Origin of the sequence: Polaromonas sp. UBA4122 (genome assembly GCA_002381615.1) — a bacterium.
GTDB lineage: Bacteria > Pseudomonadota > Gammaproteobacteria > Burkholderiales > Burkholderiaceae_C > Polaromonas.
On sequence record DFWY01000134.1, the window covers coordinates 1 to 54,425 of the forward strand.

The window sequence follows — 54,425 nt, forward strand, 5'->3', positions numbered from 1 at the left end:
CGAGGGGGCTAATTTTCCTTGGGGTGGCCTTGCGGAAAATTGGGCCAAAGCGCTCACAGCAGCGGGCTGCAACACGGGTTCGCGGCTGAAAACACAGGCCACGCCGATTTTTCCCTGACGGGCCGCACCGTGTTCTTTGCGCAGGCGGTAGCGCATCTGCGCCAGCAAGGGGTCGTGCGTGACCCCTGACAGATCTTCAATGTCAACACGGTGTGCGAGCCGCTTGCCACCCGCCGCTCCCACACTGATCAACGTGGCCTTGTTTTTGATGGCCCAGGCCGCCATGGCTGTCTTGGCTCTCACCTGGTCACAGGCGTCGATCACAGCCAATTGCTTCCAGTCAAAACCGCTGCCAAATTCGTCGTTGAATGCGAGAACATCGGGCCAATTCTCAGCATCGACAAACTCTTCGATGCAGTCCACCCTGCAAGCCGGATTTATGTGGGCGATGCGTTCGCGCATCGCCTGTACTTTGGCCTGCCCCAGGGTGTTGTCGAGCGCATGAACCTGGCGGTTGATATTGGATTCGGCGATGTGGTCAAGATCGACCAGCGTCAAGCGGGCCACCCCGCTGCGCGCGGCCGCTTCGGCAGCCCATGAACCCACGCCGCCCAAACCCACCACCACAACGTGCGCAGCGCGAATCCGCCGGGCACCTGCCGCACCGTATAGCCGCGCAAGACCACCGAAGCGCCGATCAAGGTCGGCAGAAATCACCGCTTCGCCGAATGTCATGCTGCTGAAGAGGTACTGCGGTATTGAACTAGCAATTGAATAATTTACAACGATGACTACTTGAGCTTGGTCAGGCGCTCTTTGGCCACGGAGGTTGCTTCAGACTGCGGATACGCCTTTACGAGTTCCTCAAGCGTTTTGCGAGCCGACTTGACGTCCTTGAGTTCCACCTGGCAATTAGCCATCGACAAAAGCGCTTCCGGTGCACGCATATGATCTGGCTCTGCCACCACCAGAGCGCGGAAATTCACTACCGCATCCCGGTAGTTGCGCACGGCATACTGGGCATTGGCCAACCAAAACAGCGCAGAAGATTTGTAGCCGCTTTGCGGATAGCGTTTCATGAAGGCCACGAAACTTGTCTGAGCGGCTGCAAAATCACCCTTGCGAAGAGTCGCAAGTGCTGCCTCAAATTCCTGCTTTTCAGCTGGTTCTGCCACAAACTCCTTGCCATCCACGGTGACCTTGCCGGGTTCAAACTTCCGCAAACGGTCGTCAACGCCCTGCGTAAGGTCTTTCTGGTTGCGCTGCATGTCGGCAACAGCCCTGGACAGCTGCTCATTTTGCCCGCGCATGGTGGCTATCTCGTTACGCAGTGACTCAATCTGGTTGGAAAGATCAAGCATACTACGGCGCAGCTGGGCATTGTCATCGACGGCTTTTCGCAGATCGTCCGTCACGCGCTGCTGAGAAGCGTCGACCTTTTGCCGTAAATCGAGTATGGCTCTGCGCGCCTCGTCGTCTTCAAACAGGGCGGCATGTGCATTGAATGCCAGCACGCAGGCCACAACTGCTGCGGCAACTCTGAACATCTTCACAGTTCGGATTCCGACTTAACGGTAGTTGATTTCAGCGCGGCGATTTTTAGCCATGGACTCTTCATCCGAGCCCGAGGCAGCGGGCTTTTCCTTGCCAAAACTCACTGCCTCCACTTGAGCATCAGCGACACCCAGCAGTTCCAGGGCTCGGCGTACCGCTTCAGAGCGTTTTTGCCCCAATGCCAGGTTGTACTCACGCCCGCCGCGTTCGTCGGTATGCCCCTCAATCGCCACCTTGCGGGACTTGTTGGCCGTCAGGTACTTGGCATGTGCCTCGATGACACTCTGGAATTCGGGCTTGACTACGTAGCTGTCGAAATCGAAGTAGATGACTTTGACCGTGTTGACCGGCCCTGCGCCCGATACGTCCGTGCCACCAATCTGCACAGGTGCCACACTGTTGCTGGCGGCGCCGGCCGCACCATTACCCTGCGCGGCAATGGCTGTCCTGTCCTCTACTGGCACATCATTGAGCTTGACATCGGAGCCGCAGCCCGCCAGCGTGACAGCAAGAACAAGGGAGGAGACGATGGAGAAAAGGATGCGCTTCATGAAGTACCTCAAATAAAAAAATAAAAAATGACAAATTCAAAAGTGGTGACTACCGCTGAAAAGGGCCCCAATCGGGTTCACGGATATCGCCGCCGGCGCCAGACAATCTGGCCTTTATTTTGCCATCAAGCGTTGTGGTCATCAGTGCTTCCTTGCCCTGCTGCCGGGTGGCATACACAATCAAGCGGCTATTGGGCGCAAAACTCGGCCTTTCGTCGGCCACGGTGTCAGTAATTGAAGTGACCGTTCCGCTGGCAAGCTCCATCACATGCAGTTTGAATGCACCGCCCACCCTTGAAACATAAGCCAGCCAACGCCCATCCGGGCTGATAGCCGGGGATATGTTGTAACTTCCCGTAAACGTCACTCGTTCAGGATTGCCGCCTGCGGGGCTCATGCGGTAGATCTGCGGGGTACCACCGCGATCGCTCACGAAATAGAGGACTCGACCGTCGGGCGAATAGGCCGGTTCGGTGTCGATGCTGGACGACTGCGTCAGCCTCTTGGGGTCTCCACCACTGAGGCTTATGGCATAAATTTGAGAGCCGCCGTCCCGGCTCAGGGTAGCGACGAGTTGTTTGCCGTCCGGTGACCAGGCAGGCGCACTGTTGGAACCTCTGAAATTGGCAAGCAAACGCCGCTTTCCGGTAGCCACATCATGCGAATAAATCACCGGCTTGCGGGATTCGAAAGAAACATAAGCCAACTGGGCGCCATTGGGCGACCATGATGGCGAAATGATGGGTTCCGGGCTCGTGAGGGCAGACTGGGCGCCCTCCCCGTCTGAATCGGCCACCCAGAGGTTATAGCGCTGGGCCGCCTTGGTCACGTAGGCTATCCGCGTTGAAAAAATACCTTTTTCGCCGGTCAGCTTTTCATACACAAAGTCCGAAATGCGGTGTGCAGACAGACGCAAATCAGCCTGAGCCACGGTATAGCTCTGGCCGCCCAAGTCCTGCCCCCGCACGATATCCCACAAGCGAAGCCGGACATCAAAGCGCCCGTCGGCAAGGAGCGAGACACTTCCGGTCACCATTGCGTCCGCACCTTTTTGCCGCCAGCTTGCCAAGTCTGGCCGCGTGTTCTCGTCTGCCACCAAGCCAGCGGCGTCAACTGCGCGAAACATGCCGCTACGCTCAAGATCGGCCCTGACGATGCTGCCGATTTTTTGCGGTGATTGCGCTTCTCCCCGAAATGGGGCTATGGCGATGGGTAACTGAGTCAGACCCACGCCGGACACCTCTACGCGAAATTGGGCCAGAGCATGGCTCGCGTAACTGGCGAGCACTCCCGCACCAGCCAACCCTTTGAGCAGGGTGCGGCGCTTAGGCAAGCCCGGATTAAAAAAATCACTTGTCATGTTGACGACCCAAATAATACAACTCGAAATATTTACCAAATGCTGACTGAGCTTGCATGGTACACACTGCGAAACCCATCGCTCCATCTAAAAAGCCCAGCCGAAACACATAGCTACGAAAAAAAGCGGCTATCGCGGCCAACGCAGCGCGCGACATTGTGGTGGTTTGCCCCCGAGCGTGCCGTTCGTGAGCCCAATCCTGACTGTAGCGCTGGAGCTTGCGCCAATAATGTTCAGGGGTCGGGTAGCTATAGTGCAAAAGGGGGTTTTTCAGGCGCACAACTGTGGTGTCGGGTCGCATCAACAGCAATTTTTCATGTACCAAATCGTTGCTAAAGTGCGCCTCGCCACGCTTGAATAATCTGAGCACATAGTCAGGTGCCCAGCCACAATGGCGAATCCACACCCCGCAAAATTGGGTCAAGCGTGGTATGGCGAAAGCCACCGACCGACCATTAACGGGTGCCTGCGCGAGCTGCGCTTGAATTTCCTGCGCCAGCTCGGGCGTAATACGCTCGTCTGCATCAATGGATAGCACCCACTCGCATGTTGCGATATCCAGCGCACGATTCTTTTGGATGCCAAACCCTTGCCAGTCGAGGCTGATGCTGACCTCGGCACCCATGGAGCGTGATATCTCTATGGTGCCATCCGTACTGTCCGAATCAAGCACCACAACCTGATCCGCGAACAGTACCGAGCACAGGCAGTCCGCAATGTTGTGCGCCTCATTTTTGGTGATCACTGTAACGGATAGGCTAGCCAACCAATACCTTTTTCAATTATCTAGGCAATATCCAGCATCAAAATTGCCCTATCTGATGGGTGCGAAGCATAGCAGAGCTCCCGTCAAATTTGACCTGCATGCGGAAATTGGAATCACCGATAATACGCTCTACTCACGAAGCGACCCGTACGATTATTTTGCCAAAAAAGACGATCAATTTCCGGCTCACCATCATCTGCATGGCTGCGGCTTCCGTGGGGTTGTCGATGGTCATCATCAGCATCTCCAAACTCTTGCTGCTGATTTGCGGAATGGCTACTCTGCTCTTCGCCCAACGAGCACCCGAAGCAGGCAAACCGCTGGCGGGAATGCGCACCCCAGTTGCGGTATTGGTTACCATTTCTGCATTCACACTCAGTCTGCTTTGGACAGTGGCGCCGCAAGCCGATGCCCTGGGCTCTGTGGCCAAATATGGCAAGCTGCTCGTGATTGTCTTGATGATGGTCCTCATTCGGGACCGGCGCGAGGCGATGTATGCGCTGGGGTCGTTTGTTGTGGCGCAATTGTTTCTCGTGGCAAGTTCATGGATGCTCTTTGCGCATCTACCCGTTCCTTGGGCGACGTCCAACATGGCGTTGACCGAATACGCGGTATTTTCAAGTTACCTCGACCAAGGCATCATAAGCGCCGTGTTCGCTGCCATTTGTTGGCATTTGCGGGGCTTGGCTCCCGGGCGATTTGGCAGGCACTTCGCGATTTTTTTGGCTTTGATCTCCTTGGGAAATGTGTTTTTTGTATTGAGTGGACGTAGTGGGCACGCCGTTGCCATTGCATTGCTGTCCATTGCAATCATGTGGGAACTCCCGAAGAGATACCGCGCAGTCGTTGTCTTTTTGCCATTCTTGCTGGCTCTGGTTTTATTTTTCAGCTCAACCAAGGTACGCGAACGATTTACACTGGTCAAGACTGAAGTGCAATCGTATTCAACCCAGGTGCAGCCCACTACGTCATCGGGCGTCCGGCTTGATCTTTGGCGCAGGGCGATCCAAGTCATGACCCAGCATCCGATTGCGGGGTCAGGTGTCGGCAGTTGGAGCACTGAATACAACCGGCTTGAACGCGAGCAAAATCCGGCGCACAAGGATATAGACGGCAATGGAAACCCTCATCAGGAATATCTTCTGTGGGGTGCACAACTCGGCATTCCCGGCATCCTCCTTATTGGCCTCCTGATGTATTCAGTGCTGAAGGACGCTATGGGAATGGAAAAGCCCTATGCGCGAGCCACACAATCCGCGCTGCTGGCCTTGGCCGTGGCTTGCCTGTTTAACTCCAGTATCTACGACGCCCAGATTGGTGATTTTTTCTGCGTATTGATAGGTCTGCTGCTAGCTCTGGGCTTCAGAAAACCCGCAAGCCAGGGTATGCCGACACCTCAACACGAGCAAGCGACGTGACCCCGCTCGCAGAAGCAGACGCCGCTGGCACGGCTGCAAAATTGTCCATGCTGCGCAGGATTGCGCGGGTCTGGCCGTATTTCAACGGTTCGCGGGCAGGCTGGGCTCTGGCAATAGGCGCGACCATCGTGGCGTCGGCAACCGAGCCTTTTGTCCCGGCATTACTCAAACCGCTGCTGGACCGTGGCTTTCAGCGGGATTCTTTCAATCTCTGGCTGGTTCCCATCTCGCTGATGCTGCTATTCACCCTGCGGGGACTCTCCGGATTTTTGGCGCAGTTTGCGCTAGCCAAGGTCACCAACGATGGTTTGCAACGGCTGCGCAAGGCCATGTTTGGCAAGCTGTTGAGTGCCCGGCTGACTCTGTTTGCGGATCAAAGCTCCAGTACCATCGCCAATACCGTGGTTTATGAGGTATTCAATGGCTCTTCCCTGCTGATCAACGCCATCCTGAAGCTCGCCCGGGATCTGCTGACGCTGTTGGCGCTGATCGGGTATCTGGTTTATTTGAACTGGAAGCTGACGCTGATCGTCGCTCTTTTGTTTCCAGCCGTGGCGTTTGTCATTCAAGTCTTGTCCAAGCGCCTTTACAGGCTGACCAAGGAAAGCCAAACCGCTACAGACAATCTGGCCTATGTGGTCGAAGAAAATGTCATGGCCCATCGCGACGTCCGCCTGCACGGCGCTCAAGCCAGCCAGGCTAGCCGCTTCGACATCTTGAGTAATTCTCTGCGTCGCCTCTCGATGAAGTCCACCGCCGCCTACGCGGGCATGAGTGCGATCACGCAAGTGCTGGCTGCCATGGCGCTTTCAGCTGTGATTTCCATTGCTTTGTTGCAGAGCGCCGAAAACACCACCACCGTGGGTGGCTTTGTGGCCTTTGTGACAGCCATGCTGCTGCTGATTGCGCCCGTCAAAAGCCTGTCAGATGCCGCAACACCCGTGACTCGCGGGCTGGCCGCACTTGAGCGCGGCATTGACCTCATGGATCTGACCCAGGACGAAACCGGTGGCTCGTTTGTGAAAGCCAGAGCGCATGGCGATATTGAGTTTTCCAATGTCAACGTGGTCTACAAGACCGATGCTGTTCCGGCGCTCAACCAGTTCAACCTCTCCATCAAGGCGGGGGAAACACTTGCGGTCGTTGGCGCTTCGGGCTCTGGAAAAACAACACTGGTGAACCTGCTGCCCAGATTTGTTGAACTGAGTTCGGGCAATATCACCCTGGATGGCAAGGAGATTCGCAGCTGGGACCTGGCCTCCCTGCGCTCGCAATTTGCATTTGTGAGCCAGCATGTGGTGATGCTCAACAGCAGCATCGCCGTGAACGTGGCGCTGGGCCGACCCGTCGATCGCGACCGGGTGAAGGAATGTCTTTCAGCCGCCAATCTGGCTGCGTTGCTTACCGAACTGCCTGAGGGTCTAGACACAGTCCTCGGTCACAACGCCATGCAACTGTCCGGTGGCCAGCGCCAGCGGCTCGCCATTGCACGTGCTCTTTACAAGGATGCGCCTATTCTTGTTCTGGATGAAGCCACGTCGGCACTGGATGCCGAATCTGAGCTGGCCGTGCAGGAGGCAATCAAACGGCTCACATCCAACCGTACGTCGCTGGTCATTGCCCATCGCTTGTCTACCGTTCAGCATGCCGACCGCATCATCATGATGGATTCCGGTCGAATTATTGAGTCAGGTACCCACACGGAACTGCTGGCAAAAAATGGGGCCTATGCCCACCTTTACCGGCTCGGTTTTCAGCCTGCCTAGCCGTTGGCCATTTCGCGTTTCCCGCGTGATTTCAGTTGTCAAATTAAATACCTGAAGGTCTATATTCAGATGAGTGCTTCAATCAGTGGCTTCACCTTCATACGTAATGGCGTAGACCTCGACTTCCCATTCGAAGCGTCCATCCGCTCGCTGTTGCCCCTGGTCGATGAGTTTGTTGTGGCAGTCGGGCGGGGTTCCGACGACACGCTGGAGCGCGTAAGGGCTATTGCAGATCCCAAGATAAGAATCATTGAGACCTTGTGGAACGAACGCATGGCTGACCGCGGTTTTGTCTATGCCCAGCAAAAAATGATTGCCCAGTACTCATGCACGGGCGACTGGGCGTTCTATCTGGAAGGCGATGAAGTCGTGCATGAAGCCGAACTGGCAAACATACGTGCCAGTGTCGAGCACCATCACGCCAATCCCGCCGTGGAAGCGCTGGTATTTGACTACCACCATTTTTATGGCTCACCGGAATGGATTTCCATCAGCCCGGGCTGGTACCGCCGCGAATGCCGCTTGATCCGAAACACCATCCGCAGCTACGCGCCGGATGGCCAGTACTGGCTGGTCACCACCGAGCACAAACGCGGACGTAACCCGCATGCTGCACTTGCCAATGCGCACATCTACCATTACGGATGGATACGCCGCAACGAGGTGATGCAGAAAAAAGCGGATCAGGTGAGTAAATACTGGGCGACACCCGCCACGCAAGTTCGATACAGCCAGTTTGATCGCCGTGCCCTGGCGCACTTTAGGGGTACGCATCCACAGGCCGTGCAAGAATGGCTGGCCAACAACGCCGAGCAGGTTCTGAACATCGACCCAAGCTACAAGCCCACGCCCAAAGAGAACAAGTACCACCTCATGCGGCAGGTTGAAACGCTGACCGGGCTGGATTTCAGCCGCAAGCATTTCAAGCTGGTGGCTTGAAACCGCAGCCGGTCATCGTGCATTTCCAGTTTTCAGACGGCGGCCAGACAAGACGCGAGGAGCAGGCCATAGTGAAGCTATAGCAACGACGAACAACGCGGCCTGGCAGCTGCAGGAACTATTTTCTATCGCATTTATTTGCGGGACAGAACATTAGGCGAGCCAGGCTTTCAGTTTACTGAGACGCCGTTTTCGCAGGAACTCGGCGGTCTCCTCGGGTTCAGGCAGCGCCATCTGAAGGGCCGCTTGGCCCCGGCGAAGGTAATAACGGTCAAACAGCGACGATGTCATGCCCCATTTGCGCATGAACTGCTTCCGGCCGTTGTTCTTGACGATTCGCCCAGTGCTTTTGCACATGAAGTGATACACCAAGCTGTCCCCCACTCCCAAAAAAACACGGCAGCCCGCGGTCCACATCTTCATGGAAAAGTCATTGTCACTGCTCATGCCGGGACTGAACTCCGTGCTGTAACCACCCACCGCATGCCACCATCGCCGATGCACCAGAGTAGGCGGCCAAGTGGCGCCATACCAATCAGCTTTAGCCAGTGTCTGGTATTTTTTTAGTAGCTCATCCTCCTGGAATGTGTCGGCATCGCGCCCGAAATCACAAACGCTGACACAAGGATTACCCGATTCAACTGGTTCAATCATGGTGCCAGACAAAACAAACGCATCATGTCCGATCTGCTGCACTTTATCCAGCAACTTGGAGTCCCATTGCGGGCAGCAGTACATATCGTCGTTGAGGTAGAGAATGAGATCATGCTGCGCGAGTGCGGCGGCCTGGTTAACCGTAAGGCAAATGCCAATATTGACGGCTGAGTGGGTATGTGCGATACCCTGCGAACGTACCCACTCCAGGGTGCCATCACTGCCGTCGTTGACATGGATGATGATTTGATGCTCAAACACGCTGTTGGTCTTCACACTCTCAACGCACAGTTTGAGCAGCGCCAAGTTGTTCCAGCTCGGAATCACGATCGAAAACAGGCTCAATAGCGGAACGGGTTGCGGACTCAGATTCATGTCTTGGCCAAGGTCTAGTGGGAATGATTGAAATGTGGGGCAGTACGCGATGCAGCATCTGCAATGTCACGGTACATCACCTCCTGCTGGCAGGCTATTGTGGACCAGGACCACTGTGACGCAAAATCGCGCGCTCCTGTGGCAAGATCCCGGTACAGCGCCGGCTCCTGCAGGATTCGCGCCAGTCTGTCTGAAAGTTGCCTGGCATCGGTCGGCGAGGACAAAATCAGGGCGTTCACGCCATCCGTGAGCAGACCCGCAATGCCGCAGTAGCGAGAATCGCTCACGACAATCGGCAGCCCATACGCCATCGCCTCCAGGACCACCATGGCGAATGTGTCCTCCAGGGTGGGGTGTGCCAGAATATCCGCCGCTTGGTACAAAGGCGATACGTCCCTGAGATGCCCCAAAAAGTGGACTCGCTCGCTTACCGCCAGGGCCACGGCTTTCTGCCGGAATCTTTCAATGTAGGACGGGTTTCCGACTACTGCCAAGGCAACATCGGATGGCAAACGCTTCAATGCATCCAGAAGCGTTCCCAGCCCTTTTTTTTGATAGTCATTGGCTACAAAGGCGATCAGAGGTCCATGGGCCGGCAACCCCAAACTGCGCCGGGCAGCCAATCGGTCCGACCCGGCCGCTGGCACGACCACGCCTGGCGAAATAACAGACAGCACTGACGCGCAGGCGGGATAGGTGTGCTCCAGCACCTCTTTAAGAGCTGGCGACGTCGCGACGATTTGACGCTGGCCACGAAGAGTAAATCGAAATCTCTCGATCACAAGGTAGGCCAGCAAACGCGGACTGGTCACGACCTTGATCCATCGCAACATAAGGCGCCAACCCGTGCGCCCATGAAACAGGTTGTATTTAACCGGCAAGACATGAACCGTCTGAATATCGCCATGCCAGGTGTTTTCATGGGAATGCACCACATCAAAACCGCGCCGCGTGCCCCACCAGGTGGCTGTGGCAAACCACAACTGGTTGATCCAGCGCGGCTTGCGCAGTGGGGCAGAAACCCGATGATAGGTAACACCCGGCCAGTGGTGGTCTATTTCCTGGGCAAACACGTGAATCTCGTGCCTGGCGGAAAGCTGCTCAACCAGTGCAATGGAATAGCGTTCTGCCCCCCCGCCCGTAGGTGAAAAAGTCCGGTTGAAGACCGCGATGCGCAGTTTCCGGTGGGCAGGGCTCGGGTGCTCTGCCGGGCTTGATGGAGGCTGGCTCATTTTTTTCGGCGGTCCTCGTAGCCGGTCGCGATTTTTAACCAGAAAACCGGCAAACTGGTCGAGCGAAGCACGGGTACCCGCGGCAGTTGCAACAGATCTGTCTGCGCATGGCAGCGACTCCGCTGGGTGGTGGTGGCCGTCGCAAAACCCAGTTCACCGGCCATGGCCACGTGTTTGGGCTCATACTGGCCATAGGGGTAGCAAAAATGATGGACTGGCTGGCCAATGGCTGACTCAAGCTCCGTTTTCCCCACGGCCATTTCCACACGGCACCCGCTATCGTTGGTGGCCAGTAAATTCACGTGCTGGCGAGTGTGCGAACCAATTTCCTGCCCTGCTGACACCCATTGACGAATCTCCGCTTCGTTCATCAATGGCGTCTGCGCAATACCCAGACCTTCATCCCACACATTGGTCTTGCCGAGCAAGCCACTCACGGCGTAGCAGGTGGACGAAAACCCCTGTTTAAGCAGTGCAGGCAAGGCATGGGTGAGGTTGTTCTGATAGCCGTCATCGAAGGTAATGCCGACGACTTTACCGACCCGTTCACCACACAGGTAGGGCTGCAAGCCGCTCATAGACAAGCCCGTATAGCCCAGCAGCCTGAGCCATGCCATCTGCCGTGCAAAAGCCTCTGGCGCCACATACAGACTGCGAAAAGGGCTGCCTTTGGGTGGGGCTGCGGCTATTTGGTGGTACACCAGAATGGGAATGGGCTTGCGGTTGGCTGTGTAGGTAGTCGCCATGCTTTGAAGATTGCTTGAGGTAGCACTTGAGGTCATGTCATAGCAGGACGATGTCATATTGTTCTTGCGCCATGGCCGCTTCGGCCTGCAGGGAAATGGGCTTGCCAATAAAGTCGCTCAGGCTCGCCAAATGCAGGCTTTCCTCATCCAGAAAAAACTCAATCACCTTGGGCGATGCCACCACCCTGAATTCCCGTGGATTGAACTGCCGCGCTTCGCGCAAAATTTCACGCAGAATGTCGTAGCTCACGCTTCGCGCCGTTTTGACCACACCTTTACCCATGCAAGCGCTGCACGGTTCGCACAATTGGTGGGCCAGGGACTCACGGGTTCGCTTGCGTGTCATTTCCAGCAAGCCCAACGCCGAAAAGCCGTTCACTGTAGTCTTGATACGGTCCCGCGCCAGTTGCTTCTGGAACTCCGCCAGTACCGCATCGCGGTGGTTTTCCTTGATCATGTCGATGAAATCGACAATCACAATGCCGCCGAGATTGCGCAGGCGAAGTTGCCGGGCAATCGCCTGTGAGGCTTCCAGGTTGGTTTTGAAGATGGTGTCGTCAAAATTCCGGGCACCCACAAATCCACCGGTGTTCACGTCGATGACAGTCAAGGCTTCCGCCTGGTCAATGATCAGATAACCTCCGGATTTGAGGTCAACCCGCCGGCCCAGCGCCTTGGCAATTTCTTCGTCAATATTGAACAGGTCAAAAATGGGCCGCTCACCGCTGTAAAGCTGAAGCTTTTGCACGGTTGCAGGCATGAACTCCACCGCAAAGGCTTTCAGCTTTTCAAACTGCTCGCGGGAATCGATGCGGATGGTTTGCGTACCCTCCACCACCAAGTCGCGCAGCACGCGCTGCAGCAGGCTCAGGTCCTGATGCAGCACAGACGTCGACGGCAGGCGCAGCGAGGCATCCTTGATACGCGACCAAGTTTTGCGCAGGTAGGCAATGTCTTCTGCCAGCTCTGTATCCAAGGCGTCTTCACCATTGGTCCGGAGAATGAAACCCCCGCCCATGTCACCGGCCAGAGCCTGCACACGCTGGCGCAAGTCCTCGCGCTGCCGTGGTGGTATTTTTTGCGAAACGCCGATGTGATTGTCCTGCGGCAAAAAAACCAGCAGGCGACCGGCAATGCTGATTTGCGCCGTCAGCCGCGCGCCCTTGGTGCCAATCGGGTCCTTGAGTACCTGCACCATCAGGGCCTGCCCCTCGAACAGCTGCTTTTCAATGGGTTGAAGCGATGCCGTCGCTGGTGACGTCAATGTTTCAGTCGCCTGCAAACCGTTTTCTGCGTGACGGCTGTTGATGCTGCTCATCAAATCGGCGACATGCAGGAAAGCAGCCCGGTCCAGGCCAATGTCTATAAAAGCCGACTGCATGCCTGGTAGCACCCTGGCCACCTTGCCCAGATAAACATTGCCCACCAAGCCACGCTCCAGCGTGCGTTCAACCTGCAATTCCTGCACCGCACCTTGCTCAACCACGGCCACCCGGGTTTCCTGCGGCGACCAATTAATCAGGATGTCTTGTTGCATGACTTGTAAAAAGTTGGAAGCTAGATTTTGAGGCCGGCGGCGTGTAGCAGCCCGGCCGTTTCCCGCAGCGGTAGCCCCATGATGCCACTGTAACTGCCATGGATGCGGGCGATATGCATCGCCACCCTGCCCTGTATGGCATAGGCACCCGCTTTGCCCAAGGGCTCACCGGTGGCCACATAAGCCCGGATTTGCGCGGCAGTCATGGCCTCAAAACTCACACGAGACGTACTGAGCGCCTCAAAACGCCGCCGCCCCTGCTGTACCGCCACGGCAGTCAGAACACGGTGCGTACAACCGGCAAGCTCGCGCAACATCCGCATAGCGTCCCTGGCATCATCCGGTTTTCCATAAATAGTGCGTCCCAGCGCCACGGTAGTGTCAGAGCACAAAATTGGCGCTGCAGGGAGTTTCCGGTGCTTCAGTCGCTCCGTGGCCGCGTCCAGCTTGAGGGCCGTGACGCGCTTGACATACGCTGCAGGCGCCTCATTTTTAAGCACAATCTCCAGCGCTTCAGCATCTTCACCAGCATCCGGCAGCAGCAACTCATACCGCACACCGAGTTGCTCAAGCAACTGCCGGCGCCTTGGGCTTTGCGATGCTAAATAGATAAAGTCAGCCATAGACAAGCGTGGGGGCCAGTTTCGCCGCCGGGCCGCCCCAAGGCGAAGCCGCCCCCTCTGGGGGCAGCGCATTACACGCAGTGAAAAGCGTGGGGGCCATATTTATTCACGGTGGTAGGGGTGATTGATGGTGATGCTCCAGGCCCGGTAAAGCTGTTCAATCAGCAGAACGCGCACCATGGCATGTGGCAGGGTCAGGTCTGACAGGCGCAAGCGTTCGTGCGCTGAGTGCTTGAATCCGGCATCCAGCCCGTCCGGCCCACCAATCACGATGGCGACATCGTCGCCTGACAGTTGCCATCCCTTGAGCCTTTCAGCGAGCGCCATGGTGGTGACCGCCGTACCGCGTTCATCAAGCGCCACTACATGGCAACCCCGGGCGATGGCGCCTTCTATACGCCCACGTTCAGCGGCAAGCAGGTTGTCGAGGGTTTTGGATGTGCGCGGCTCGGTTTTAACGGCCTTGAGCTCAACCTTCAGCTCGGGGGGGAAGCGCTTGGCGTAGTCATCATAAGCCGTCTGCGCCCAGTCGGGCACCTTCTGGCCGACGGCTACGATCGTCAGCCTCATTGGCTCCGGGTCGAGGTTTTCTTGGCGACTGGTTTCTTCGCGACCGTTTTGGCTGCAGTTTTAGTGGCAGTTTTGGCGGCGACTTTCTTCGCAGCTGCCTTTTTGGCGGCAGGTAATTTAACAATGGGAATTTTGGCCGCAGGTCGGGCTGCCGATTTTGCGGGCGCGGTCTTAGCAGTCACCTTGGCACCCAACTTGCCGCTTACCTTGCTTGTTTTTGCAACAGGCTCTGCGGCAGGTGCTGTCGCGTTCCTTTTTGCGGTCCAGTCGTTTGTTTTACCCACCTTGCCCACATAGCTTGAGTCAACCGCTTTTGCTGATGTTTTGACAGCGGATTTCACAGCAGACTTCACCCCGGGTTTCCGTTTTGATGCAGGTTTAGCCTCTACTTTGATTTCAGGTTTGGACGCTTTCACCAGAGGTGCGGGCGCTCCCAGTTTGAGCTTGACAGGTTTGTCGCCCCAAAGCTCTTCAAGGTGGTAGTACTGGCGGATCGTCGGCTGCATGATGTGCGCGACGGCGGCGCCACAGTCGACGATGATCCATTCTCCGTTGGCTTCACCTTCAATGCGGGGTTTGGCAAAGCCGGCATCTCGCACCGCATCGCGCACACTGGCAGCGAGGGCTTTGGTCTGGCGGTTGGAGGTTCCTGAAGCGATGATCACGCGCTCAAAAAGAGAGGTGATGTGCTCAGTGTCAAATACCTGGATATCCTGCGCCTTGACGTCCTCCAGGCCATCAATGATGGCGCGCTGCAATTTTTGGACATCTTTCTTGTCGGCGGTGCTGGTGGTTTTGACAGTGGTGGAGGTCATGCAGTGTTTTGCTTCAATGAGGTGGAAATTAATGGGAACGGTACAGCTGATGGAGTGAAATATAACGCGCAACCGGCTCGGGGACCAGCTGGGCAATTCCCTTGGCTGTGGCGACACCCGAGGCCATCAACTGGCGGATCTGGGTGGCGCTGACAGCCATCAGGGGCAGCTTGAGCGTGAAAAAACGGTTGGCATGCCCTGTGTAGGCATCAAATTGGGTCTGGGCCAGCGTGGATTGAGCACGATCAGCTATACAAATTATAGCAAGCTCAAGAATGTCCTGCCATCGGTGCCATTGCCGGAAAGCAGCAAACTGGTCAGCCCCAAGGAACAGGTAGAGCTGGGCCTGCGGATTTTCCGCTTGCAGTGCCTGCAGCGTGTCAATCGTGAAGGTCGGCCCCGCGCGTTGCAGTTCACGGTCATCCACCACGACGCGCGGCACATCTTTAAACGCCAGCCGGGTCATGGCCAGCCGGTGAACAGGCGCGCTCAGCGCCCTGGCTTTATGCCAAGCCTGCCCGGTCGGAATGATGTAGAGGGTATCCAGCCCGAACCGCTCCAGCGCCGCCTGCGCTAGCGCTACATGCGCATTGTGCGGCGGGTCAAATGCGCCGCCAAACACGCCGATGCGCTTGGCCCCTGGGGATGATGCAGCACTCAAACCCAGTCCCGCCTCATCAGAAACTCCTTGTACAGGCGCTCTTCAGGGGAGCCGGCTTCGACCTGGCGCTGGTAGGCCCAACTCGCCAGCGGCGGCATCGACATCAAAATCGACTCTGTTCTCCCGCCCGACTGCAAGCCAAAGTGCGTGCCGCGGTCCCACACCAGGTTGAACTCGACGTAACGACCTCGCCGGTAGAGCTGGAAATCGCGCTCCCGCTCGCCATAAGGCGTATTTTTGCGCCGTTCAACAATCGGAAGGTAAGCCTGCAAAAACGAATCCGCCACGCTTTGCATCATGGCAAAGCTCTGGTCCATGCCCAGCTCCTGGAAATCGTCAAAAAATACACCGCCTATGCCGCGCTGCTCCTGGCGGTGCTTGAGGTAAAAATACTCATCGCACCATTGTTTGAAGCGCGGATATTTGTCGCTGCCGAACGGCGCCAGCGCATCTTTGCAGACCTGGTGGAAATGCACCGCGTCTTCATCAAAACCGTAATAAGGCGTCAGATCCATGCTGCCACCAAACCAGCAGACGGGCTCACGCGAACCGGCTGCAGGTGTCGCCGCCAGCATGCGCACATTCATATGCACGGTCGGCACATAGGGGTTGCGCGGGTGAAACACCAGCGAAACGCCCATGGCCTCAAAAGGCGCGCCAGCCAGTTCGGGTCTGTGCTGGGTGGCCGAGGGAGGCAGCTTGGGGCCACGCACCTGCGAAAACCCGCAACCGGCACGCTCAAACACCTGGCCACGCTCCAGAATCTGGGTGATGCCGTCTCCCTGCAGCGCTTCCCCAGGTTCTTTTTGCCAGTGGTCGGCTACAAAAGACTGGCCGTCGACCTCGGCGACAGCGCTTGTAATGCGCTCCTGCAGTCCCAGTAAAAAGGTACGAACGCTTGAAAGATCGGTCATGCTCATTGAACCAAGAAACAGTCATTGAACGCTCCCGCGTGATGAACGCGAAAGAAACGGCTATAAATCCATACTCATCAGGATTTGACGGCCCGATGTCCAATGTCCTTGCGGTACTGCGCGCCATCAAAGTGAATACCCTGGGCGACTTCGTAAGCACGCTGCTGGGCGGCCTTAACTGTGCTGCCCAGCGCCGTCACACAAAGCACACGGCCGCCAGCGGTAACCGTGCCACTGTCCTGCTTTTGCGTCCCCGCATGGAACACCACGACATCCTCAGCCGCTTTGGGCAAGCCCTGGATGACATCGCCCTTGCGGGGATGGAGCGGGTAGCCATGCGCTGCCATCACCACGCCCAAGGCCGGGCGACGGTCCCACTCCAGCTCGATCTGATCGAGCGTACCAGAGGTGGCCGCCATCATCACATCATAAAAATCAGTTTTCAGACGCATCATGATGGGCTGGGTTTCAGGATCACCCATGCGGCAATTGAACTCCAGCGTCCGCGGCAAGCCCCGTGCGTCGATCATGAGGCCGGCGTACAGAAATCCGGTGTAGGTGATGCCGTCTTTTTCCATGCCCTTGATGGTAGGCAGAATGATTTCGCGCATGGCGCGCGCATGCACCTCAGGTGTCACCACCGGGGCCGGTGAATAGGCGCCCATGCCACCCGTGTTCGGGCCCTGGTCGCCATCGAGCAGGCGCTTGTGGTCCTGGCTGGTCGCCATGGCAGTCACGCTTTTGCCGTCGCACAACACAATGAAGCTGGCTTCTTCGCCCTGCAAAAATTCCTCAATGACGACGCGTGCGCCACCTTCGTTGTGCGTGACACCCAACACGTTGTGATCGGGGCCGCCGACCAGCATGAACTCAATCGCCTCATGCGCCTCATGCAGTGTCATCGCAACCACCACGCCTTTTCCGGCCGCCAGGCCATCAGCCTTGACCACGATAGGCGCACCCTTCTCGTCGACATAGGCGTGGGCGGCCACCGCATCGGTAAAGGTTTCGTAATCCGCGGTCGGAATGTTGTGGCGCTTCATGAAAGCCTTGGAAAAAGCCTTGGAGCTTTCCAGTTGGGCCGCTGCCTTGGTCGGTCCAAACACCCGAAGGCCATGCGCGCGAAATTCATCAACAATACCAGCTGCCAGCGGCTGCTCGGGGCCCACCACCGTCAGGGCTATTTTTTCTATGAGGGCCCAGGCACGTAGCGCCTGAACGTCCGTGATATTGATGTTTTCCAGGCGTACATCCGCCGCAGTGCCGCCGTTGCCCGGCGCCACATAAACCGTTCGCACTTTGGGCGATTGAGCCAGTTTCCAGGCCAGGGCGTGTTCACGGCCACCGCCGCCCACCACTAAAACTTTCATGCTGCAGCTTTCATTGGTTTACTTTTATTCTTTCGCTTTTATTCTTGTGCTCTTGATATTGCAGTTCCAGGGTGCCTTACTCAGAAAGCTCCGCGTTATGAAAGACTTCTTGCGTGTCGTCCAGATCTTCCAGGACATCCAGCAGCCTTTGCATCTTCTGCGCATCTTCACCCGTCAGCTCAATCGTGTTGTCGGCGCGCATGGTGACTTCGGCAAGCTCGGGCTTCAGTCCGGCAGCCTCCAGTGCTTTTTTGACGGCTTCAAAATTGGTATACGGCGTCAGCACCTCTATAGCGCCGTCGTCATCCGTGATCACATCGTCGGCACCGGCCTCCAGCGCCACCTCCATGACCTTGTCTTCACTCGTACCAGGCGCAAAAATCAGCTGCCCACAGTGTTTGAACTGAAAAGCCACAGAACCTTCGGCGCCCATGTTGCCGCCGTGCTTGGAAAACGCATGGCGAACTTCAGCCACCGTGCGCACTTTGTTGTCGGTCATGCAGTCAACAAGAATGGCTGCCCCGCCAATGCCATAGCCTTCATAACGAATTTCCTCGTAATGAACGCCTTCCAGGCTGCCTGTGGCCTTGTCAATATTGCGCTTGATGGTGTCGGCAGGCATGTTGGCCGCCTTGGCCTTGTCCACGGCCAGGCGTAGACGCGGGTTGGTGTCCAGGTCCCCGCCGCCCAAGCGGGCAGCTACCATGATTTCGCGGATCACCCGCGTCCAGACCTTGCCGCGTTTGTCGTCCTGGCGACCCTTGCGGTGTTGAATATTCGCCCATTTGCTATGACCAGCCACGACAGAACCCCTTGTTTGATGGATTAATTGATTTAATCTACAGGCTGCATTTTACTTTTTCACTTACTGGACCCTTTGATGGCTGAATCCTCGACATCTCCCCTGGTGATCGCGAAGAACGCTTCAACCCAGTGCGAGCTACTGCCCGGCCTGGCCAATCGCCATGGGCTGATCACCGGCGCCACCGGTACGGGCAAGACGGTCACGTTGCAAACACTGGCCGAAAATTTCTCAAAAATTGGTGTTCCAGTCTTCATGGCTGACGTCAAAGGCGACCTGACGGGCATCAGCCAGGCGGGCCGCATTGGCGAAAAAATGGCCGGCATTCTGAAGGAACGCGGTATTGAAACGCCCGCGCCGCTGGCCTGCCCGGTCACGCTGTGGGACGTGTTTGGCGAGCAAGGGCACCCGGTGCGTGCCACCGTCTCCGACATGGGCCCGCTGCTGCTGGGCCGCATGCTCAACCTCAACGAAATCCAGGCGGGCGTGCTCAATCTGGTGTTCAAAATCGCCGATGACTCTGGGCTGCTGCTACTCGACCTGAAAGACCTGCGCGCCATGCTGCAGTATGTGGGCGAGCATGCCAACGAGTTCACCACCCAATACGGCAACGTCAGCGCCGCCAGCGTGGGCGCCATCCAGCGCGGGCTGATGCAGATCGAAAGCCAGGGCGGCGACCAGTTTTTTGGCGAACCCATGCTCAACATCAGCGACTTCATGCAGACCGACAGCGACGGGCATGGCGTCGTCAACATCCTGGCCGCCGACAAGCTGATGAATTCGCCCCGCCTGTATGCGACCTTTTTGCTGTGGATGCTCTCCGAGCTGTTCGAGCAACTGCCCGAGATCGGCGACCCCGACAAGCCCACGCTGGTGTTCTTCTTTGACGAAGCCCATTTGCTGTTCAATGAAGCGCCCAAAGTGCTGATTGAACGCATTGAACTGGTGGTGCGCCTGGTGCGTTCCAAGGGCGTGGGCGTTTATTTTGTGACGCAAAACCCGCTGGACATTCCAGATTCGGTGCTGGCGCAGCTGGGCAACCGGGTGCAGCACGCCCTGCGCGCCTTCACACCACGCGATCAGAAAGCCGTCAAGGCAACGGCCCAGACCATGCGGCAAAAACCCGGGCTGGACATAGAAACGGCCATCACCGAGCTGGCCGTCGGCGAAGCCCTGGTCAGCCTGCTGGATGTCAAAGGCCGACCCAGCGTGACCGAGCGGGTTTACGTGCTGCCGCCGGGTAGCCAGATCGGTCCGATCACGCCCCAGCAGCGCCAGCAGCTGCTGCAAAACTCACTGGTTGCCGGTGTCTACGAAAAGAGCGTGGACCGTGAATCGGCGTACGAGAAGCTCAAGGAGCGTGCGGAGGCAGCGGCTCCGCAGCCCGGAACGGCGGGCCAGGCCGCGTCCGGCGGCATTCTGGGTGGGCTGAACGACATGCTGTTTGGCAGCACCGGCCCACGCGGCGCCAAGTACAACGGTCTGGCGCAAAGCATGGCCAAGTCCGCCGTGCGCACCATGGGTTCTGCGGTGGGGCGCGAGATCATTCGTGGCGTGCTGGGCAGCCTCTTGGGCAGCAAGAAACGCTGAAAAGGCAAATCAAGAATCCACAACAAGAAAGCTACAAATTCATGAGCAACGTTCACCTGATTGATCACCCGCTGGTTCAGCACAAGCTGACCCTGATGCGCCGCAAGGACGCCTCCACCAGCACCTTTCGCACCCTGCTCAATGAACTGAGCACCCTGATGGCCTATGAAGTGACCCGCGACATGCCACTTCAGGATGTTGAGATCGAAACGCCGCTGGAAACCATGACCGGCAAGATGATTGACGGCAAAAAACTGGTGTTTGTGTCCATCCTGCGCGCTGGCAACGGCATTCTGGAAGGCATGCTCAACGTGGTTCCGGGCGCCCGTGTCGGCCATGTGGGCCTGTACCGCGACCCAAAAACGTTGGAGCCGGTTGAGTATTACTTCAAGATGCCGCAGGAAATGGAGGAACGCGACGTTGTGATCGTTGACCCCATGCTGGCCACCGGCAACTCGGCCATCGCCGCCGTGAACCGGCTCAAAAAACTCAAGCCCAAATCCATCAAGTTTGTCTGCCTGCTGACTTGCCCCGAAGGCATTGCCGCACTGCAAAAAGCCCATCCGGATGTGGCCATCTACACCGCAGCCATTGACAGGCAGCTCAACGAGCACGGCTACATCCTGCCGGGGCTGGGTGATGCGGGCGACCGCATTTTTGGAACAAAATAGGCATTCAGCCCAATAGCAGCGTGCGCGAGCAGCTTCTTTATTGATAGCGTGCCAAGGTGACTTGTGACCCCATAACCGCAGGCGTCAACGTCGCCTTCGGCCACGACTGCGTGATGGACCCCTGGCACGGCGTGTGCTGCGACTACATGCTGGAAGTGGCGCACATGGGCCTGCATGTGGCGCAGATGACGAGCCAGAAAGACACGCGCAAAGAAGCTCCAAAAGAACACATGAAGTTGCTGCCGGCAAAGCCTGAAAAGGAGGAGGAGTCGAACACTATTCGATTCGATATTAAGACCCATATCTTCTGAGGCGCTCTCGAGCTGAACATTCCTCTACGGTTTGACCAGTGGCAAAATCGCCCGCGTAGGCTAAAAACATCAACAGCGGGGAGGCAATTTGTGTCGGACTGCATGGCCTCTGCACAGCTGATCTTTTGGTGTCCGCTTCAAAGTGAATCGGACGTCTGTTTGGCCCCCCCAACGGGACGTCCGTAAGTACCGAAGTTACTTCCCTCACATTCATGACTAAACAAATACCTTCGCCGTTGATCGCTATCGTGTCAGACATCGTCTCCTCACACGAAACACATGCAAGCCTAGACAGTTTGTTCATGTACGCAGAGGCGTCAGGCGAATCTCCCGAGGGCAGCAAGCACGTCAAGGCCCAGGCGTGGCTGCGTCATACAAACAAAGTGCACTCCGAACCGTTAGCAGTTCTTGGAAAGATCATTTGCGGCTACATGGAAGATCCCGTGATGGCGGCTGACCACAAGGTGCCCGAGTGGACGACTGAGCATGAGTCCACCATCAAGAAGCGCGAGAACGTGCGCAAGATCGAGGCTGTTCTAGCCAAGAACGACCTTCAATATCGGATCGGAGGTGTACTCACGGCTGGAGGTATGGCGCCAAGTAAGACCCTCGGGGAGCTTATTAAGGGCAGGGACATGCCAGCCATTCACCGCGAGTTTGATCGCGCCATGGAAACGGTAGCTGGCAAACCGCGTGAAGCTGTATCCGCCGCTTCCAATATCCTAGAGTCAATCTTCAAGATTTACATCGAGGACAACAACCTGCATATGCCGGAGAAGCAAGACTTGCAGCCTGTCTTCAAGGTTGTCCGGGCAGACCTAGGACTCGATCCCGGCAGCGTTGAGGATCAGGACTTGCAGCGAATCATCAGTGGCCTGTTCTCGATCGTTGACGGCATTGGTGCGCTGCGTACGCATGCCGGGAGCGCACATAGCGAAGGACGCAAAGGCTACAAGTTGGAGTCCCGCCATGCGCGTTTGGCCGTGAATGCCGCGCACACCGTAGCGACATTTGTAATGGAAACGTGGGACAAGAAAGAGTCGGCGAAATCAAAGCCACGCGGGGTCGAGCTAGTTTTCAAGGACAAATACTAGTATTCAATGTCCGCTTTGGGCGCGGCCACTCATCCAGCCACACTGACAATCGCGAATGCGTGCTTGACACTTGCACAGCTATACAGCGGCCCTATGACCGCTCCCCTCCATCAACTTCACCAACACCCACAACACCCGATTCGTCAGCGTCGCAATCCCCGGCGCCTCGCCGCGCTTCACGATCAGCCCATTGAGGAAGTGAATCTCGCTGCGCTTACCGCGCGCCAGGTCTTGCGCGATCGATAAATACTGGCTGGACATGCTATGGGCGAGTTTGGACATTACAGGAAGACTTCGGCAAGTGTGCTGGCGGGGCCATCACCCTGCCCTTGTCCTGCGGGCAGGTTATCCTGCCGCATGCGTATCAAATCTTCAAGCTGGTCGACGAAAACCGCGCAGCCGGGCGCCGCTGAATGACGGCGTGGCAGACCGCGCTCTTCCTGTTGTGCGTGGCCCTGGCGACCTGCGCCCAGAACCTGACTGGTTTTGCGTTCGCGCTCATCCTGCTGGGCCTGGCCGGCCTCTTTGAGCTGGCGCCCCTGGCGGAACTCGCGAACGTGGCCACCGTGCTGGCGCTGGCTAACGGCCTTGTCGCCTTGCGCCGCTCGGGCAGAACCCTGGACGTGCCCGCCTTCCGCGACATCGCGCTGGGCAGCGCCACCGGCATTCTGGCGGGCGTGTTGCTGGTCGGCTGGCTCGGCACCAACGTCACCCTGGCGTTGCGCGTGCTGCTGGGCCTGACGGTGATCGCCTGCGCGACCGTCGTTCTGCTCCAGGCCGCGGCCTTGCGCGAGCGCTCGTCCGCTGCTTCGTTTCGCACCTGGGGCGTGATCTCGGGCCTGCTGACCGGCCTTTTTTCGACCGGCGGGCCGCCGCTGGTCTACCACCTGTACCGGCAGCCGATGGCGCTGAGAACGGTGCGGGACACACTGGTCGCAACGCTGGCAGCCAGTTCCTTGATGCGGCTGGCGATGGTCCTGACTACCGGGCAGTTCAGCGGCAACGCGCTGAAGCTGTGCCTGCTTGCCGCGCCGCTGGTGTTCGCGCTAAGCTGGTGGCTGGAACGGCACCCACCCGGATGGTCGCGGCCTACGGTGCTCAAACTGGTCTGTGCCTTGCTGCTGCTGACGGGCGTCGGGCTGATCGTTCCCGCGCTGCTGCAGATCGCGAAAACCGGAATCTGACCCAAAATTGAGTCCATGAATTACTGGCTGATGAAATCCGAACCCGAGGAATGCTCGGTATCCTCGGCAACCCAGCACTTTGAAGCGAACTGCGGTTGACCTTCCCTTCGGTGGGCGCCAGGACGCGGATAATGTTGCGTACCCAGCCAGCCGTACGAACACGCTACAACTATTAGGAACATAAAACATGGGCGCGCAGTGGAAAGCAAAAGGTAAGGAACTTGCCGCAAATGCCAGGGGAAAACTGTTCGGAAGATTGGCCAAGGACATCATGGTTGCCGCGCGCAGCGGAGCCGACCCGGCATCCAATTCGCGTCTGCGCCTGGTCGTGGAGCAGGCCCGCAAAGTCTCCATGCCAAAGGAAACCCTGGATCGGGCCATCAAAAAAGGCGCCGGGCTCACAGGCGAGGCGGTTCACTTCGAGCATGTGATTTACGAAGGCTTTGCGCCGCACCAGGTGCCCGTGATGGTCGAATGCCTGACCGACAACCTGAAGCGCACCGCGCCTGAAATGCGGGTGCTGTTTCGAAATGGTCAGTTGGGTATGTCCGGCTCGGTGGCTTGGGACTTCGATCATGTCGGCATGATCGAAGCCGAGCCCGCGGCAGCGGGCGCCGACGCGGAACTGGCCGCCATCGAAGCGGGCGCCCAGGACTTCGAGCCCGGCGAGGAAGACGGCAGCACCCTCTTCCTGACCGATCCCTCCGACCTCGATCTGGTGAGCAAGGCGCTGCCAGCGAACGGCTTCACAGTCCTGTCCGCCAAGCTGGGCTACAAGGCCAAGAATCCGATCGACCCCGCGAGCCTGGACCCTGCACATCTGGAGGAGGTGGAAGCCTTCCTGGCCGCCATCGACGCGAACGACGATGTGCAGAATGTATTTGTGGGCCTGGCGGGTTAAAGAGCCGGCGATCCCGCGGCGGACTGCTTCCCCTCCATCAACTTCACCAAAGCCCACAACACCCGATTCGCCGGCGTCGCAATCCCCAACACCTCGCCGCGCTTCACGATCAGGCCATTGAGGTAATCAATCTCGCTGCGCTTGCCGCGCGCCAGGTCTTGCGCGGTGGATGAAAACTGGCTGGGCATGCTGGCGGTGAGCTTGGCCACAGCCGCATGCACATCGCCCTGCACCTGCACGCCTTCGGCCTGGGCCACGGCCAGGCATTCGGCCACCACGTCACGCATCACGTCTTTCACGCCCTCGCCCGCCACCGTCTTGCCATACGGCAGCTGGGTGATGGCCGAGACGGCGTTGTAGGCACAGTTGAGGATCAGCTTGGCCCACAGCGCGCCGCGCACGTTGCCGGAGATTTCGGTGGGCACGCCGGCGGCGATCAGGGCTTGGGCCACGGCCTCGCTGGCGCTGGAGGGCTCAATCACCAGCTCGCCGCGGCCGTGGTGCCTGACGTGGCCGGGGCCGGCCATTTCGGTGGCCACATACACCACCGCGGCGGCCACCGCGTGCTGCGGCAGCACGGTGCGCAGCCGGTCGGCGTTGTCCACGCCGTTTTGCAGGGTCAGCACCAGCGCATCGGGCGCCAGATGCGGCCGAAGCAGAGCGCCGGCCGATTCGGTGTCGGTGGACTTGACGCAGAACAGCACCAAATTGGCGCCCCGCACCGCGCTGGGGTCCGTGCTGGCGGCCAGGCGCACATGCTCGTCGAAGGTCGTGGTCTCCATGCGCAGGCCGTCGCGGTCTATGGCTTCCACGTGCTGGGGCCGCGCGATAAGCACCACCTCATGCCCGGCGCGGGCCAGCATGCCGCCGTAGTAGCAGCCGACGGCGCCCGCGCCCATCACGGCGACTTTTAGGGATGAATGGGTCATGGCTTGCATTCTATGAATAAGCAGCATTGGCTACACAGCAACTCTCGCCATGCCGGGCGCGCTTAGAGGCCCTGCGCGCACGCTTTGAACAAGGCAGTCCAGCCCCTTCTTCGCTCCTAAAACAATAGCCTCTTGCGCCCGCCTTTATTGGGCTGCGGTCACTTTTTATTACTAAAACGGGGCTTACTCAGGTGCTGGCCGGCGGTGAGGTGCAAAGAGGGTCCATATCATCAGCGTTACATCGGTGCCTTCCGGCGCACTGAAAGCCAGCCTTTGAACTGGCAGTCTTCAGGCCTCTTGATACGCATCAGTCTCCGCCCGGCTCCAGCAGTTACGATGGCGCCTCCACTTTCTTCCGCCACTTTTTCCTGCCATGCCTGATTTTTTGACTGCCGCCCTCTACAAATTCGTCGAGCTCCCGGACTTTGCCGAGCTCCAGGCGCCCTTGCTGGCGTGTTGCGAAACCCACGGCGTCAAAGGCACCTTGCTGCTGGCATCTGAAGGCATCAATGGCACGATTGCCGGGTACCCCGAGGGCGTGCATGCGGTGCTGGCCTTTCTGCGCCGTGATCCGCGTCTGGCCGCGCTGGAGCATAAGGAAGCATGGGCCGCCCAAGTACCGTTTTACCGGATGAAGGTGCGCCTGAAGCGCGAAATCGTGACCCTGGGCGTTCCCGACGTGCATCCAGCACTCATGGCGGGCCAGTATGTCAAACCGGCAGACTGGAACCAGTTGCTGGACGATCCTGACGTCGTGCTGGTAGACACGCGCAATGATTACGAAGTGGCCATAGGCACCTTCGAGGGTGCCGTCAACCCGGCCACCCGCCGCTTTTCGGAACTGCCAGGCTGGGTGGAAAGGGAAATGGCCGAGGGCGGCAAGCTGGCCGTAGCGGGCGGCAAAAAACCCAAAGTCGCCATGTTCTGCACCGGCGGCATCCGCTGCGAAAAATCCACGGCGCTGTTGCGTGCCCGGGGTTTTGACGAGGTCTACCACCTGGAAGGCGGCATCCTCAAATACCTGGAAACCGTGCCCGAAGCGCAAAGCCGATGGCAGGGGGAATGCTTTGTGTTTGACGAGCGCGTGTCGGTCGGTCACGGCCTGAACGCTGGCGACTACACGCTGTGCCGCGCCTGCCGCCACCCCCTGAGCGAGCAAGACCGGGCCTCACCGCTTTACGAGCTGGGCGTAAGCTGCGCGCGCTGCCATGCCACCACGACCGCGCAACAAAAACAGAGCTACCGGGAGCGGGAGCGCCAGGTCGAACTGGCCGAGGCGCGCCAGCAAGCCCACATCGGCGTGCGGCAACCCGGCACCTTCTGAGTGCTGCGGTGACCTTCGCTTCCGCCGCTTCGGTCGATCGAGTCCTGCCGGTTGCGTGCTAAAAGTTTAAACATTTTAGGCCTATAGCCCATATAGAACGGGCACAAGCAGCTATTAATTAGATAGCGTTTCCGTATCCAGGCAAGCGTGATGCGCTCACGCCTCCTGGGCGTTATCTGGCACGATAGCCTCGGCGTAGTCATAGAGTGCGCCCAGTATCGCTTCCCCCCGTTCGTCGGTAGTTTCCGACAGGGCGTCTATCTCGGAAAACAGCGCGTCCACATTGCGGGCGCCGCCTTCGCCTTCCAGCAGCCGCGCAGCGCGATGCGCTTCCCATCGCTCGCTTTCTTCGGGCGTCAGGGTTTCGGCAAAGTTTCGGGCGCGGTAGCGAAACAGCAGCTCTTCCAGGCGATCGTCGTCAAAACCCGTGCGGCTGTGCGCCAGCTCGGCAGCAGGCAGCGCGCGCAACTGGTTCAGGCGACGCCGGTCGGTATTGCCGATGAAGCCGCCATACAGGTCTTCGTCCACATCGGGCTGAGCCTCCTTGGGACGCTGAAAAACCTCGGGCCATATCGCACTCATGTCGGGCAGGCCAGCGGCTTTTTCGGCATGGCGCGCTATAGCGTCCATATCGATACCCCAGCGCGCAGCCATCGCGGGCGTCAAGGTTTCCAGCTTGCGCACCACCATCGGCGACTTGTTGAGGTGAACCGATTTGAGCGGCAAACGCAGCACGCCTTCGGGCAAATCGGCAGCCTTGCTGAACAGTCGCTGGCGCAGCATGGCCACGTCAAGCAGCGGCAACTCGCTGGGGTCATGCGCCAGATCCCAGGCCAGCAGCTCGTTCTTGTTGGTGGGATGGGTCGCCAGCGGCCACATCACGGCCAGGCAGCCGCGCTCCGACGGGAACATGCCCGACACATGCAGAAAAGGCCTGGCCGTCTGGCGGCTGGTGGGCAGGCCCAGCTCGGCCGCTACGCGGTCTTTTTTGTGCAGGCCGAGGCAAAAGTCGAACAACTTGGGCTGCGCCGTGCGAATCAGGCGCGCCAGCGCAATGGTGGCACGCACGTCTGACAAGGCATCGTGCGCGGCCTCATGCAGCAGGCCGTTGGCGCGCGCCAGGTCTTCGAGCTTGAAACTGGGCTTGCCGTCCTCTTTAACGGGCCAGACGATGCCGTCAGGTCGCAGCGCGTAGGCCATGCGCACCACATCCAGCAAATCCCAGCGTCCGCAGTCGTTTTGCCACTCGCGCGCATAAGGGTCCATCAGATTGCGCCAGAAAAGGTAGCGCGTCACTTCATCGTCAAAGCGGATGGTGTTGTAACCCACGCCTATGGTGCCGGGCTTGGCCAGCACCTGCTCTATCTGCGCCGCAAACGCGTGCTCGGCCAGGCCGTGCTGCAAGCAGTGCTGCGGGGTGATGCCGGTAATCAGGCAGGAGGCTGGATCGGGTAAATAGTCGTTGGCCGGCTGGCAATAAAGCATCAGCGGCTCGCCCACTTCGTTCAACTCGGCGTCGGTGCGGATGCCGGCAAATTGCGCAGGCCGGTCGCGCCGGGGATTGAGGCCGAAGGTTTCGTAGTCGTGCCAAAGAAAGGTGTGCGGTGCCATGGTTGTTTTTCGATATTCTTAAGCAAAAAATGGCTATAACCCAAGTACTACGGGCGCAAGCAGCTATTATTTTAATAGCACCAAGAAAAAAGGCCGATAGCGTGATGCTACCGGCCTTTTGGGTTGCGCTTGACAAGAATCCGCGCTGTCAGCTGGTTTCGGCTGCTGCTGCTTCGGGCTTAGCCTTGCCTTCCCGCTTGAGTAGCGGCTGGATATCGAGCAGGACCTCGCCGTTCTCCACACCCTTCTCGTCGGTCGTCACTTTCATGTCGACAGTCAGGCGACCGCCATCGACCAGGCGTCCGAACAGCAACTCGTCAGCCAGCGCACGACGAATCGTGTCCTGGATCAGGCGCTGCATGGGGCGCGCTCCCATAAGAGGGTCGAAGCCTTTCTTGGCCAGGTATTTGCGCAAGGTGTCGGTGAAGGTGACTTCCACCTTCTTCTCGGCCAACTGCGTCTCGAGTTGCAGCAGGAATTTATCGACCACGCGCAGGATGACGGCTTCGTCCAGTGCCTTGAAGCTCACCACCGCATCCAGACGGTTGCGGAACTCGGGCGTGAACAGGCGTTTGATGTCCGCCATCTCGTCGCCCGCCTCGCGCGGGTTGGTAAAGCCGATCGTCGCCTTGTTCATGGTCTCGGCACCGGCGTTGGTGGTCATGATAATGATCACGTTGCGGAAATCAGCCTTGCGGCCGTTGTTGTCCGTCAGCGTGCCATGGTCCATCACCTGCAGCAGCACGTTGAAAATATCCGGGTGCGCCTTCTCGATTTCGTCCAGCAGCAGCACCGCGTGCGGCGTCTTGGTAATCGCCTCGGTCAGCAAACCACCCTGGTCAAAGCCCACATAGCCCGGAGGCGCACCAATCAGGCGGCTCACAGCGTGGCGCTCCATGTACTCCGACATGTCAAAGCGGAGCAGTTCAATGCCCATGATGTAGGCCAGTTGCTTGGCGGCTTCGGTTTTACCCACACCCGTGGGGCCAGAGAACAGGAAGCAACCAATCGGCTTGTCGTCCTTGCCCAGGCCCGAGCGCGCCATCTTGACGGCCGACGCGAGCACATCCAGCGCTTTGTCCTGGCCAAACACCACGCTTTTCAGGTTGCGTTCCAGCGTCTTGAGCTTGCCGCGGTCGTCATTGGAAACATTGGCGGCCGGGATGCGGGCAATTTTTGCCACGATCTCTTCCACCTCGGTCTTGGTGATGGTTTTCTTGCGCTTGGAGGCCGGCAGAATACGCTGGGCGGCGCCCGCCTCGTCAATCACGTCAATCGCCTTGTCGGGCAAATGACGGTCATTGATGTATTTGGCGCTCAGCTCGGCGGCCGCCTGCAGTGCCCCCACTGCGTATTTGACGCTGTGGTGCTCTTCAAAGCGCGACTTCAGCCCTTTGAGAATCTCGACCGTTTCCTGCACCGTGGGCTCCACCACATCCACCTTCTGGAAGCGCCGTGACAGCGCGGCGTCTTTCTCGAAGATGCCGCGGTACTCGGTAAAGGTGGTTGCGCCAATGCACTTGAGCTGACCCGATCCGAGTGCCGGCTTGAGCAGGTTGGACGCATCCAGCGTACCGCCCGAAGCCGCGCCGGCGCCGATCAGGGTGTGGATTTCGTCAATGAACAGGATGCCGTTGGGTTTGTCTTTCAAGGACTTCAGCACGCCTTTGAGTCGTTGCTCGAAGTCGCCACGGTATTTGGTGCCCGCCAGCAGCGCGCCCATGTCGAGCGAATAGACCTGGGCCTCGGCCAGAATCTCGGGCACGTCCTTTTGCGTGATGCGCCAGGCCAGGCCCTCGGCAATGGCCGTTTTGCCTACGCCCGCTTCACCCACCAGCAGCGGGTTGTTTTTGCGGCGGCGGCAAAGAATCTGGATCACCCGCTCGACTTCGTAGTGGCGACCAATCAGCGGATCGATCTTGCCGTCTTTGGCGAGCTGGTTGAGGTTGACCGTGAACTGCTCAAGCGGAGACGCTTTTTCGCTCCTCTCGCCGCCTTCTTCATTTTCGGCGGCACTCTCGCCGGCCTTGGCGGGCTCTACCGGATCGCTTTTCTTGATGCCGTGCGCGATGAAATTCACCACATCCAGGCGCGTGACGCCCTGCTGGTGCAGGTAATACACCGCATGCGAGTCTTTCTCGCCAAAAATGGCGACCAGCACATTGGCGCCGGTCACTTCTTTCTTGCCGTTTCCGGTGGACTGCACATGCATGATGGCGCGCTGAATCACACGCTGGAATCCCAGCGTGGGTTGCGTGTCCACATCATCGGTGCCGGCCACCTGCGGCGTGTTGTCCTTGATGAAGTTGGCTAGCGCCTTGCGCAAGTCATCGACATTGGCGGAGCAGGCGCGCAACACTTCCGCGGCACTGGGGTTGTCCAGCAGGGCCAACAACAGGTGCTCAACGGTGATGAACTCGTGACGCTGCTGCCGCGCCTCGACAAAGGCCATGTGCAAGCTGACTTCTAGTTCCTGGGCAATCATTGCTTTTCCTTTCGGCTTGCTTCGTTAAATCTTCACTGACACTTCAAAAGAATATTGGCGGAACTTCTCATAATTCAATGGGCTCGCTGACACATTGCAGGGGATGCCCATTTTTACGGGCCGCTTCCGTGACCTGGTCGACCTTGGTAGCCGCCACGTCTTTGGAGAACACACCGCAAACGCCTTTTCCATCCAGATGGATCTTCAGCATGATCTGCGTGGCGGTTTCACGGTCCTTGTTGAAAAACTCCTGAATGACCACCACGACGAATTCCATCGGCGTGTAGTCATCATTCAGCAGAACCACCTGGTACATCTGCGGCGGTTTGGTTTTCTGCGGGCGGCGCTCCAGAACGACCGAATCCCCGCCATTGACATCGTCAGGCCTGACAGCGGGAGCCGGAGGGTGCGCCGGAGACCTGGGAGATTTGGTTACCATGGAATTCATTCTAGCCACCGCTACCGTTCAGTGCGCCTGATAGGGAAATTGGTGGCGGTAACGCGACATTCAAGCGTTACTTTTTCATTTTTTCTACGCCAATGGAAAAACCGCCTCGGGATCGCTCCCGGGCGGCCTGTAGAGCAAATCAGCCCAACGCTACATATGATCAATCATGACCTGGCCGAAACCGGAGCAGCTGACCTGCGTCGCGCCTTCCATGAGCCGGGCGAAGTCATAGGTGACTTTCTTGGACGCAATCGACTTTTGCATGGAGCTGATGACCAGGTCAGCGGCCGCTGTCCAGCCCATGTGACGCAGCATCATTTCCGCAGACAGGATCAGGGACCCGGGGTTCACGTAATCCTTACCGGCGTATTTGGGTGCCGTGCCGTGCGTCGCCTCGAAATTGGCGACGGTGTCGCTCAGGTTGGCGCCTGGGGCAATGCCGATACCGCCCACTTGGGCAGCCAGCGCGTCGGAAACATAATCGCCGTTCAAGTTCAGCGTGGCGATTACGCTGTATTCGGCCGGGCGCAGCAGAATCTGCTGCAGGAAAGCGTCAGCAATGACGTCCTTGACGACGATGTCCTTGCCCGTTTTCGGGTTTTTGAACTTGCACCATGGGCCGCCGTCGATCAGTTCAGCGCCGAATTCCTTTTGCGCCACTGCGTAAGCCCAGTCGCGGAATGCGCCTTCGGTGAACTTCATGATGTTGCCCTTGTGCACAATGGTCACGCTGGGTTTGTCATTGTCAATCGCGTACTGGATGGCCTTGCGCATGAGGCGTTCGGTGCCTTCGCTGGACACGGGCTTGATGCCGATGCCGGAGGTATTGGGAAAACGGATTTTCTTGACACCCAGCTCGTCCTGCAGAAACTTGATGAGTTTCTTGGCCTTGTCGCTGCCCGATTCGAATTCGATACCGGCGTAGATGTCTTCCGAGTTTTCGCGGAAAATCACCATGTTGGTCTTCTGGGGCTCTCTCAGGGGGGAAGGAACACCTGCGAAGTACTGGATGGGTCGCAGGCAGACATACAGGTCAAGCTGCTGGCGCATCGCCACATTCAGGCTGCGGATACCGCCACCCACGGGCGTCGTCAAGGGGCCCTTGATGGACACCACATAGTCGCGCACGGCGTCCAGGGTTTCTTCAGGCAACCAGACGTCAGGGCCATATACCTGGGTAGCTTTTTCGCCCGCAAACACTTCCATCCAGTGGATTTTTTTCTTGCCACCGTAGGCTTTGGCAACAGCGGCATCAACGACTTTCATCATGACCGGCGTGATGTCGACGCCGGTGCCGTCGCCTTCAATGAACGGAATGATGGGCTGGTCAGGCACATTCAACGAATTGTCCGCATTGACAGTGATTTTCTGGCCTTGGGGGGGCACCTTGATGTGCTTGTACATCTGGAAAAGTCTCCGGTTAGCGCTGATGACGTCGATAACTACGCCACTTGCAGCAGTTTAGTTGAAAACCCCTAAATTCTAGTCGTAAAACTTTTTTCAAAAAATTTTCGGACATCTGTCAACGGTTTGCGAGCGGACTTCGTTACGGTGAGGCCTCCGAAAAGTTCGGGGTATTTTTTCTAATGACCTTATTAAGGAAATTCCAAATGAACAAGATCCTCGCTGCTTTGATCGCTGGCCTCTTCGCTGCTGGTGCTTTTGCACAAGCGCCTGCGGCTACCCCAGCCAAGCCTGCAATGCCTGCTGTTGCCGCTAAGCCTGCAATGCCTGCTGTTGCTGCAACGCCTGCAACGCCTGCTGTTGCTGCAACACCTGCTGTAGAAGCCAAGCCAGCCATGACCAAAGCAGAAAAAGCTGCTGCCGCCAAGGCCGCCAAAGCAGAAAAGGCTGCTGCCGCCAAGGCCGCCAAAGCAGAAAAAGCCGCTGCCGCCAAAAAAGCCAAAGAAGAAAAAGCCGCTGCCGCCAAGAAGTAATTCCTGGTGACTTCAGTCAAAAAGCCCGCCTTGCGCGGGCTTTTTTTATGCGCGTCGTTTATGCTGGCAGTTCAACTAATTCCGTGGTGAGTCTATGTTTTTTAAAACCGGTGCCCTCTCCTTCAGCAAGGCCTGCCAAGGTCTGCTTCATATGCTGGCCGCCGCCACCCTGCTTTCTCCCCTGTGCGCCTCGGCCCAAGAAGGCCCCCAAATGAATTTGCAGCGCATCAAGCTGTCTGCCGGCATGTACATCATTGATGCACAGGTGGCGTTGACGCCTGAACAGCGTGAGACCGGCTTGATGTTCCGCAAGGACATGCCCCAGCATGAAGGCATGATCTTTGTGTTTGAGCAAGCGACCCAGCAATGCTTCTGGATGAAAAACACCTTGCTACCCTTGACGGCTGCTTTCGTGGCCGATGACGGCACCATCGTGAACATGGCCGACATGAAGCCGCAAACCACGGATGCTCATTGCTCGGCCCAGCCGGTTCGCTACGTTCTGGAAATGAACAAGGGATGGTTTGCCAAAAAAGGCATCAAAGCCGGCAGCAAGCTGGGCGGCCCGGTCTTTGACGCAAAGCGCTGATTTTTGTTGTTAGCCAAATGAAAAAGCCGACATCAAGTCGGCTTTTTTGTGGGATGGGTTTAGATCCGGCTTATGCGAAGTTGGCTTCAGCAAAGTTCCAGTTCACCAGGTTGGACAGGAAGGTCTCAACATACTTGGCCCGCAGGTTGCGATAGTCTATGTAATAGGCATGTTCCCACACATCCACCGTCAGCAGGGCCTTGTCGGCCGTCGTGAGCGGGGTGCCGGCAGCGCCGGTGTTGACGATGTCCACGGTGCCGTCGGCTTTTTTGACCAGCCACGTCCAGCCGGAGCCGAAATTGCCGACAGCGGATTTGACAAAGGCTTCCTTGAATGCCGCGTACGAGCCGAATTTGGCGTTGATGGCCGCAGCCAGCGCACCACTGGGTTCGCCGCCGCCCGCGGGCTTCATGCAATTCCAGAAAAAGGTGTGGTTCCAGATCTGGGCCGCATTGTTGTATACGCCGCCGCTGGATTTTTTGACGATCTCTTCGAGCGTCATGGATTCAAACTCGGTGCCTTTTTGCAGGTTGTTGAGGTTCACCACATACGCATTGTGGTGCTTGCCATGGTGGTACTCAAGGGTTTCCTGGCTGTAGTGCGGGGCCAGTGCGTCGATCGCATAAGGGAGCGGGGGGAGCTTGTGTTCCATGATTTTCCTTGTGGTGGTTAATGAACTGTCTAATGACCGTCCGAGCCATTGTAAAAAACTAAATGAGCCGCGGTGCAGAGACGGTCAAATCGACCTCGCCGTCGGCAAGGGTAGCGCGCAATGGCTGGCCGACATGGGTCATTTTTACACGGGTGATGGGTTGGCCCTGCAGGTCGGCCAGCCAGGCGTAACCCCGTTGCAAGACCAGTTTTGGGTCCAGCAATTCAAGACGCAACTGCGCGCGTTCGATCTGCTGCCGGCTGCGCTGCAGGTTGCCCGCCACTTCTCTTGGAAAATCAGTGCTCAGGGACTGCATCCTAAGCCGCTCGTGCTTCAAGGTCGATTGCATCGCATGCTGCAGGCTTTGCGCGAGCCCCGCCAGGCGTGCCTGCTGCCGGGTCACCATGTGTGAGGGCCGGCTGATACGTGATGCCGCCCAGTCCAGACGCTGGTTGTGCGACTGCATTTGCCGGTCCACCCCGTTTTGCAGCCGCGACAACGCCAGGCCCAGCGCCGCCAGCCAAACACTTTGCGGTTGCGCGCAAAGCTCAGCCGCTGCGGTGGGCGTGGGTGCACGGACATCAGCACAAAAGTCGGCAATGGTGAAATCCGTTTCATGCCCGACCCCGCTGACCACAGGCATGGGCGAGGCGACGATGGTGCGCGCCAGTTGCTCGTCGTTAAAGGACCATAAATCCTCCATGGCGCCGCCACCGCGAACCAGCAGCAACACATCGACCTGATCTTCAGTCTGCCGCCGGTAAGCCTTGAGCAAAGCCTCGCGCAGTTCGCCTGCGGCCTGGCCACCCTGCACGCTGGCGGGGTAGATCACAACGGGTATGTGGGGGACGCGGCGCTGCAGGGTGCTCACGACATCATGCAGGGCCGCAGCACCCAATGAGGTGACCACACCGATCGCACGCGGCAGCAAAGGCAGAGATCGTTTACGGTGTGTCTCAAAAAGGCCTTCAGCTTCAAGCTTGGCCTTGAGGGCCAAAAACTGTTCAAACAAATTGCCCTGCCCGGCCTGCCGCATGGACTCCACCACCAGCTGCAATTCGCCGCGCGGGTCATACACGCCCAGGCGACCGCGCAACTCCACCAGCTCTCCGTCGTGGGGAGAAAAGTCCAGTAAACCGGCCGCGCGGCGAAACATGGCGCAGCGAACCTGCCCCTGCTCGTCCTTGAGGGAAAAATAGCAGTGCCCGCTGGCGGCTCGCGAAAAACCGGTGATTTCGCCTTGCACGGCCACAGGATTGAAACGAGCCTCCAGACTGTCCGCAATGGCCCGCAGCAGGGAACCTACGGGCCATACGCGCACACCCGCTTCACGCCCGAGGACTGGCGGCTTTTCGTGGCCGTTTGATGCATCAAACATGGCCAAAGCCCTTGATTTGGCCGGGGTAATACTCCACAGAGCACTGTCTGGCATGGTCGAAAGCGGAAGTCCCATGCGAACATCGCGGCGAATTCGTGTAACTCATTGATTTTGAATAACTTTATTCTGCTCAAAATTTAATCGTTTTGTCACATGCTCGATTTGGCGCGGTTCCCCAGCCTCCCCGATATCACTTACTCACAAAGTTATCCACAAACTTTGTGAGCTATGTCTTACAAAACCTGACCTTAAAAACATTCCCAAGGAAGCTAATGCAATGGCAGTCTGCGTGGTTTCCGTAGGCCATAATCCAACACGAATTATCTGTTTGGAGATGTGCATTGTTTTCGATCATACAAGCCGCAGGCTGGCCTATTTGGCCCTTGGTTGCCTGTTCCGTCTTGGCTCTTGCGCTGGTCATTGAGCGTTTTTCCAGCCTAAAAACCCCAAAAGTTGCACCGCCCAAACTGCTTGACGAAGCAATCACCGTCTCGCGCGCCTCTGTCCCGTCGCCCGATGTGGTGTCGCAACTGGAACAAAATTCCCTGCTCGGCGAAGTGCTGGCCAGCGGCTTCCGCGCATTGAATGCCAACCCGCGGATCAGCGAAGACGATCTGCGCTCCACGCTGGAAGGCGCAGGTCGCCAAGCGGCGCACAAGCTGGAGCGCTACCTGGCTGCGCTGGCAACCATTGCCTCTGCTGCGCCCTTGCTGGGCCTGCTGGGCACGGTTATCGGCATGATCGAGATTTTTGGTTCCCAGGCTGGCGCAGGCGGCGCCGGCAATGCAACTGGCGGCAATCCGGCGCAGCTGGCACAAGGCATTTCGATCGCGCTGTACAACACCGCTTTTGGCCTGATGGTGGCCATACCTTCGCTGATTTTCTGGCGCTATTTCCGTGCCCGGGTTGATGGCTACCTGCTGACGATGGAACTGGCCGCAGAACGCTTTGTTCGTCACCTTAACACCCTGCGCAAATGAACTTCCGTCCTCACCCGCATGATGAACCGGAGATCAATCTGATCCCGTTCATCGATGTGCTGCTCGTGGTGGTGATCTTTCTGATGCTGTCGACCACCTACAGCAAGTTCACCGAACTTCAGGTTAGGTTGCCGGTAGCAGATGCTGAACAACAGCGCGACTATCCCAAAGAGGTCATCGTCGCGGTAAGCAGTGATGGCCGCTACATGGTCAACAAGACTCTGGTGGAAGGTCGGGGAGTTGAGGTGCTCGGCGCGGCACTTGCCGAGGCGGCCAAGGCCGGCAAAGACAGTGTCATCATCATCAGCGCCGATGCCAGCGCCACGCACCAGGCCGTCATCACAGTCATGGAGGCCGCCCGGCGCCATGGACTGACGCAGATCACCTTTGCAACCCAGAGCGCCGCGCAGGCTGGCGCGAAGTAGGTCTTGGGACCGCCCGTTCGCCTTTAATTTTCCCTCCCTGTGAAGTGACAACAAACGCGTGAAACAACTCCTGCAAAAGGTTTGGCTCACACGGGGATGGCTGGCCTGCCTGCTCTGGCCCGTGGCGCAAATCCACGGCTTGGCCGTGCGTCTGCGACTGGCTTTGTACCGCGGCGGGTTTCTCCCGTCCGAGCGCTTTAGGGTACCGGTGATCGTGGTCGGCAATGTCGTGGCTGGCGGTGCAGGAAAAACACCGCTGGTGATGGCGCTGGTCAAGCATTTGCAGGCGCAAGGTTGGCAGGTTGGCGTAGTGTCGCGCGGCTACGGGCGAATCGGCCATGCGAGTCTTGAAGTCAGGCCAGAAACGCCCGTTCACAAGTCTGGCGACGAGCCAGCGCTTATAAAAAGAGCCACAGGCGCTCCTGTTTTTGTAGCCTCAAGGCGCGCTGAAGCGCTGCGCTCCCTGCTGGCAGCCTACCCAGCCACCGCCATAGTGGTGTGCGACGATGGCTTGCAGCACTATGCCCTGCAGCGCGACATTGAAATTGCCGTGTTTGACGACCGCGGCGTGGGCAACGGCTGGTTGCTGCCGGCCGGACCGCTACGTGAACCCTGGCCTGAGCGCAGGCACCAGGGTCTTCATCTGGTGCTGCATACCGGACAAAAGCCCGCTTTTGAAGGATTCACCTCCAGCCGGCAACTGGCCGATCGTGCGGTGGCCGCAGATGGTAGCCAGGTTGCTCTAACTGCCCTGCGGGGCCAGCCCTTGGTGGCGCTGGCGGGCATAGCAAGTCCTGAAGTATTTTTTGCCATGCTCAGGGCGCGCGGCTTGACGCTGGAAAAAACCATTCCCTTGCCCGACCACCATGATTTTAAAAATGGCGACCTGACCGGCTACGCAGGCCAGACTGTGCTGTGCACTGAAAAGGACGCCGTCAAACTGTTTCACATGCCGGGCCTGGCTCAGCTACACCTGCTCGCCGTACCCTTGACGTTTTCGCCCGAGCCCGACTTTTTTGCAGCGCTTGACGAACTTTTGGCTCCCATGCTTTCTTCAAAGCTTTCTCAATTACCATCAACCCATGGACACCAAATTACTTGAACTGCTGGTCTGCCCTGTGACCAAGGGGCCGCTTGAGTACGACCGCGAGAAACAGGAGCTCATCTCCCGCAGCGCCCGGCTGGCCTACCCGGTACGGGACGGACTGCCCGTGCTGCTGGAAAACGAAGCGCGAACCCTCACGGATGAAGAGCTCGGGTTGTGATGCCTCCTGAGACCTTGCCTGCATGAGCTTCATCGTTCTCATTCCGGCCCGCCTGGCCTCTACACGGCTGCCCAACAAACCCCTGGCCGATATCGGCGGTGCGCCCATGGTCGTGCGCGTGGCGCAACGCGCCATGCTGAGCACGGCCACCCGCACCGTGGTGGCGACCGACAGCATCGAGATCATCGAAAAATGCAGGGCGTTCGGCGTTTTGGCCGTGCTGACCCGCGCAGACCACCCGAGTGGCAGCGACCGGCTCGCTGAAGCCTGCAGCGTGCTCGACCTGACTGACGATGACATCGTGGTGAATGTGCAGGGCGACGAGCCGCTGATAGACCCCGCCCTGATCGACGCCGTTGCGCACCTGCTCGATGAACGCCTGGACTGCGCCATGAGCACGGCCGCCCATTCAATAGATCAACTCACCGATTTTCTCAATCCGAATGTGGTCAAGGTCGTGCTTGATGCGCGAAATACCGCACTGTATTTCAGCCGCTCCCCCATCCCTGCTGCACGCGACTTCGCAGGTGAGGCTTGGTGGGAAAATGGCCAAGAGGGCAGCACGCTGCCCAAGCCGCTGCGTCATGTCGGCATCTATGGTTACCGTGTCTGGTTTTTGCGGCAGTTTCCCACCCTGCAACAGGCACCGCTGGAACAACTGGAGTCGCTGGAACAGTTGCGCGCCCTGTGGCATGGTTACCGTATTGCCGTGCACATCACCAACGATGCACCGGGCGCCGGTGTGGATACGCCAGAAGATCTGGAACGGACACGCAAACTGTTTTCATAGCAGGACGCGCCTGGACTTGATCGGCGGTGTCAACTGCCGTCAGCGGCGTGCATGCTATCCTCTGCAAAAAAAAGCAAGTGTGGAGCCCGCATCGCGAACCGGCAGACTCCAACAGTTGTCAATCAGCCCATGAGATAGTCGGCCCGCCGACCTCCCTGTTTGACTTCCTGAATTCATAAAAATACGAGGACATCCATGAGATTGATTTTGTTAGGTGCGCCTGGCGCAGGCAAGGGAACACAAGCAACCTTCATCTGCCAGAAATACGGCATCCCCCAAATTTCCACCGGTGACATGCTGCGTGCTGCTGTCAAGGCGGGCACGCCGCTGGGGATTGAAGCAAAAAAAGTCATGGACTCCGGCGCGCTGGTGAGTGACGACCTGATCATTAATCTGGTGAAGGAACGCATTGCCCAGCCCGACTGCGTCGAAGGCTTCCTGTTCGATGGTTTTCCGCGCACTATTCCCCAAGCCGACGCCATGAAGGCAGCGGGCGTGAAGATTGACTATGTGCTTGAAATCGATGTGCCTTTTGAGGCCATCATCGAGCGCATGAGCGGACGCCGCTCGCACACCGCCTCGGGCCGTACCTACCATGTGAAATACAACCCGCCCAAGGTCGAAGGCCAAGACGATGTGACCGGCGAGCCACTGATCCAGCGCGAGGACGACAAGGAAGAGACCGTGCGCAAGCGGCTGGAGGTGTATAGCGCCCAAACCCGTCCACTGGTGGATTACTACTCCAATTGGGCCAAGACTGCGGCCGACGCAGCACCCAAATACCGCGCCATCAGTGGCATGGGCGGTGTCGACGAAATCACCGAAAGAGCATTCAAAGCACTGTCGAGCTGAGACGGTGTCTTGCATCAAAAAAGCCGTCCTATGGGCAGCCTTTTTGATGCATGGATGTCCTCACAACAACGCTGGTCTGGCTGGGCTGGACCTCAGCCCAGCAAGCGCAGCATCAGGTCTACCCTTGCCTTCACCGGGCTCAGTCCTTTTGAATCCGGGAGAGTGTCGTCTGGCTTGGGCAACACCCGGCCATTAAGGCAGCGCGTCGCGCGAACCACCTTGACCCCTGCCGCCTGCGCTTTGAGCAAAGCAGCTTCCAGTGCATGATGCAGCGTGCCGTTGCCGGTTGCAGCGACCACCAGGCCCTGCACACCCTGCGTCAGCAAGGCCTCCACCACTGCGCCGCTGGCTCCAGCATGGTTCATGACGATTTCAACACGCGGCCAGTCGGCGATGTCCGCTAAAGTTGCTATGTTTTTCATAGCTATCGGATACCGCCCTTCCTGAGCTAACGGCCAATTTCTCAATAATCTGACGAAACCCTCTTCCACATAACCGATCGGTCCGGCATCGCCTGAACTGAATGCGTCCAGCTTATAGGTGTGTACTTTTTGCACGTCAAGCGCGCTATGAATGGTGCCGGCGCAGACGGCTACCACGCCCTTTGCACCTGCGTGGCGGGCCACGGCCATGGCATCGAGCAGGTTTTGCGGTCCGTCGGGCACCAGTGCAGTCGCTGGGCGCATGGCACAGGTCAGCACCACCGGCTTGGCCGGCTTGCACACCGCCTGCAAAAAATACGCGGTTTCTTCCAGCGTGTCAGTGCCGTGCGTGATGACAATGCCCTGGACGTCAGGCCGGGCCAAAAAGTGATTGACGCGCCCCGCAAGCTGTGCCCAAACCGCAAAGCTCATGTCCTTGCTGTCGATCTGCGCGACCTGCTCGGTGATGACAGGGCCAGCATCCGCCAAAGCGGGAATCACCGCAAGCAGCTGATCGATGCCCACTTGGGCGGCGGTGTAGCCAATGTTGTCGGAAGCACTGGCCGCCCGGCCGGCAATGGTGCCGCCTGTACCCAGAATCACAATGTTTTGATGCTTCATAAAGTCTGGACTTGCATTCTTTTAAAAACTGTATAAAAATACAGCCACTGGATATTAAAACAGTTACCAAAGAGATACTGCGCCGGGTAGACCAAGACTACCCCACCCTGCTAAACCAAGGAGTCCCGGTCATGAGCGCCCTCAAAGATTTTTCGCCTCTGTCCTACGAAGGACCCAAGCTCACGGCGCGCCAGCAACAAATCCTGGAATTGATCCAGAGCGCCATCGCCCGCACCGGAGCTCCGCCTACCCGGGCCGAAATAGCTACTGAGCTGGGCTTTCGCTCAGCCAATGCAGCCGAAGAGCACTTGCAGGCCCTTGCCCGCAAAGGGGTTATTGAGCTGGTAAGCGGCACCTCGCGCGGCATACGCCTGCGCAGCGACACCCTGCGTTCCCTGAACGAATCCCGAATCAAACAGTTTTCCCTGCAGTTGCAAAACCTGGCCCAACTCGCCCTACCTTTGGTGGGGCGGGTTGCTGCGGGTAGTCCGATTCTCGCGCAGGAACATGTAGAACAGACCTATTATTTTGAAAGCAGCCTGTTTCAACAGCAGCCTGATTACCTGCTCAAGGTACGGGGCATGAGCATGCGCGATGTCGGCATCATGGATGGCGATTTGCTCGCCGTCAAACAGGCCAAGGAAGCGAAGAACGGCCAGATTGTTGTGGCCCGGCTCGGCGATGAGGTGACCGTCAAGCGCTTTCGCCGCAACAAGCACCTAATTGAACTACTGCCCGAAAATCCCGACTTCAAAACCATTGTGGTGGAGCCAGGTGAGCCTTTCGAGCTTGAAGGCCTGGCCGTCGGTTTGATCCGCAACACCATGCTGATATAGCCCACCCTTATCCAGTCGCGCAACAGGTGGCGGGCGTTTGGTCATTGGCGGCCAACACCCTGATGCAGCGGCCCCACTGGCAACCCAGCCAGTCCGAAATCCTGCCTGTGTAAACCTCTCTCAAACAGGAGTTCATCATGGGGATTGTCAGTTTCTCACGTTCACCAATTTTGTCAGTTTTACTCGCGCCGGTGCAGGCTTTAGCAGCGTGGTTTGTACCCGCACAGAACGATTCAGGCCAGTTCACCGCATCTGCGGCCGCCCGGCGAGCCCCCAGTCAGCTGACGCTGCCCTTTGCTTCAGGCAGCACCACCGTGCCGTGCCGGCCGACTACTACCGATGCCGCAGCCGCCAAATCCGGCAAAAGAGCTTCGAAAATGCCCGCCCACAGACGCCTAAGGGTTGTGCGAGAGTTTGACTCGGCCGTCAGCCCGGCTTGCGCTGGCCGCATGGTCATATCGGGTCGCATGGCAGATGTCTGCGCAGAACTTGAGCGCATGGCCCAGCGCGAGACCGCAGCGCAGTGAAATCTCCCAAACATTCAAACAGTCCCCCGCCAGGCTATTGAGTTGTTAGCACAACGGCCACCGAAGCAGGCAGCGGTACGTTGCCTTCCGATACAAGTTGAATGCTTTCAGGCATCCCTCTAGCGAGAGATGAAAAAACTTGCAGGCACAATACCGGAATGAATATTGTGATCCTCGATGACTACCAGGACGCGGTGCGAAAACTGAGCTGCGCTGCCAAACTGGATGCCTACCCCGCAAAGGTCTACACCAATACTGTCAAAGGCATAGGCCAGCTGTCAGTCCGACTCAAAGACGCCGATGTGATTGTGCTGATTCGGGAACGAACCCAGCTAAATCGGCAAGTCATTGAGAAACTACCCAAACTCAAGCTAATCGCCCAAACCGGTCGTGTTGGCAGCCATGTGGATGTTGCGGCGTGCACAGAACGCGGGATTGCGGTTGCCGAAGGCATCGGGTCTCCTACCGCGCCTGCCGAACTAACCTGGGCACTCGTGATGGCCGCCATGCGCCGCATTCCCCACTATGTGGCCCATTTGAAGCACGGCGCGTGGCAGCAAGCTGGTCTCAAATCAGCGTCAGTGCCGCCCAATTTTGGCATCGGCTCGGTCCTCAAAGGAAAAACGCTGGGCATCTGGAGCTACGGCAAGATCGGGCAAATCGTTGCCGGCTATGGCCGGGCGTTTGGCATGCGGGTAATCGTTTGGGGCCGCGAAGCATCGCGCGAGCGGGCCCAGGCTGATGGTTTTGAGATAGCCGGCAGCAAAGCAGAATTCTTCGAACAAAGCGACGTGCTCAGCCTGCACCTGCGCCTGCACGAGGCAACCATGGGCATCGTGACGCTGGAAGATTTGTCGCGCATGAAACCCACCGCCTTGCTGGTCAATACCTCGCGGGCCGAACTGATCGAGCCCGAAGCGCTGATTGCCGCACTCAATCGAGGGCGCCCAGGCCTGGCGGCTGTTGACGTCTTTGAATCAGAACCCATTTTGCAAGGCCATGCGCTGCTTCGGCTCGAAAACTGCATCTGCACGCCGCACATCGGCTACGTCGAGCAGGACAGCTATGAGATGTATTTTGGAGCGGCATTTGACAACGTCGTCAACTTCATCAAGGGCACGCCCACCAATATTGTCAATCCCGGCGCCTTGCAAGTGCGACGCTAATGTGGTGTAACAGACCCGACGACATCCATAAAAATGATGGTTTTTTTGTCAGCGAACGCAGCGAAGAGCCACCCCGGAGCAAGTTCAAGCCCCTCGGGGGTAGCGCAGTAGTATGCGAAGCGGCAGGCGTGAGGGCCGCCACCATGAAAGCACAACCCATAGCGACACCAATAGGTATCGCGTGGATTTGCAATGACACCACGCTCGGAAGAACGCAGTTTTGCAAGCCGGATAGTGTCCAACACTACACCATGACAGCCAAGCTACTTGTCCTTGAGTAGGGTCCGGTCTAGGGGGTCGAGGTCGAAATCGATCAGGTTGCGGGGTTGCTCCGGGGGTAGTTGCTCGCCAGCCTTGGTCTGGGAGAGATGCGCTGGCGCAGCCTTGTCATCAAAATCACGGCTCAAGTCGATGTCCAGGCCAAGCCGGAGTGAGGTATGGGGCTGGGTCAGGCCGAAATGTTTCTCCGGAACGAAAGGTCGCGCTGGCACATCCTTGAGCTCGGCCGACAGAGGCTGAATATTGGTTGCGGAGAATTCGGTCGTGCGGTGCGAATACCCTGACGAATCCGGCGCAAGGAACGTCGATGGTCCTCTCCGCTCAAAGTCTCCCAGTCCGGCAGGCCGCCCGACGATTTTCTTGGCAATGGAGTGGAGCAGCAGCAATTCGCGGTAGGCTCCAAGACTAAAGGCCTCGTTCCTTGAATCGGGCTTGCGGAAAATGGACTCCTCAATGACATCGAGTACCTTGGGCGTCGGCCACAGCGCCTCAATCCGCGAGAGCGCGGTCGTATAGAACTCCAGGCCCTGGGTATCAGTGGTGTACTCGTCAAACGCAGGCACTTGAGCATTGAATATCCTGTTGAAGTCCTTGCGCAGCAGCTCGTAGTCGTCTTTGCGGCCCAAGCTGTGGTAAAGGTCGAACAGGTCAAGATAGGCCAGTGCGCTGGTCTCCACGTTATCGGTGATGTGGTGGCGCAAGACCTCCACCGCCTTATCGAAGTCGCCCAGAGTCACGAAGAAGTCTGCCTGCTGCTGCACGTCGAACAGTTCTTCCACATTCACGATGCGTGGCATGCCCGTCAGACTGGGTGAAAAATCCGGACGGTCTTTCGATTCGATCGACCTGAAGTGCTTCGCCGACTGCGGCGCCTTGAAGTTCTTGAGATTCTCGACCAGGGATTCGTCCACATTGAGATTGAGATCGAGGTCCAGTTCAGACTCTGTTCGCTTGCCCGCCTCGCCCAAGGGTTTGGTCTTGAGATGCGGCGTCAGAGGCTCCTGTTCCTGCGAGGATGACGCCTGCATGTCAAATTCATTATCAGAACCAAGCCCTTTGCGCCACCAAGGGCTGCGGGCAAATTCGCTGTTTTGACGTCGGCTGTGGGTCCAGAGAAAGATGGCAGCCAGCAAGGCCTGCATCAGGAAGGCACCCAGGGTATAGACCAGCCAGTTTCGGTAGCGTTCGCTACGTGCCTGCTCAAGCTGGACCCGGAGTTCCTCCACGGCCTTCTCGGTCTTGCGGCTTTGGGCCAGTATGTTGGCCAAATCCGCCTCCAGGGACTTGAGCCTCTGGTTGTCGCGCAGGACATCCTTCGGTTGGGCGTTGAGCGCCTGCCAGAGCGCAGCCGCTGCGGCCCGTTGCTGGGCATCTGGCGATGGCATGGTCAACAGTTCTGATGAGGCGCGGAGCACCGGGTCTCGCTCGGCTGCAAGGTCCAGGGGATCAAGCTTCAGGCGGGAACGCGGGGATTTGCGGGCCGGTTCCGGCGCCGCTTTGGCAACCAGACCCGCTGACGGCAGGGCCAAGCGGCGAACTACGGTACCGCCCTTGGCTCCCGAATCTTTTTTTCGTGGGCTGCTTGTTGCAGGCTCAATTTGCGCCCTGCTGGCAGGCATAGCGCCTTTGCTACCCGTGACGTGGGTGCTGGGCTGTTGCATCGCCACCGCCGCCGCTTCACCGATAGTTTCCGGCATAAGGATGGCGCTGTCAGTCACCACCTCCGCGAGCAGCACGTACTTGCGCGTAGTCTTCTGTGAACATCCCTCGCGCACCAACACCGTCACCACGGGATCATCTACTGCGGAATTGGTCCGGATCCGGATCAGCGCTTCATTGGCGTTGGCACCCACTGCAGTGCCCGTGCTGACCCGGCTTGGCGATATCTGGTTATCTCCGAAAAAAACATCAGCTGACACACAGACCGCCGAGAAACCTTCAGAACCAGACAGTTGAGCTACCAGCGTCACGTCGAAGGGTCGGCCGACAATGGCTGCGCCGCGCATACGCCCCAAAGACACGGCCAGACTGCTGGCAGCGGCACCCAATAACACGGCACCGAATATGTATTTGAGGGACGTTTCGGTTACTTTCATGTTGTTACAGGATTTTGCCATAGCCCAGCCGCCAAGCATGGTCGGCCATAATTCAGAAATGGAACTAATTTACAAAAACGTTGGAATTGTTGGCACGGGCGCCATGGGCCGTGGTATCGCCCAGATTGCCGCGCAAGCGGGAAGCCTCGTCACGTTGATGGACGCGCAGACCGGCGCAGCTGAAAAGGCCCGAGAGGCGATCTGCGCCCAATGGGACAAGCTGGTAGAAAAAGGCCGCTTGGAGGCCGCTGCGGCGACCGGCCACAAGGCACGGCTTCTGGTGGTCAGCACACTGGCTGATCTGGCGGGCTGCGACCTGGTCGTTGAAGCCATTGTGGAGCGGCTGGACGTCAAGAAAACCCTGTTTGCCGAACTCGAGGCCCTTGTGCCCGCACACACCGTGCTGGCGAGCAATACCTCGTCACTGTCTGTCACGGCCATCGCAGCGGCGTTGAAGCACCCTGAGCGCCTGGCTGGCTACCACTTTTTTAACCCCGTTCCGCTGATGAAGGTGGTGGAAGTCATCGCCGGACTGAAAACCAGCGCAGCCGTCTGCAGCGCCTTGACCAGTTACGCCCGCCAGATGGGACACACGCCCGTGCAGGCCCAGGACACCCCCGGCTTCATCGTCAACCATGCCGGGCGGGGCTACGGCACCGAAGCGCTACGCATCGTCAGCGAAGGCATCGCCAATTTCGCCACCATAGACAGGATTTTGCGCGACCAGGCCGGTTTCAAGCTTGGCCCCTTCGAACTGATGGACCTGACCGCGCTGGATGTTTCCCATCCCGTGATGGAGTCCATCTACCATCAGTATTACGAAGAAGACCGCTACCGTCCAAGCGTCATCACGGCGCAGCGGCTGGCAGGAGGCGTATTGGGCCGCAAAACCGGCGAAGGCTTTTACCGCTATGAGGGTGGCGTGGCACAAATTCCTGCCGAAGCCCTCGTTCCAGAGGTGGCAGAAATCCCGGCGGTCTGGGTGTCACCCCGGGCGGCCCGGCGCTCGGAACTGCTGCAGCTGCTCAAAAACCTCGGCGCCCCCATCGAAACCGGCCAGTCCCCCTCGCCCGAGGCGCTGACGCTGGTTGCCCCGCTGGGTTTTGACATCACCACGGTCGCCGTAGTGGAGCGGCTTGACCCGGCGCGCACGGTGGGTATTGACCTACTGATTGATGACGCCACCACCAAGCGGCGCGTATTGGCCACCAACCCTGCTACCCGAAATGACATGCGCGATGCTGCCCATGCCCTGTTCGCCCGGGACGGCAAGCCTGTCAGCGTGATCCGGGACAGCGGCGGATTTGTCACGCAGCGCGTCGTCGCCGCCATCGTCAACATTGCCAGCGACATGTGCCAACAAGGCATCTGCAGCCCGAAAGATCTGGAAACTGCCGTGACGCTGGGGCTGGGTTACCCCATGGGCCCGCTGGCCATGGGAGACCTCTATGGTCCCACCAACATTCTGGAGGTGCTGTTCAACATGCAAACCGTCTATGGCGACCAGCGCTACCGCCCTTCCCCGTGGCTGCGCCGCCGGGGCGCGATTGGCTTGAGCCTGATGCACGAGGAAAGCTGACATGTCCGGTTCACTGAAAAGCATCAGCGAGGGCAGCACCCTCATCCTGACGTTGAGCAACCCCGAGTTCAAAAACGCGCTGGGGCCAGAAATTTACGCCGCAGGCATTGAAGCCCTCAATGCAGCCGAGAACAACCGCGACATCCGCAGCGTGGTGATCACCGGTGAAGGCGCGGTATTTTGCGCGGGTGGCAACCTGCAGCGACTGCAAGCCAACCGGCGCGAGTCGCCTGAAGTGCAGGCCCAGAGCATTGAAGGCCTGCACAACTGGATTGACGCCATCCGCACCTATCCCAAACCCGTGATTGCCGCCGTCGAAGGCGCCGCTGCCGGCGCTGGTTTTTCGCTGGCATTGGCCTGTGATTTTGTCGTAGCCGCCGACAATGCTGTGTTTGTGATGTCTTACAGCACGGTGGCGCTATCGCCCGACGGCGGCGGCAGTTGGAGCCTGGCGCGTGCCTTGCCGCGCGCCCTGGCCAGCGAGCTGCTGATGTGCGGCGAGCGCATCAGCGCCCAGCGGCTGCACGCCTTGGGCCTGGTGAACCGCGTATCTGCCGCGGGTGATGCCCTCACCCAAGCCTTGCAACTCGCCGAAAACCTCAATGCGCGCGCACCCAATGCGCTGGCCAGCATCAAGGAACTCATCAACGATGCGTCGACGAACACCTTGAGCCAGCAGCTGGACAGCGAACGCGATCACTTCGTGCTCAATCTGCATCACGCCAATGGCGGCGAAGGCATTGACGCATTTTTGCAAAAGCGCACGCCGCAATACCGCTGAAGAACGACGGACCTCGGGTTCCGATCCCGCAACAGCCCTGGGCCTCCCGGTGGTTACCAGCGGCACACAATGATTCATGCACGACACCCATGCGACAGCCGGGTGGCGCAGGAGCGCGTCCCTCAAGCGACAATGCGGGTCTTGTGAGTCACTCAAAAGACAGTCCATGGACAATCCTATTCTTACGATAGACGAAAGAGCGGCCATCAATAACGGTCGCTGGTTTTCATCCCTGTCCCCTTCCCTGAGGCACGACATACTTCGATGCGCCTACGTCAAACGCTACAAAGACAGCGAACTCATTTCAGCCCGGGGCGATGTGCCGGAAGAATGGATTGCTTGCGCCATGGGTGCGGTGCGCGTGAGCTCGACTTCGATCTCGGGCAAGCAAATTACCCTGACCTATGTGGAGCCTGGCATCTGGTTTGGCGATGTAGCGATTTTCGATGGCGAGCGGCGCACGCACGACGCCTATGCGCATGGCGGCACCACCATCCTGTGCGTAGCACGCGGCGACCTGCGCAAAATCCTGAGCCAGCATGTCGAACTGTACGAAGCCTTGCTGCGCCTGCACGCCCGACGCATCCGGCAGCTCTTCGGTCTGGTGGAAGATCTCAACACGCTGCCGCTGCGGGCGCGCCTGGCCAAGCAGTTGCTGCATCTGGTGCGCAGCTATGGCGTACCCAGCCTGGCCGACGGAAGCGAGGTGCGCATCGGCCTGCAACTGGCGCAAGAGGAACTGGCCCAGTTGCTCGGTGCTTCACGCCAGCGGGTCAACCAGGAACTCAAGTCCATGGAGCGCGAGGATGCCATCCGCATCGAGCCCGGTGGCCTGGTGGTGCGCAACCGCGAAGTCCTGATGCGCATTGCTGAAGCCGAGATTGACAAATAAAACATGACCAATTTCGACCATTTTGTAGGTACCCGGGCCGTGCCCGGCGCGCAAGCTTTTGACCTGGAGGACCTCACCGCTTACCTGAACGACCATCTGGACGGTTTCAAGGGCCCGCTGACGCTCGAGATTTTCAAGGGCGGCCAATCCAACCCGACCTACAAGCTGATCACCCCGGGCAGGTCTTACGTGATGCGCGCCAAACCTGGCCCGGTCGCTAAGCTGCTGCCCTCCGCCCATGCGGTGGAGCGCGAATTCAAGGTCATGCGGGGCCTGCAAGGCACCGACGTTCCCGTCCCGAAAATGTATTGCCTCTGCGAAGACGAGTCCGTGATTGGGCGCGTTTTTTATGTCATGGAGTTTGTTGAAGGCCGTGTGCTCTGGGACCAGGCCCTGCCCGGCATGACGAACTGCCAGCGCGGCGAGATCTATGACGAAATGAATCGCGTCATCGCCGCCCTGCACAAGGTGAAATTTGCAGAGTGCGGCCTGGCCGGTTATGGCAAGCCTGGCAACTACTTTGAGCGCCAGATCGGCCGCTGGAGCAAGCAGTACACCGCCTCGGCCGACGGAACGGGCCCCATGACCCAGCCCATCCCCGAGATGGGCAGCCTGATGCAATGGCTGCCCGCCAACATGCCGGCCAGTGCACGCGATGAAAGCCTGGTTTCCATCGTGCATGGCGATTTCCGGCTTGACAACCTGCTCTTTCACGCCACGGAGCCGCGCGTGCTGGCGGTGCTGGACTGGGAACTGTCCACGCTGGGCCATCCACTAGCGGACTTCAGCTACCACTGCATGGCCTGGCATATTCCGCCGGGCACGTTCCGCGGCATTGGCGGGCTGGACGTAGCCAGTCTGGGCATTCCCACTGAGGCCAGGTACATCCGCCGTTATTGCGAGCGCACCGGCCTGGCCACGCCCGAAACGCTTCAGGCCGACTGGAACTTTTACCTGGCCTACAACCTGTTTCGCCTCGCCGCGATTTTGCAAGGCATTGCAAAACGGGTCGAAGCCGGAACGGCTTCCAGCGCCCAGGCGGTCAGCTCGGCGGCTGGCGCGCCGCTGCTGGCCAAGATGGCCTGGGACTTTGCGCTTAAAAGCCAGGCTTGATACCAACTACTTTCTCCAACCACCGCTAACAACAACCCCTCCAGGAGACTTCATGGACTTCGATTACACCCCCAAAGTACAGGAACTGCAGGCCCGCCTGTTGAAGTTCATGGATGAGCACGTCTACCCGAACGAAGCCCGCTTCTTCCGGGAAATTGCCGAAAACCGTGCCAAGGGCAACGCCTGGATTCCCACCACCATTATTGAAGAACTCAAGCCCAAGGCGCGCGCCGCCGGCCTGTGGAACCTGTTTTTGCCACACTCCCCGCGTGCGCCCGAAGGCCTGTCCAACCTCGAATACGCGCCCTTGTGCGAAATCATGGGCCGCGTGCCCTTCGCGGCCGAGGTGTTCAACTGCTCGGCACCCGACACCGGCAACATGGAAACCATTGCGCGCTATGGCTCCGAAGCCAACATGGACCAGTGGCTGGACCCGCTGCTCAAAGGCGAAATCCGCTCGGCCTTCCTGATGACCGAACCGGAAGTCGCGTCGTCCGATGCCACCAACATCCAGTGCCGCATCGAACGCGATGGCGACGAGTATGTGCTCAACGGGCTCAAGTGGTGGTCGTCCGGCGCCGGCGATCCGCGCTGCGCGGTCTACATCGTGATGGGAAAAACCAACCCTGAGGCCGGCCGCCACGAACAGCAATCGATGATTCTGGTGCCTTCCAACACGCCAGGCGTCAATGTCATTCGGCCGCTCACGGTCTTTGGCTATGACGACGCGCCGCATGGCCATATGGTGGTGCGGCTGACCAACGTGCGCGTGCCCGCCAGCAACCTGCTGCTGGGCGAAGGCCGCGGCTTTGAAATTGCCCAAGGTCGGCTTGGCCCCGGACGCATTCACCACTGCATGCGCAGCATCGGCATTGCCGAGCGCGCGCTGGAACTGATGTGCCAGCGCCTGAACAGCCGGGTTGCGTTTGGCAAGCCCATCGCCACCCAATCGGTTTGGCGTGAACACATTGCCGAAGCCCGCTGCATGATCGAGCAGGCGCGCCTGCTCACGCTCAAGGCCGCTTACATGATGGACACCATGGGCAACAAGGTCGCCAAGGCCGAAATTGCCATGATCAAGATCGTGGCACCCCGGATGGCCTGCCAGGTGATTGACTGGGCCATTCAAGCCCATGGCGGCGGCGGCGTGTCGGGCGACTTTCCGCTGGCCTACGCCTACGCCAACCAGCGCACCTTGCGCCTGGCCGACGGACCGGACGAAGTGCACCGCGCCTCGCTGGCCAAGCTGGAACTTGCCAAGCACCTGCTGAAGTCCGGTGAGGTCAGGATGCCGGTGACGCGCGGCTCTTAAGACTTCCCAGTTTTGACTTTCCACTTTTCCGCGCCAGCTTTTGCTATAAAATTAATAGCTTTTGGCGCAGGTTTCACCTGGGCTAGAGCCACGTTTGACGTAAGAAAAATTAATTTTGGCGAATCAAACCGATGGGGAGCAGCTACACCGATTGACATCGGAAAACATCTACGGACAGCTGTAAGCTGATGTTCGTCAGATGAACTCAGGCATTCATTGCCATCAAATGGCCCGGCGCAAAGCTCAGGCTTTCCGGCGCCTCCCTGCGCTTTCCCTCGTTGGTCTTCGTGAAAATTGTCACATTGCATGCATTTGATACTACGTCGGGAACTACGCGATTCAATCGTGCAAAAAGTGGCTCCGCCAACTTTTACCAACACCGCGCTCTCGGGCTCAGACCAGTATTTTTTCCCACTTGTGGATGTCGTGACCTGTGCTGGTGTCCGCGACGAATCTCAGACTTTAATCGTGTCCGTGCTTTGTAAGGCGCGCGCTAGAATCGCGCTGTGTTCCAAAATGTATCCACATTGCATCTATTGATATTTCCGCTCGTCCCCGCAGCCTCATGACTATCAAAAAGCTCGGTAGATACGATGTCGTCCGCGTGCTGGGCAAAGGCGCGATGGGGTTGGTGTACGAGGGGCGTGATCCCAATCTTGATCGTCGCGTAGCGATCAAGACCATCCGGGTTGAAAATCTGTCTGAACAGGCTGCCGCTGAATACGAGGTGCGCTTTCGCACCGAAGCGCATTCCGCCGCTCGGCTTCAGCACCCGCATATCGTCAGCGTTTATGACTCGGACCGTGATGGTGATGTGGCTTTCTTGGTCATGGAGTTCATTCAGGGCGATGACCTGAAGTACCACCTAGACAAGGGCGATCGTTACACCCTTGAGCAATCCGCAGGAATCATGGCCGACCTGCTGTCGGCCCTGGACTATGCGCACCGGCAAAACATTGTTCACCGTGACATCAAGCCCGCCAACCTGTTGATTGAACCAAGCGGTCGGGTCAAACTCACCGATTTTGGCGTCGCCCGTATTCAAGACTCCGGAGACGCCACCCGAACGCAGGGTACCATCGTCGGCACCCTCAGGCACATGGCTCCCGAGCAGGTGCAGGGCCTGCCGGTAGACGCCCGAGCGGACCTGTTCGCTGCAGGGATCGTGCTGTACCAGTTACTCACAGGCACACGGCCATTTGACGCTGACACCGACTTCGCCATCATTCAGCAAGTGGTTGGACACACGCCTCCCGCACCGACAGCGTTCAATCCCAAGCTGCCCCCTGCAATGGATGCGGTGGTGGCCCGGGCGCTTGCCAAATCACGTGACCAACGCTTTGCCACCGCTGGGGAATTCGCGTCAGCGCTTCAGGCAGCCTGCAAAGACGCCGCCGAACCCACCTTGGTTCCTCCGGCAAGCCCGTCCCGGTCAGCCAGTCATTCCACCCGAACAGACACCCTGCGCACCGGCGAAGCCCTGACGGGCGCTCAACCCAGCACCGTGTCGGGTGTGTCCTCCGTCACCCAGGAAATTGAGCTGGTCTACTGGAAAGAGATCAAGGACTCCGACGATGTTGACGACATTCAGGTTTTTCTCGCTCAGTTTCCCTCTGGTATTTATGCCGCACTAGCACGCCGGCGACTCAGAAAACTGGGTGTGCTGGCCGGTGAAGATTCAGATATCAGCACGCCAACGGGAACAGGCACGCTGGCGATGCCCAGCTCGGCCCACCAGATGGACAAGACAGTGTTCGTTCCGGGCGGCGGCAGGGCTGACGCAAGCGGTATAAATGGCATAGGCGGCAAAAGCGGCGCAAGCGACCCAATCGGCACAGGCCGCGAAAATGCTGGCATGGGCCCCAATGGGTCCGCCGAGGCCACAGGTTCAGCAGGGGCACAGCCGCCCGCACCGTTCACAATAGTGATGCGCCAGCCAGAAGAAAGCTCGGCCAATACAGTGCTGCGCCCTCAAAATTCCGGGCCCGCCAGCAATGCACTGGCCGTAGCGGCCGTTGCTCCCCCGAAGATTTCAGCGCCTGCTGGGATACCTGAGCCACCGGAGCGCCACCGCCAGCCATCAAGAACTCACGCAAGAAAACGCCAAGCACCGCCGGACAAGTCCGACAAGCCCCATCCATGGGCGTGGTTTCTGGCAGGCCTTGTGGCCTTGGCTGGAAGTGGCTTCGGCTTGACGCTTTTGCTGTATAGCGGCACGCCGTCGGCCTTGCCTGTAACAGCACAATCGTCACCGCCGGCCATGTCGGCCGCAGCGCCAGCCATCTCACCACCGCCAACTACGATCGAAGCAGCAGTCCTGACCGTTGCTCCGGCAGCGTCAGTGCCTGCCGTTGCGTCTGGTTCAGCGCCAAAAGCACCCGCTGCAGTTGCCCGAAAGCCCGCTGCGAACAAAAACACGCAGGCTAAACAAGCGAAGGCAGGTGCTGCGAGCACTGCGGCAGAACCCACGTTGGCAGATACGTCCTCCGTCGTGCCTTCGCTTACCCCTTCGCCCCCCGCGCTCCGGGCGGTGCAAGGCGATCCACGGCAGGCCTGCGAAGACCGTATACTTTTAAGCTTTCAGATTTGCATGGCGTCTCAGTGCGCCAGACCGGTATTCGTCAATCATCCCACTTGTGTAGAACGGCGAAGCATGGAGCAGCGAAGGCATGAGACAGAGCAGAGCCGGTAGGCGTTTTGGGCCGAAACGGGAGAGTCTGAATTTGTGTGTG

The 54,425-nt window shown here is 58.5% G+C and carries 51 protein-coding genes and 2 pseudogenes; 26 read left to right on the plus strand and 27 right to left on the minus strand.

What is annotated here, in order from left to right:
• From B3F77_RS16055 to B3F77_RS16075, 5 genes are all read right to left on the minus strand, one after another.
• Positions 1-735 (minus strand): tRNA threonylcarbamoyladenosine dehydratase (locus B3F77_RS16055; RefSeq protein WP_293605917.1); only part of this gene is annotated, 735 nt, incomplete at its 3' end.
• A 56-nt stretch (positions 736-791) separates the two neighbouring features.
• Positions 792-1,553, minus strand: coding sequence for a tol-pal system protein YbgF (gene ybgF / locus B3F77_RS16060; RefSeq protein WP_293605918.1), 762 nt, complete (start codon positions 1,551-1,553; stop codon positions 792-794).
• A gap of 15 nt (positions 1,554-1,568) precedes the next feature.
• On the minus strand, positions 1,569-2,105 hold the full coding sequence (gene pal / locus B3F77_RS16065) for a peptidoglycan-associated lipoprotein Pal (protein ID WP_293605919.1): 537 nt from the start codon (positions 2,103-2,105) through the stop codon (positions 1,569-1,571).
• Between the two features lie 49 nt (positions 2,106-2,154).
• Positions 2,155-3,465: a Tol-Pal system beta propeller repeat protein TolB gene (tolB, locus tag B3F77_RS16070; RefSeq protein WP_293605920.1), complete on the minus strand. Its 1,311-nt coding sequence runs from the start codon at positions 3,463-3,465 to the stop codon at positions 2,155-2,157.
• A complete protein-coding gene (locus tag B3F77_RS16075) occupies positions 3,455-4,210 on the minus strand; it encodes a glycosyltransferase family 2 protein (protein WP_293605921.1) in 756 nt (251 codons plus the stop codon). The genes tolB and B3F77_RS16075 overlap by 11 nt, the downstream gene beginning before the upstream one ends.
• A gap of 128 nt (positions 4,211-4,338) precedes the next feature.
• Here B3F77_RS16075 and B3F77_RS16080 point away from each other — a divergent pair, with 128 nt between their 5' ends.
• From B3F77_RS16080 to B3F77_RS16090, 3 genes are all read left to right on the plus strand, one after another.
• Entirely contained in the window at positions 4,339-5,649 is a 1,311-nt protein-coding gene (locus B3F77_RS16080) for an O-antigen ligase family protein (protein WP_293605922.1), read from the plus strand.
• A gap of 47 nt (positions 5,650-5,696) precedes the next feature.
• Positions 5,697-7,415 carry a lipid A export permease/ATP-binding protein MsbA gene (gene msbA / locus B3F77_RS16085; protein ID WP_293605964.1) on the plus strand — a complete coding sequence of 573 codons (1,719 nt, stop codon included), beginning with the start codon at positions 5,697-5,699 and terminating at the stop codon, positions 7,413-7,415.
• Between the two features lie 69 nt (positions 7,416-7,484).
• Positions 7,485-8,354, plus strand: coding sequence for a glycosyltransferase (locus B3F77_RS16090; protein ID WP_293605923.1), 870 nt, complete (start codon positions 7,485-7,487; stop codon positions 8,352-8,354).
• Positions 8,355-8,507: 153 nt separating this feature from the next.
• Here the strand turns inward: B3F77_RS16090 and B3F77_RS16095 are convergent, their stop codons facing one another.
• From B3F77_RS16095 to B3F77_RS16145, 11 genes are all read right to left on the minus strand, one after another.
• A complete protein-coding gene (locus tag B3F77_RS16095) occupies positions 8,508-9,347 on the minus strand; it encodes a glycosyltransferase family 2 protein (protein WP_293605965.1) in 840 nt (279 codons plus the stop codon).
• Positions 9,348-9,397: 50 nt separating this feature from the next.
• On the minus strand, positions 9,398-10,615 hold the full coding sequence (locus tag B3F77_RS16100; RefSeq protein ID WP_293605924.1) for a glycosyltransferase family 4 protein: 1,218 nt from the start codon (positions 10,613-10,615) through the stop codon (positions 9,398-9,400).
• The gene (locus B3F77_RS16105; protein WP_293605925.1) at positions 10,612-11,361 is read right to left on the minus strand and encodes a polysaccharide deacetylase family protein; all 750 of its coding nucleotides are present in this window, start codon (positions 11,359-11,361) and stop codon (positions 10,612-10,614) included. The genes B3F77_RS16100 and B3F77_RS16105 overlap by 4 nt, the downstream gene beginning before the upstream one ends.
• 37 nt (positions 11,362-11,398) lie before the next feature.
• Positions 11,399-12,898, minus strand: coding sequence for a ribonuclease G (gene rng / locus B3F77_RS16110; RefSeq protein ID WP_293605926.1), 1,500 nt, complete (start codon positions 12,896-12,898; stop codon positions 11,399-11,401).
• Between the two features lie 20 nt (positions 12,899-12,918).
• The gene (locus B3F77_RS16115) at positions 12,919-13,521 is read right to left on the minus strand and encodes a Maf family protein (protein WP_293605927.1); all 603 of its coding nucleotides are present in this window, start codon (positions 13,519-13,521) and stop codon (positions 12,919-12,921) included.
• Between the two features lie 102 nt (positions 13,522-13,623).
• The gene (rlmH, locus tag B3F77_RS16120) at positions 13,624-14,091 is read right to left on the minus strand and encodes a 23S rRNA (pseudouridine(1915)-N(3))-methyltransferase RlmH (RefSeq protein WP_293605928.1); all 468 of its coding nucleotides are present in this window, start codon (positions 14,089-14,091) and stop codon (positions 13,624-13,626) included.
• Complete coding sequence (gene rsfS / locus B3F77_RS16125; RefSeq protein WP_293605929.1) at positions 14,088-14,906, minus strand: ribosome silencing factor; 819 nt, start codon at positions 14,904-14,906, stop codon at positions 14,088-14,090. The genes rlmH and rsfS overlap by 4 nt, the downstream gene beginning before the upstream one ends.
• 28 nt (positions 14,907-14,934) lie before the next feature.
• Entirely contained in the window at positions 14,935-15,567 is a 633-nt protein-coding gene (gene nadD, locus B3F77_RS16130) for a nicotinate (nicotinamide) nucleotide adenylyltransferase (RefSeq protein WP_293605930.1), read from the minus strand.
• On the minus strand, positions 15,564-16,487 hold the full coding sequence (gene hemF, locus B3F77_RS16135; protein ID WP_293605931.1) for an oxygen-dependent coproporphyrinogen oxidase: 924 nt from the start codon (positions 16,485-16,487) through the stop codon (positions 15,564-15,566). Before hemF ends, nadD begins: the two co-directional genes overlap by 4 nt.
• Before the next feature lie 71 nt (positions 16,488-16,558).
• Positions 16,559-17,851 (minus strand): phosphoribosylamine--glycine ligase, encoded by a 1,293-nt coding sequence (gene purD, locus B3F77_RS16140; protein WP_293605932.1) that lies wholly within the window; start codon positions 17,849-17,851, stop codon positions 16,559-16,561.
• A gap of 76 nt (positions 17,852-17,927) precedes the next feature.
• Positions 17,928-18,653 (minus strand): YebC/PmpR family DNA-binding transcriptional regulator, encoded by a 726-nt coding sequence (locus B3F77_RS16145; RefSeq protein WP_293605933.1) that lies wholly within the window; start codon positions 18,651-18,653, stop codon positions 17,928-17,930.
• A 78-nt stretch (positions 18,654-18,731) separates the two neighbouring features.
• On the opposite strand from B3F77_RS16145, the gene B3F77_RS16150 reads away from it, so the two are divergent.
• The 4 genes and pseudogenes from B3F77_RS16150 to B3F77_RS16165 all read left to right on the plus strand — a co-directional run bounded on the left by B3F77_RS16150 (position 18,732) and on the right by B3F77_RS16165 (position 22,319).
• On the plus strand, positions 18,732-20,243 hold the full coding sequence (locus tag B3F77_RS16150) for a helicase HerA-like C-terminal domain-containing protein (RefSeq protein ID WP_293605934.1): 1,512 nt from the start codon (positions 18,732-18,734) through the stop codon (positions 20,241-20,243).
• A gap of 41 nt (positions 20,244-20,284) precedes the next feature.
• Entirely contained in the window at positions 20,285-20,914 is a 630-nt protein-coding gene (upp, locus tag B3F77_RS16155) for a uracil phosphoribosyltransferase (protein ID WP_293605935.1), read from the plus strand.
• A 71-nt stretch (positions 20,915-20,985) separates the two neighbouring features.
• Positions 20,986-21,126: pseudogene (locus B3F77_RS21055) on the plus strand (cytosine deaminase); the annotation flags it as partial.
• 311 nt (positions 21,127-21,437) lie between these two features.
• Complete coding sequence (locus B3F77_RS16165) at positions 21,438-22,319, plus strand: abortive infection family protein (RefSeq protein ID WP_293605936.1); 882 nt, start codon at positions 21,438-21,440, stop codon at positions 22,317-22,319.
• A 78-nt stretch (positions 22,320-22,397) separates the two neighbouring features.
• Here B3F77_RS16165 and B3F77_RS16170 read toward each other — a convergent pair.
• A pseudogene (locus B3F77_RS16170) lies at positions 22,398-22,592 on the minus strand (ketopantoate reductase family protein); the annotation flags it as partial.
• 140 nt (positions 22,593-22,732) lie between these two features.
• Between B3F77_RS16170 and B3F77_RS16175 the strand changes: the two are divergent.
• Positions 22,733-23,503 (plus strand): TSUP family transporter, encoded by a 771-nt coding sequence (locus tag B3F77_RS16175; RefSeq protein WP_293605937.1) that lies wholly within the window; start codon positions 22,733-22,735, stop codon positions 23,501-23,503.
• Between the two features lie 187 nt (positions 23,504-23,690).
• A complete protein-coding gene (locus B3F77_RS16180) occupies positions 23,691-24,404 on the plus strand; it encodes a YebC/PmpR family DNA-binding transcriptional regulator (RefSeq protein ID WP_293605938.1) in 714 nt (237 codons plus the stop codon).
• Here B3F77_RS16180 and B3F77_RS16185 read toward each other — a convergent pair.
• On the minus strand, positions 24,401-25,333 hold the full coding sequence (locus B3F77_RS16185; protein ID WP_293605939.1) for a ketopantoate reductase family protein: 933 nt from the start codon (positions 25,331-25,333) through the stop codon (positions 24,401-24,403). The two genes, B3F77_RS16180 and B3F77_RS16185, sit on opposite strands and share 4 nt — an antisense overlap.
• A 373-nt stretch (positions 25,334-25,706) precedes the next feature.
• On the opposite strand from B3F77_RS16185, the gene B3F77_RS16190 reads away from it, so the two are divergent.
• The gene (locus tag B3F77_RS16190; RefSeq protein ID WP_293605940.1) at positions 25,707-26,657 is read left to right on the plus strand and encodes a rhodanese-related sulfurtransferase; all 951 of its coding nucleotides are present in this window, start codon (positions 25,707-25,709) and stop codon (positions 26,655-26,657) included.
• A gap of 156 nt (positions 26,658-26,813) precedes the next feature.
• Here B3F77_RS16190 and sbcB read toward each other — a convergent pair whose 3' ends face one another.
• From sbcB to B3F77_RS16215, 5 genes are all read right to left on the minus strand, one after another.
• Positions 26,814-28,268 (minus strand): exodeoxyribonuclease I, encoded by a 1,455-nt coding sequence (gene sbcB, locus B3F77_RS16195; protein ID WP_293605941.1) that lies wholly within the window; start codon positions 28,266-28,268, stop codon positions 26,814-26,816.
• Between the two features lie 148 nt (positions 28,269-28,416).
• Positions 28,417-30,753 carry an ATP-dependent Clp protease ATP-binding subunit ClpA gene (gene clpA / locus B3F77_RS16200; protein ID WP_293605942.1) on the minus strand — a complete coding sequence of 779 codons (2,337 nt, stop codon included), beginning with the start codon at positions 30,751-30,753 and terminating at the stop codon, positions 28,417-28,419.
• Between the two features lie 67 nt (positions 30,754-30,820).
• Positions 30,821-31,201 carry an ATP-dependent Clp protease adapter ClpS gene (gene clpS / locus B3F77_RS16205; protein WP_414703029.1) on the minus strand — a complete coding sequence of 127 codons (381 nt, stop codon included), beginning with the start codon at positions 31,199-31,201 and terminating at the stop codon, positions 30,821-30,823.
• Positions 31,202-31,351: 150 nt separating this feature from the next.
• Positions 31,352-32,605, minus strand: a complete 1,254-nt coding sequence (gene icd, locus B3F77_RS16210) for an NADP-dependent isocitrate dehydrogenase (protein ID WP_293605944.1) — start codon at positions 32,603-32,605, stop codon at positions 31,352-31,354.
• A 142-nt stretch (positions 32,606-32,747) separates the two neighbouring features.
• Positions 32,748-33,158: a hypothetical protein gene (locus tag B3F77_RS16215; protein WP_293605945.1), complete on the minus strand. Its 411-nt coding sequence runs from the start codon at positions 33,156-33,158 to the stop codon at positions 32,748-32,750.
• 74 nt (positions 33,159-33,232) lie between these two features.
• Here B3F77_RS16215 and B3F77_RS16220 point away from each other — a divergent pair, with 74 nt between their 5' ends.
• A complete protein-coding gene (locus B3F77_RS16220) occupies positions 33,233-33,727 on the plus strand; it encodes a DUF192 domain-containing protein (RefSeq protein WP_414703030.1) in 495 nt (164 codons plus the stop codon).
• Between the two features lie 70 nt (positions 33,728-33,797).
• Here the strand turns inward: B3F77_RS16220 and B3F77_RS16225 are convergent, their stop codons facing one another.
• On the minus strand, positions 33,798-34,379 hold the full coding sequence (locus tag B3F77_RS16225) for a superoxide dismutase (protein WP_293605946.1): 582 nt from the start codon (positions 34,377-34,379) through the stop codon (positions 33,798-33,800).
• Positions 34,380-34,437: 58 nt separating this feature from the next.
• On the minus strand, positions 34,438-35,757 hold the full coding sequence (gene xseA, locus B3F77_RS16230; protein ID WP_293605947.1) for an exodeoxyribonuclease VII large subunit: 1,320 nt from the start codon (positions 35,755-35,757) through the stop codon (positions 34,438-34,440).
• Between the two features lie 341 nt (positions 35,758-36,098).
• Here xseA and B3F77_RS16235 point away from each other — a divergent pair, with 341 nt between their 5' ends.
• The 6 genes from B3F77_RS16235 to adk all read left to right on the plus strand — a co-directional run bounded on the left by B3F77_RS16235 (position 36,099) and on the right by adk (position 40,069).
• Entirely contained in the window at positions 36,099-36,737 is a 639-nt protein-coding gene (locus B3F77_RS16235; RefSeq protein WP_293605948.1) for a MotA/TolQ/ExbB proton channel family protein, read from the plus strand.
• The gene (locus B3F77_RS16240; protein WP_293605949.1) at positions 36,734-37,162 is read left to right on the plus strand and encodes an ExbD/TolR family protein; all 429 of its coding nucleotides are present in this window, start codon (positions 36,734-36,736) and stop codon (positions 37,160-37,162) included. The genes B3F77_RS16235 and B3F77_RS16240 overlap by 4 nt, the downstream gene beginning before the upstream one ends.
• Positions 37,163-37,220: 58 nt before the next feature.
• Entirely contained in the window at positions 37,221-38,264 is a 1,044-nt protein-coding gene (gene lpxK / locus B3F77_RS16245) for a tetraacyldisaccharide 4'-kinase (RefSeq protein WP_293605950.1), read from the plus strand.
• Entirely contained in the window at positions 38,245-38,427 is a 183-nt protein-coding gene (locus B3F77_RS16250) for a Trm112 family protein (RefSeq protein WP_068832677.1), read from the plus strand. Before lpxK ends, B3F77_RS16250 begins: the two co-directional genes overlap by 20 nt.
• 22 nt (positions 38,428-38,449) lie before the next feature.
• Complete coding sequence (kdsB, locus tag B3F77_RS16255) at positions 38,450-39,217, plus strand: 3-deoxy-manno-octulosonate cytidylyltransferase (protein ID WP_293605951.1); 768 nt, start codon at positions 38,450-38,452, stop codon at positions 39,215-39,217.
• A 195-nt stretch (positions 39,218-39,412) separates the two neighbouring features.
• On the plus strand, positions 39,413-40,069 hold the full coding sequence (adk, locus tag B3F77_RS16260) for an adenylate kinase (protein ID WP_293605952.1): 657 nt from the start codon (positions 39,413-39,415) through the stop codon (positions 40,067-40,069).
• A gap of 92 nt (positions 40,070-40,161) precedes the next feature.
• Here the strand turns inward: adk and B3F77_RS16265 are convergent, their stop codons facing one another.
• Complete coding sequence (locus B3F77_RS16265; RefSeq protein WP_293605953.1) at positions 40,162-41,112, minus strand: asparaginase; 951 nt, start codon at positions 41,110-41,112, stop codon at positions 40,162-40,164.
• 131 nt (positions 41,113-41,243) lie between these two features.
• Here B3F77_RS16265 and lexA point away from each other — a divergent pair, with 131 nt between their 5' ends.
• The 3 genes from lexA to B3F77_RS16280 all read left to right on the plus strand — a co-directional run bounded on the left by lexA (position 41,244) and on the right by B3F77_RS16280 (position 43,641).
• Positions 41,244-41,948, plus strand: coding sequence for a transcriptional repressor LexA (gene lexA / locus B3F77_RS16270; protein ID WP_293605954.1), 705 nt, complete (start codon positions 41,244-41,246; stop codon positions 41,946-41,948).
• Between the two features lie 137 nt (positions 41,949-42,085).
• Positions 42,086-42,475: a hypothetical protein gene (locus B3F77_RS16275; protein WP_293605955.1), complete on the plus strand. Its 390-nt coding sequence runs from the start codon at positions 42,086-42,088 to the stop codon at positions 42,473-42,475.
• 158 nt (positions 42,476-42,633) lie between these two features.
• Complete coding sequence (locus B3F77_RS16280) at positions 42,634-43,641, plus strand: D-2-hydroxyacid dehydrogenase family protein (protein ID WP_293605956.1); 1,008 nt, start codon at positions 42,634-42,636, stop codon at positions 43,639-43,641.
• A gap of 263 nt (positions 43,642-43,904) precedes the next feature.
• On the opposite strand, the gene B3F77_RS16285 is transcribed toward B3F77_RS16280, so the two are convergent.
• Positions 43,905-46,016 carry a type IV pilus assembly protein FimV gene (locus B3F77_RS16285; protein WP_293605957.1) on the minus strand — a complete coding sequence of 704 codons (2,112 nt, stop codon included), beginning with the start codon at positions 46,014-46,016 and terminating at the stop codon, positions 43,905-43,907.
• 58 nt (positions 46,017-46,074) lie between these two features.
• On the opposite strand from B3F77_RS16285, the gene B3F77_RS16290 reads away from it, so the two are divergent.
• The 6 genes from B3F77_RS16290 to B3F77_RS16315 all read left to right on the plus strand — a co-directional run bounded on the left by B3F77_RS16290 (position 46,075) and on the right by B3F77_RS16315 (position 54,385).
• Positions 46,075-47,595 (plus strand): 3-hydroxyacyl-CoA dehydrogenase, encoded by a 1,521-nt coding sequence (locus tag B3F77_RS16290; RefSeq protein WP_293605958.1) that lies wholly within the window; start codon positions 46,075-46,077, stop codon positions 47,593-47,595.
• Position 47,596: 1 nt separating this feature from the next.
• Positions 47,597-48,376 (plus strand): oxepin-CoA hydrolase, alternative type, encoded by a 780-nt coding sequence (locus B3F77_RS16295; RefSeq protein ID WP_293605959.1) that lies wholly within the window; start codon positions 47,597-47,599, stop codon positions 48,374-48,376.
• A gap of 166 nt (positions 48,377-48,542) precedes the next feature.
• Entirely contained in the window at positions 48,543-49,268 is a 726-nt protein-coding gene (locus B3F77_RS16300) for a Crp/Fnr family transcriptional regulator (protein WP_293605960.1), read from the plus strand.
• A gap of 3 nt (positions 49,269-49,271) precedes the next feature.
• Positions 49,272-50,381: a phosphotransferase gene (locus B3F77_RS16305; protein ID WP_293605961.1), complete on the plus strand. Its 1,110-nt coding sequence runs from the start codon at positions 49,272-49,274 to the stop codon at positions 50,379-50,381.
• Positions 50,382-50,433: 52 nt separating this feature from the next.
• Positions 50,434-51,693: an acyl-CoA dehydrogenase family protein gene (locus B3F77_RS16310; RefSeq protein WP_293605962.1), complete on the plus strand. Its 1,260-nt coding sequence runs from the start codon at positions 50,434-50,436 to the stop codon at positions 51,691-51,693.
• A gap of 565 nt (positions 51,694-52,258) precedes the next feature.
• A complete protein-coding gene (locus B3F77_RS16315; RefSeq protein ID WP_293605963.1) occupies positions 52,259-54,385 on the plus strand; it encodes a serine/threonine-protein kinase in 2,127 nt (708 codons plus the stop codon).
• Positions 54,386-54,425: the final 40 nt, after the last annotated feature.

Excerpts from the sequence above, each read along its gene's own strand:
- B3F77_RS16220 (WP_414703030.1), top strand. The coding sequence starts at position 33,233 with ATGTTTTTTAAAACCGGTGCCCTCTCCTTCAGCAAGGCCTGCCAAGGT.
- B3F77_RS16305 (WP_293605961.1), top strand. The coding sequence starts at position 49,272 with ATGACCAATTTCGACCATTTTGTAGGTACCCGGGCCGTGCCCGGCGCG.
- sbcB (WP_293605941.1), bottom strand. The coding sequence starts at position 28,268 with ATGGCACCGCACACCTTTCTTTGGCACGACTACGAAACCTTCGGCCTC.
- B3F77_RS16285 (WP_293605957.1), bottom strand. The coding sequence starts at position 46,016 with ATGAAAGTAACCGAAACGTCCCTCAAATACATATTCGGTGCCGTGTTA.
- B3F77_RS16315 (WP_293605963.1), top strand. The coding sequence starts at position 52,259 with ATGACTATCAAAAAGCTCGGTAGATACGATGTCGTCCGCGTGCTGGGC.
- B3F77_RS16265 (WP_293605953.1), bottom strand. The coding sequence starts at position 41,112 with ATGAAGCATCAAAACATTGTGATTCTGGGTACAGGCGGCACCATTGCC.
- xseA (WP_293605947.1), bottom strand. The coding sequence starts at position 35,757 with ATGTTTGATGCATCAAACGGCCACGAAAAGCCGCCAGTCCTCGGGCGT.
- rlmH (WP_293605928.1), bottom strand. The coding sequence starts at position 14,091 with ATGAGGCTGACGATCGTAGCCGTCGGCCAGAAGGTGCCCGACTGGGCG.
- B3F77_RS16090 (WP_293605923.1), top strand. The coding sequence starts at position 7,485 with ATGAGTGCTTCAATCAGTGGCTTCACCTTCATACGTAATGGCGTAGAC.
- B3F77_RS16180 (WP_293605938.1), top strand. The coding sequence starts at position 23,691 with ATGGGCGCGCAGTGGAAAGCAAAAGGTAAGGAACTTGCCGCAAATGCC.
- B3F77_RS16225 (WP_293605946.1), bottom strand. The coding sequence starts at position 34,379 with ATGGAACACAAGCTCCCCCCGCTCCCTTATGCGATCGACGCACTGGCC.
- B3F77_RS16165 (WP_293605936.1), top strand. The coding sequence starts at position 21,438 with ATGACTAAACAAATACCTTCGCCGTTGATCGCTATCGTGTCAGACATC.
- clpA (WP_293605942.1), bottom strand. The coding sequence starts at position 30,753 with ATGATTGCCCAGGAACTAGAAGTCAGCTTGCACATGGCCTTTGTCGAG.
- rsfS (WP_293605929.1), bottom strand. The coding sequence starts at position 14,906 with ATGACCTCCACCACTGTCAAAACCACCAGCACCGCCGACAAGAAAGAT.
- hemF (WP_293605931.1), bottom strand. The coding sequence starts at position 16,487 with ATGAGCATGACCGATCTTTCAAGCGTTCGTACCTTTTTACTGGGACTG.
- B3F77_RS16275 (WP_293605955.1), top strand. The coding sequence starts at position 42,086 with ATGGGGATTGTCAGTTTCTCACGTTCACCAATTTTGTCAGTTTTACTC.
- pal (WP_293605919.1), bottom strand. The coding sequence starts at position 2,105 with ATGAAGCGCATCCTTTTCTCCATCGTCTCCTCCCTTGTTCTTGCTGTC.
- B3F77_RS16190 (WP_293605940.1), top strand. The coding sequence starts at position 25,707 with ATGCCTGATTTTTTGACTGCCGCCCTCTACAAATTCGTCGAGCTCCCG.
- B3F77_RS16250 (WP_068832677.1), top strand. The coding sequence starts at position 38,245 with ATGGACACCAAATTACTTGAACTGCTGGTCTGCCCTGTGACCAAGGGG.
- B3F77_RS16100 (WP_293605924.1), bottom strand. The coding sequence starts at position 10,615 with ATGAGCCAGCCTCCATCAAGCCCGGCAGAGCACCCGAGCCCTGCCCAC.
- B3F77_RS16300 (WP_293605960.1), top strand. The coding sequence starts at position 48,543 with ATGGACAATCCTATTCTTACGATAGACGAAAGAGCGGCCATCAATAAC.
- B3F77_RS16280 (WP_293605956.1), top strand. The coding sequence starts at position 42,634 with ATGAATATTGTGATCCTCGATGACTACCAGGACGCGGTGCGAAAACTG.
- icd (WP_293605944.1), bottom strand. The coding sequence starts at position 32,605 with ATGTACAAGCACATCAAGGTGCCCCCCCAAGGCCAGAAAATCACTGTC.
- lexA (WP_293605954.1), top strand. The coding sequence starts at position 41,244 with ATGAGCGCCCTCAAAGATTTTTCGCCTCTGTCCTACGAAGGACCCAAG.
- B3F77_RS16185 (WP_293605939.1), bottom strand. The coding sequence starts at position 25,333 with ATGACCCATTCATCCCTAAAAGTCGCCGTGATGGGCGCGGGCGCCGTC.
- msbA (WP_293605964.1), top strand. The coding sequence starts at position 5,697 with ATGCTGCGCAGGATTGCGCGGGTCTGGCCGTATTTCAACGGTTCGCGG.
- B3F77_RS16295 (WP_293605959.1), top strand. The coding sequence starts at position 47,597 with ATGTCCGGTTCACTGAAAAGCATCAGCGAGGGCAGCACCCTCATCCTG.
- B3F77_RS16105 (WP_293605925.1), bottom strand. The coding sequence starts at position 11,361 with ATGGCGACTACCTACACAGCCAACCGCAAGCCCATTCCCATTCTGGTG.
- purD (WP_293605932.1), bottom strand. The coding sequence starts at position 17,851 with ATGAAAGTTTTAGTGGTGGGCGGCGGTGGCCGTGAACACGCCCTGGCC.
- B3F77_RS16115 (WP_293605927.1), bottom strand. The coding sequence starts at position 13,521 with ATGGCTGACTTTATCTATTTAGCATCGCAAAGCCCAAGGCGCCGGCAG.
- tolB (WP_293605920.1), bottom strand. The coding sequence starts at position 3,465 with ATGACAAGTGATTTTTTTAATCCGGGCTTGCCTAAGCGCCGCACCCTG.
- upp (WP_293605935.1), top strand. The coding sequence starts at position 20,285 with ATGAGCAACGTTCACCTGATTGATCACCCGCTGGTTCAGCACAAGCTG.
- B3F77_RS16240 (WP_293605949.1), top strand. The coding sequence starts at position 36,734 with ATGAACTTCCGTCCTCACCCGCATGATGAACCGGAGATCAATCTGATC.
- rng (WP_293605926.1), bottom strand. The coding sequence starts at position 12,898 with ATGCAACAAGACATCCTGATTAATTGGTCGCCGCAGGAAACCCGGGTG.
- B3F77_RS16150 (WP_293605934.1), top strand. The coding sequence starts at position 18,732 with ATGGCTGAATCCTCGACATCTCCCCTGGTGATCGCGAAGAACGCTTCA.
- kdsB (WP_293605951.1), top strand. The coding sequence starts at position 38,450 with ATGAGCTTCATCGTTCTCATTCCGGCCCGCCTGGCCTCTACACGGCTG.
- B3F77_RS16175 (WP_293605937.1), top strand. The coding sequence starts at position 22,733 with ATGACGGCGTGGCAGACCGCGCTCTTCCTGTTGTGCGTGGCCCTGGCG.
- adk (WP_293605952.1), top strand. The coding sequence starts at position 39,413 with ATGAGATTGATTTTGTTAGGTGCGCCTGGCGCAGGCAAGGGAACACAA.
- clpS (WP_414703029.1), bottom strand. The coding sequence starts at position 31,201 with ATGAATTCCATGGTAACCAAATCTCCCAGGTCTCCGGCGCACCCTCCG.
- B3F77_RS16310 (WP_293605962.1), top strand. The coding sequence starts at position 50,434 with ATGGACTTCGATTACACCCCCAAAGTACAGGAACTGCAGGCCCGCCTG.
- B3F77_RS16290 (WP_293605958.1), top strand. The coding sequence starts at position 46,075 with ATGGAACTAATTTACAAAAACGTTGGAATTGTTGGCACGGGCGCCATG.